Annotated in this window: 34 protein-coding genes; 11 read left to right on the forward strand and 23 right to left on the reverse strand. The window is 41.0% G+C overall.

The features are described 5' to 3' along the window. The 4 genes from RMY16_RS24150 to RMY16_RS24165 all read right to left on the reverse strand — a co-directional run. Window positions 1-173: DNA gyrase subunit A (locus RMY16_RS24150; protein ID WP_322738508.1), on the reverse strand; the 173-nt coding region annotated here is incomplete at its 3' end. Window positions 174-313: 140 nt separating this feature from the next. Next, complete coding sequence (locus tag RMY16_RS24155) at window positions 314-1,621, reverse strand: chloride channel protein (protein WP_322738480.1); 1,308 nt, start codon at window positions 1,619-1,621, stop codon at window positions 314-316. A 359-nt stretch (window positions 1,622-1,980) separates the two neighbouring features. Continuing rightward, window positions 1,981-2,385, reverse strand: a complete 405-nt coding sequence (locus tag RMY16_RS24160; protein ID WP_322668679.1) for a hypothetical protein — start codon at window positions 2,383-2,385, stop codon at window positions 1,981-1,983. Between the two features lie 110 nt (window positions 2,386-2,495). Then, a complete protein-coding gene (locus tag RMY16_RS24165; RefSeq protein ID WP_322738481.1) occupies window positions 2,496-3,365 on the reverse strand; it encodes a zinc metalloprotease HtpX in 870 nt (289 codons plus the stop codon). Window positions 3,366-3,956: 591 nt separating this feature from the next. Between RMY16_RS24165 and RMY16_RS24170 the strand changes: the two genes are divergently transcribed. Next, the gene (locus RMY16_RS24170; RefSeq protein ID WP_322738482.1) at window positions 3,957-5,153 is read left to right on the forward strand and encodes an MFS transporter; all 1,197 of its coding nucleotides are present in this window, start codon (window positions 3,957-3,959) and stop codon (window positions 5,151-5,153) included. 247 nt (window positions 5,154-5,400) lie between these two features. Further along, window positions 5,401-5,559 carry a hypothetical protein gene (locus RMY16_RS24175; protein ID WP_322738483.1) on the forward strand — a complete coding sequence of 53 codons (159 nt, stop codon included), beginning with the start codon at window positions 5,401-5,403 and terminating at the stop codon, window positions 5,557-5,559. A gap of 59 nt (window positions 5,560-5,618) precedes the next feature. Here the strand turns inward: RMY16_RS24175 and RMY16_RS24180 are convergent, their stop codons facing one another. The 4 genes from RMY16_RS24180 to RMY16_RS24195 form a co-directional block, all read right to left on the reverse strand. Beyond that, window positions 5,619-6,257, reverse strand: a complete 639-nt coding sequence (locus tag RMY16_RS24180; protein ID WP_322738484.1) for a Uma2 family endonuclease — start codon at window positions 6,255-6,257, stop codon at window positions 5,619-5,621. Between the two features lie 111 nt (window positions 6,258-6,368). Further along, entirely contained in the window at window positions 6,369-7,604 is a 1,236-nt protein-coding gene (locus RMY16_RS24185) for an LL-diaminopimelate aminotransferase (RefSeq protein ID WP_322738485.1), read from the reverse strand. 136 nt (window positions 7,605-7,740) lie between these two features. Further along, window positions 7,741-9,102, reverse strand: coding sequence for an NAD(P)/FAD-dependent oxidoreductase (locus RMY16_RS24190; RefSeq protein WP_322738486.1), 1,362 nt, complete (start codon window positions 9,100-9,102; stop codon window positions 7,741-7,743). 234 nt (window positions 9,103-9,336) lie between these two features. Beyond that, on the reverse strand, window positions 9,337-10,269 hold the full coding sequence (locus RMY16_RS24195) for a DUF4349 domain-containing protein (RefSeq protein WP_322738487.1): 933 nt from the start codon (window positions 10,267-10,269) through the stop codon (window positions 9,337-9,339). A gap of 318 nt (window positions 10,270-10,587) precedes the next feature. Between RMY16_RS24195 and ilvC the strand changes: the two genes are divergently transcribed. Continuing rightward, window positions 10,588-11,583: a ketol-acid reductoisomerase gene (ilvC, locus tag RMY16_RS24200; RefSeq protein WP_322697670.1), complete on the forward strand. Its 996-nt coding sequence runs from the start codon at window positions 10,588-10,590 to the stop codon at window positions 11,581-11,583. A gap of 142 nt (window positions 11,584-11,725) precedes the next feature. On the opposite strand, the gene RMY16_RS24205 is transcribed toward ilvC, so the two are convergent. The 4 genes from RMY16_RS24205 to ovoA all read right to left on the reverse strand — a co-directional run bounded on the left by RMY16_RS24205 (window position 11,726) and on the right by ovoA (window position 16,089). After that, window positions 11,726-12,199: an SET domain-containing protein gene (locus RMY16_RS24205; protein WP_322738488.1), complete on the reverse strand. Its 474-nt coding sequence runs from the start codon at window positions 12,197-12,199 to the stop codon at window positions 11,726-11,728. A gap of 179 nt (window positions 12,200-12,378) precedes the next feature. Then, the gene (locus RMY16_RS24210; RefSeq protein WP_322668670.1) at window positions 12,379-13,260 is read right to left on the reverse strand and encodes a DMT family transporter; all 882 of its coding nucleotides are present in this window, start codon (window positions 13,258-13,260) and stop codon (window positions 12,379-12,381) included. Between the two features lie 601 nt (window positions 13,261-13,861). Continuing rightward, the gene (locus RMY16_RS24215) at window positions 13,862-14,713 is read right to left on the reverse strand and encodes a sterol desaturase family protein (RefSeq protein WP_322738489.1); all 852 of its coding nucleotides are present in this window, start codon (window positions 14,711-14,713) and stop codon (window positions 13,862-13,864) included. Window positions 14,714-14,751: 38 nt separating this feature from the next. After that, window positions 14,752-16,089 (reverse strand): 5-histidylcysteine sulfoxide synthase, encoded by a 1,338-nt coding sequence (gene ovoA / locus RMY16_RS24220; RefSeq protein ID WP_322738490.1) that lies wholly within the window; start codon window positions 16,087-16,089, stop codon window positions 14,752-14,754. A gap of 390 nt (window positions 16,090-16,479) precedes the next feature. On the opposite strand from ovoA, the gene RMY16_RS24225 reads away from it, so the two are divergent. Both RMY16_RS24225 and RMY16_RS24230 read left to right on the forward strand, forming a co-directional pair. Further along, window positions 16,480-17,496, forward strand: a complete 1,017-nt coding sequence (locus RMY16_RS24225; protein ID WP_322738491.1) for a glycerophosphodiester phosphodiesterase — start codon at window positions 16,480-16,482, stop codon at window positions 17,494-17,496. A 35-nt stretch (window positions 17,497-17,531) separates the two neighbouring features. After that, on the forward strand, window positions 17,532-18,668 hold the full coding sequence (locus tag RMY16_RS24230; RefSeq protein ID WP_322738492.1) for a DUF3466 family protein: 1,137 nt from the start codon (window positions 17,532-17,534) through the stop codon (window positions 18,666-18,668). Between the two features lie 152 nt (window positions 18,669-18,820). On the opposite strand, the gene RMY16_RS24235 is transcribed toward RMY16_RS24230, so the two are convergent. The 4 genes from RMY16_RS24235 to RMY16_RS24250 all read right to left on the reverse strand — a co-directional run bounded on the left by RMY16_RS24235 (window position 18,821) and on the right by RMY16_RS24250 (window position 23,623). Next, window positions 18,821-19,516: an SAM-dependent methyltransferase gene (locus RMY16_RS24235; RefSeq protein WP_322668665.1), complete on the reverse strand. Its 696-nt coding sequence runs from the start codon at window positions 19,514-19,516 to the stop codon at window positions 18,821-18,823. A gap of 218 nt (window positions 19,517-19,734) precedes the next feature. Next, on the reverse strand, window positions 19,735-20,832 hold the full coding sequence (locus tag RMY16_RS24240) for an iron-containing redox enzyme family protein (RefSeq protein WP_322738493.1): 1,098 nt from the start codon (window positions 20,830-20,832) through the stop codon (window positions 19,735-19,737). Window positions 20,833-21,010: 178 nt separating this feature from the next. Continuing rightward, entirely contained in the window at window positions 21,011-22,738 is a 1,728-nt protein-coding gene (locus tag RMY16_RS24245; RefSeq protein ID WP_416211695.1) for a peptidoglycan D,D-transpeptidase FtsI family protein, read from the reverse strand. A gap of 204 nt (window positions 22,739-22,942) precedes the next feature. Beyond that, window positions 22,943-23,623 (reverse strand): hypothetical protein, encoded by a 681-nt coding sequence (locus tag RMY16_RS24250; RefSeq protein ID WP_322738495.1) that lies wholly within the window; start codon window positions 23,621-23,623, stop codon window positions 22,943-22,945. A gap of 493 nt (window positions 23,624-24,116) precedes the next feature. Here RMY16_RS24250 and RMY16_RS24255 point away from each other — a divergent pair, with 493 nt between their 5' ends. Both RMY16_RS24255 and RMY16_RS24260 read left to right on the forward strand, forming a co-directional pair. Continuing rightward, complete coding sequence (locus RMY16_RS24255) at window positions 24,117-24,329, forward strand: hypothetical protein (RefSeq protein ID WP_322668662.1); 213 nt, start codon at window positions 24,117-24,119, stop codon at window positions 24,327-24,329. Window positions 24,330-24,829: 500 nt separating this feature from the next. Beyond that, a complete protein-coding gene (locus RMY16_RS24260) occupies window positions 24,830-25,162 on the forward strand; it encodes a hypothetical protein (protein ID WP_322738496.1) in 333 nt (110 codons plus the stop codon). A gap of 22 nt (window positions 25,163-25,184) precedes the next feature. Here RMY16_RS24260 and RMY16_RS24265 read toward each other — a convergent pair whose 3' ends face one another. After that, window positions 25,185-25,358 carry a hypothetical protein gene (locus tag RMY16_RS24265; protein ID WP_322738497.1) on the reverse strand — a complete coding sequence of 58 codons (174 nt, stop codon included), beginning with the start codon at window positions 25,356-25,358 and terminating at the stop codon, window positions 25,185-25,187. 26 nt (window positions 25,359-25,384) lie between these two features. On the opposite strand from RMY16_RS24265, the gene glgB reads away from it, so the two are divergent. Further along, window positions 25,385-27,676: a 1,4-alpha-glucan branching enzyme gene (glgB, locus tag RMY16_RS24270; protein WP_322738498.1), complete on the forward strand. Its 2,292-nt coding sequence runs from the start codon at window positions 25,385-25,387 to the stop codon at window positions 27,674-27,676. A gap of 578 nt (window positions 27,677-28,254) precedes the next feature. Continuing rightward, window positions 28,255-30,291, forward strand: coding sequence for an NAD-dependent DNA ligase LigA (gene ligA, locus RMY16_RS24275; protein ID WP_322738499.1), 2,037 nt, complete (start codon window positions 28,255-28,257; stop codon window positions 30,289-30,291). Window positions 30,292-30,371: 80 nt separating this feature from the next. Here ligA and RMY16_RS24280 read toward each other — a convergent pair whose 3' ends face one another. Together RMY16_RS24280 and glgP are read right to left on the reverse strand one after the other, a co-directional pair. After that, complete coding sequence (locus RMY16_RS24280; RefSeq protein ID WP_322738500.1) at window positions 30,372-31,148, reverse strand: Uma2 family endonuclease; 777 nt, start codon at window positions 31,146-31,148, stop codon at window positions 30,372-30,374. A gap of 419 nt (window positions 31,149-31,567) precedes the next feature. Beyond that, a complete protein-coding gene (gene glgP / locus RMY16_RS24285) occupies window positions 31,568-33,781 on the reverse strand; it encodes an alpha-glucan family phosphorylase (protein ID WP_322738501.1) in 2,214 nt (737 codons plus the stop codon). A 654-nt stretch (window positions 33,782-34,435) separates the two neighbouring features. On the opposite strand from glgP, the gene RMY16_RS24290 reads away from it, so the two are divergent. Further along, complete coding sequence (locus tag RMY16_RS24290; RefSeq protein ID WP_322738502.1) at window positions 34,436-36,652, forward strand: FUSC family protein; 2,217 nt, start codon at window positions 34,436-34,438, stop codon at window positions 36,650-36,652. A gap of 109 nt (window positions 36,653-36,761) precedes the next feature. On the opposite strand, the gene RMY16_RS24295 is transcribed toward RMY16_RS24290, so the two are convergent. Further along, window positions 36,762-37,283 (reverse strand): calcium-binding protein, encoded by a 522-nt coding sequence (locus RMY16_RS24295; RefSeq protein WP_322738503.1) that lies wholly within the window; start codon window positions 37,281-37,283, stop codon window positions 36,762-36,764. A gap of 282 nt (window positions 37,284-37,565) precedes the next feature. Between RMY16_RS24295 and RMY16_RS24300 the strand changes: the two genes are divergently transcribed. Continuing rightward, window positions 37,566-37,769, forward strand: a complete 204-nt coding sequence (locus RMY16_RS24300) for a hypothetical protein (protein WP_322738504.1) — start codon at window positions 37,566-37,568, stop codon at window positions 37,767-37,769. A gap of 231 nt (window positions 37,770-38,000) precedes the next feature. Here RMY16_RS24300 and RMY16_RS24305 read toward each other — a convergent pair whose 3' ends face one another. The 3 genes from RMY16_RS24305 to RMY16_RS24315 all read right to left on the reverse strand — a co-directional run bounded on the left by RMY16_RS24305 (window position 38,001) and on the right by RMY16_RS24315 (window position 40,902). Beyond that, the gene (locus RMY16_RS24305) at window positions 38,001-38,147 is read right to left on the reverse strand and encodes a hypothetical protein (RefSeq protein WP_322738505.1); all 147 of its coding nucleotides are present in this window, start codon (window positions 38,145-38,147) and stop codon (window positions 38,001-38,003) included. Then, window positions 38,144-38,374 carry an addiction module protein gene (locus tag RMY16_RS24310; protein WP_322738506.1) on the reverse strand — a complete coding sequence of 77 codons (231 nt, stop codon included), beginning with the start codon at window positions 38,372-38,374 and terminating at the stop codon, window positions 38,144-38,146. Before RMY16_RS24310 ends, RMY16_RS24305 begins: the two co-directional genes overlap by 4 nt. Before the next feature lie 77 nt (window positions 38,375-38,451). Then, window positions 38,452-40,902, reverse strand: coding sequence for a hypothetical protein (locus RMY16_RS24315; RefSeq protein WP_322738507.1), 2,451 nt, complete (start codon window positions 40,900-40,902; stop codon window positions 38,452-38,454). Window positions 40,903-41,028: the final 126 nt, after the last annotated feature.

The following is a 41,028-nucleotide window of genomic DNA, read 5'->3' on the forward strand; positions in this document are numbered from 1 at the left end:
AGCAGACCTAGCTCGTGCATTGCGTAGAGAATGCGACGATGCACAGGTTTTAGACCATCCCTGGCATCTGGCAGCGCCCGACCCACTATCACGCTCATGGCGTATTCCAGATAAGACTGCGACATTTCGTTTCGCAAGTCTGTCGGGATAATCCTCTCCTGTGAGGTTGTCATAACCTAAAAATCTCCAAAAATCGTAGATTTTAGCTTTTTTACTCAACAAAGCGCAAAATTATTCTAAATTGCTCTTGAATAATTGCTATAATTTGGTACAATTCTATCATATATTGCTTTTTTCTGCCTGGGCAGCTAACTCAGGCAATTGTTCGATCCGTAGTTTCTCTCTGGGATTTGAGTTGAGATGCGATCAGAGGAACTTTAGGGGCAAGAAAAAATCCGATCAAACTGGCAAAAAGGATTGGCGTAAAGGGACTCAAGTTAGTCAGTTTTGACAGTAGTAAAGTCGTACTTATAGGTGTGCGGGTTACAGCTGCGTTGACAGCCGCCATTGTACAAATCATGGCAAGGGCAGGATTAAGTCCTGGAATTAAAATTGCTACTGCTTTACCGATGCAAGCACCAGTGAAAAATAGGGGAATGATGAATCCACCGCGCCACCCACCTGTTACCGTAATGCTAATGGCAGCTATTTTGCCAAGAGCTAGAGTTAAGAGAAAAACAGCACCAAAGTTAGCAGTCAGAACTGAATCTAACTCTTCATGTCCAAAATAACGCGTGAGGGGTAATAAAACTGCTAAAGTGCCAAGTCCCAATCCTGCTAGTGTTGTGCGTACATAAATTGGGCCAGGAATCTGGCCAAAGGCGCGATCGCAACTGCGAAAAATGCCCATAAAAATCCATCCTGCCACCGCCCCGATAATTCCAAACATGATCGCGATCGCAAAATCATCAATCCTTTCTAAGTGATACTGAGGAAAATGCCAAGTGGGCGCAATACCCAAACGAGTAATTGTTGCAAACACCAGATAGCTAGCGCAACTTGAAACAATAGCTGGCATTAAGGCTTCGTAATATTCCACAATATGCTCGTGGTGCAAAATCTCCAAAGCGAACATTGCACCGCCAAGAGGTGCGCCAAATAAGGCAGTGAAGCCAGCCGCCATTGCTGCTAAACTCATGGTTCTGAGGTCTTCACCTTGGAGTTTTAAGCGATCGGCAATCCAAGTACCAAAAGAACCTGTTACCTGTACCAGTGGCGCTTCTGGGCCAGCACTACCGCCTGCCGAGATGCTGACTAAAGAAGCAAGAATCATTGAAGGATTTTTGCGAACATCTAGGCGTCCGCCACGAAAATGAATATTATCAACAATCACGGCGATTTCACCGGGATTTCCCAAAAAATGAATCACCAGACCGATAAGTAAACCGCTAAGTGGCATCACTATCAGCAGGCTAAAACCCTCAAATCGCTGGAGTCTGTGAGTAAAAAACTCTAGAACATTCCAGTACAAGGCTGCGAATAGACCACCAGCAGTCCCCACAACTACCCAGCGGATCACCCACTGCGAAATCATTAGGGGATTACGCTTTACCAGTCCAAAAAGTTGAGCAAATGTCCAGCGTTGAGTTTGATTGCTAGCGGGGGGCTTGTTTGGTAACACTGCTTATTTCCTATTTGTGAAATGGAGAGTACTGAATATTTACGCTTTTTATGGTAGGGCTATTTAGTTTAGTAAATCATTTTTGGTCTACAAAGAGCCATGTCTCCCAATACGGTTCGGTTAAAGGGAAAAGGGGAAAGGGGAAAGGTTTTGAATACATCCTTTACCCTTTACCCGCAAACCCATTCCCCAGACCACAAGGAAAGTGAAAAATGCTTATCCGAACCGTATTGCCATGTCTCCGACGGGCTATAAAAAAAAGGCGTACATCTGTACGCCCCTAAAATATTTATTTATCTGCGTAGGTGTAGCCCGCACTTCGGCTGCGCTCAATGACCACCGTAGGCATCGCACTCTCTTTAACGAGAGTAAGGATTATTGAAGGTTTCCCAAGCAGCTTTTACAGCCTTTTGCAGGCGAAAGTTAAAGTCTACTAAGTCTTTCATCAATAAGTGCCAGTTTCTCTCGGCTTCATCCTGAATTACCGCCCAAGAGTTTTCTAAGCGATCGCGTTCTATCAGTTTCCTTCCTTCAATTAATTCCCGTGCTTGACGCACAACTTTCAAATAGGTTTCACGGGTGAGAGTGCCTGCTGAATCAGCCTCAGCTTGAGCGCGTCTTTTTAGCGCCTCAATTAACGCTTTAGTTTCGCGCTTCACCTCATCAGTTTCACCAGCCATTTCGGTTTCCACTAATTTGTCGGTTTCAGCACTTATTTTTACAATTACTATGGATTCAGTAGATTCGATATTGTTAGAATTCATACTTAAAACATCCTTAATTGCAAAGTTTATTCTTCAATAAGAATTGCACCCTGTCTTAATAGTCATTCGTCATTTATTTATTTTACAAAGGACAAAGGACTAATGACAAATTAATAAGTTTTTATTGGCAGTTGTTGCTCTAATTTTAGTAATGCTGCAACTCGCATTTCTGTCGCCGGGTGACTGGAGAATAAGTTACCCAGAAACTGCCCAGAGATGGAATTGATAATTAATAACGGCTCATAAGCTGGATTAGTATTTAAAGGCATTTGCTTTGCTGAAGCTTCTAAGCGTTGCAATGCTCTAGCTAAGGCGCGGGGATTACCAGTTAATCTAGCAGAACCTGCATCAGCGGAAAATTCTCGTGTGCGCGAAATTGCTAGCTGAATAATTGTCGCAGCCAGTGGGGCAAGCATGACTGTTAATAAAACTCCTATTGGATTTCCACCTCTGTTGTCATCTCGCGAACCACCGCCAAACCATAGACTGTAACTAACCATTTGGGCTAGGAATGAGATCGCACCAGCCACAGTAGCAGCAACGGCTTGTGTCAAGGTGTCACGATTAATAATATGGGTTAGCTCGTGGGCGATAACACCTTCAAGTTCATCATCTGGCAATATATTTAGAATACCTTCGGTGACAGCCACAGCAGCGTGTTCTGGATCGCGTCCTGTAGCGAAAGCGTTAGCACCAAGGCTAGGAACGATATAAACTTTAGGCATGGGAATGTTAGCGCGATCGCTCAATCTCTGCACCATCCGATAAAGTCCTGGTGCTTCCCTTTCATTCACAGGTTGCGCTTGGTATACTGCTAGGGCAATTTTATCTGATTGATACCAGGAAAACAGGTTAGTTACTGCTGCCAAGCCAATCCCGATAATCAAGCCACTAGAACCACCAATTACCCAGTAACTAATTGCAATCAAAAGACCACTTAGTGCAGCTAGCAAAGCAGCCGTTTTTAATTGATTTGTCATGTTTTTACTCTCCTGCTAATGCTGTGTAAATTTTTCAGGAAACAGCATTACCTCAGCTACATTTTGATTTTACCCAGCTAAACATTAGATATATGGTACAGAAAACCTATCAGATAAGTACGGTTTTCCTACTTAAGTTTTAGTAATACTAATTTAGTTTATAAAATTAACTCTTACAAATAATAAAGATGCATCTACCTATAGGAAGAAATTGTGGATATAGGCATGAATTACAAGTGTGATGCTTAGATTGAGCTATGCCTAATTATTAGTTAATATTCATTTACTTATAAAGGTTCTGAGTCTATTCCTTGTGCTTGATATATTTGTTGGGAAAATACTTGAAAATCTAATTTGCACGCCTTTAAAGCTTCAGTAGCTTGTGAATATTTTGGGGTACTAAACAAATCGCGATCGCGAATTTTTGGCAACTAAGAACGCAGTTTAGTTAGTTTCACCTCATTAAACTATAGGTTCTCAAAAATTATAAAACTGATATAGTAATACTATTTGTTTGCAAAAATTTTTGCAGCAAATAAATCGGCTGTAGGGGCGTACATTTCTATCACTATTGTAGTAAAAACAGGCAAAATGGAACTACAAAATAAATATGTCCAAAAAATTCCTCAGACTGTTTGGATTTTAGGGTCTGTCAGTCTGTTGACAGATATTAGTTCCGAGATGATTAATTCTCTGTTGCCCTTGTTTCTAGTGTCAGTTTTAGGGGCGGATATTTTGACTGTCGGCATCATTGAAGGTATTGCAGAGGCAACAGCTTCAATCTTAAAAGTCTTTTCAGGAGTATTGAGTGATTACTGGGGACATCGTAAAGGATTAGCGGTGTTTGGATACGGATTATCAACCTTTGTGAAACCTCTATTTGCTGTAGCTACCAATCCGACTGGGGTGTTAATAGCTCGATTTGGCGATCGCATTGGCAAAGGTATTCGGGTAGCACCCCGCGATGCCTTAGTTGCCGATTCCACTAATCCAGAAGTACGCGGTGCAGCCTACGGATTGCGTCAATCCCTCGATACTATTGGAGCATTTTTGGGGCCTTTGGCAGCATTTGCCCTGATGGCTGCTTCCGAAAACAACTTCCGCCTGATTTTTTGGCTAGCACTCATCCCTGGATTCTTCGCAGTGGCTTTATTAGCAGTGGGAGTGCGCGAACCAAAAACAACTCAAACTCAAGGAAACCGAAGCAATCCTCTGCAATGGGAAGATTTATACAGTTTGGGTTCAGGATACTGGGTAATTGTAGTAGTGGCATTGCTATTCAATTTAGGCAACTCCAGCAATGCTTTTTTGTTGCTGCGAGCTGAACAAACAGGTATTTCTGCTTCACTCATCCCATTGACATTAATGGTGGTGAACATCGCCTACTCGTTCAGCGCCTACCCATTGGGAATACTTTCTGATCGCGTAGGAAAATTTGGTTTACTAGTAGGCGGATTTATCCTATATGCTCTAGTGTATCTAGGCTTTGCTTTCGTGCAGACACCTTGGCAAGTCTGGGGATTGTTTGCTCTTTATGGTCTGCATTTAGGTATGAGCAAAGGATTACTATTAGCGCTAGTGGCAAATAGTATACCAGCAAATCTGCGCGGCACTGCTTTTGGATTCTTTAATTTGGCTGTGGGATTAGCGCTTTTACCTGCTAGTTTGCTAGCTGGGGGATTGTGGCAAACATTGGGAGCAGAGGCAACATTTCTAACTGGAAGTTTGTTTGCGATCGCTGCTGTCTTATTGTTGGTAATTAATAGGAAAAAATATTCACAAATATAGGGCAATACAGTTTAGTTAAGCATTTTTTCTTCTCTCTGCGGTAGCCTATTTGCGTAGCGTCTTTGTTCGTGCAGCATCCCGCAGAGAAGGAGAAGGGTAGGAATCAATACTTCTCAGTTAAGGGGAAAAGGGAAAGAAAAAACCTTTAACCCTTACCCTTTACCCTTTACCCCAAACCCGATTCCGAGTTAAAAATGCACAAAGCGAGAAGTATTGGGGTAGGAATAAGAGTTTCTTGGTGAGCCTAATGCCTAGAAACCGTGGCTATGCCGATAGAAAAGTTGCCCAAGAGAGCTTAGGCGCTAAAAGTCTTATCAAGCAATATAACCCTTCTAATCCAGTAAATGATAATCCTTCAACAACAGTACATCTTTTAGTTAAGAAGCTAAATAAATTTATTCGATAATGCTTATCTTTGAGATAACATCAATTACTTTTATACCATCTACTGCTTATTTTTATTTACTAAATCATCGCTTCCAATTCTTTCAAAGCTTGAAAACTTCCTACTTGCCAACTATGTTCCACAGCAGCAGGAATAATTTTAGTAATAGCTATATCCTCAAAATTAGGACTAGTATTAGATTTTATGTATTTCCCATCTCTCAGCAAATAAATAGAAAGACTCCCATTATCGTAAACCCATAATTCTGGGACTCCAATAGCTTCATAAGCATCAAGAGTAGTTTTCGATGTGACATCAGTCTCAATCGCTAAATCTGGCGGCGGATTATCAGGTTGCAAGCGGCGATGACCAATCATTTGTTGATAATTCTGAATATAAAAGCAAGCATCAGGTTCAACTCCTGCTACACCTTGCCATTTAAAGGTGGTGGAACCAAAAGGTTGGTATCTGATATTTTTAGCCTTTAGCAATATTTTGACAATATCAGAAATTAAATCTTTGGGAATTTCATGTTCTGGTAAAGGAGCCATAAGTTCTAAAGTACCCTGGCTGTAGGCAATTCGTGTAGTTCTTTTTTGTCCCAATTCTTCTAAAATAGATTCAAATTCTTCCCAGTTAACATCAGGAATAGTCACCGCGCTACCAGGTGCTAACTGCATCCGGCTAACAGCTTTGAAAACGGGGATAGCAGCAGTCATAACTAAAATATCAATAAGCTGAATCTCAATAATTATCTATCAGGTTGCGGTGGATATACAGCCCACCGTAACCTTTAGACTAATAGATTGAGTTTAACAAAAGCGATCGCTCTACACCGTAAACTTCTCTGCAATCCGCTTCATCGCTTCTTCCACATTCTCCCGGCTGTTAAACGCCGAAATGCGGAAGTAACCTTCACCCGCAGCACCAAAGCCAGAACCGGGTGTTCCTACAACGTTGACAGTTTGCAGCAACTTATCAAAAAACTCCCAACTCGATAAACCATTAGGAGTTTTCACCCAAACGTAAGGTGCATTCACGCCACCATAAACTGATAATCCGGCGGCTGTGAGTTTCTCACGGATAATTTTGGCGTTTTCTAGATAAAAATTCACCAATCCCTTAATTTGTGTCTGTCCTTCTTCAGAGTAAACCGCTTCGGCTCCCCGTTGGACAATGTAAGAAACGCCATTAAATTTGGTGGACTGGCGGCGATTCCAGAGTTTCCATAGTTCGACATCGGAACCATCGGCAGCTTTTGCTGTGAGTGTCTTCGGTACAACGGTTAACGCGCAACGAGTTCCTGTAAAACCTGCATTTTTGGAGAAAGACCGAAATTCGATCGCAACATCTCTTGCACCTTCAATTTCATAAATTGAATGAGGAAGCGATGGATCGGTAATATAAGCTTCGTAGGCTGCATCAAAGAAAATAATCGAGTTATTAGCTTTGGCATAGTCTACCCATGCTTTGAGATATTCCTTGGTTGCAGTTGCGCCAGTGGGGTTATTGGGAAAGCAGAGATAAATTAAATCTACTTTCTTTGAGGGAATCTCGGCGGTGAAGTTGTTATCAGCTGTAATTGGCAGATAAACTAAACCCTCAAATTCGCCTTTATCGTTGGCATCCCCAGTATTTCCCACCATAACATTAGTGTCTACATATACGGGATAAACGGGGTCAGTAACGGCTATAGTGTTGTCATGACCAAAGATTTCCAGAATATTGCCGGTGTCGCACTTGGAACCGTCGGAGATAAAGATTTCCGAAGCATCTATATCAGCTCCCCGTGCTTGGAAATCTTGAGTAGCAATTTTTTCGCGTAACCAAGCGTAGCCTTGCTCTGGGCCGTAGCCTTTGAAGGTATTGCGATCGCCCATTTCTTCCACAGCTTTAATCATCGCTGTGCGGCAAGCCTCCGGTAGAGGTTCGGTAACATCACCAATGCCCAGCCGAATGATTTTAGCATCAGGATTGGCTTCTGCAAAGGCATTCACCCGCCGAGCAATTTCTGGAAACAGATAACCCGCTTTCAGTTTTAGGTAGTTGTCGTTAATAGTTGCCATTATGTAGATTATGAAAAACGCCCTCAAATAGCTTACTGCTAATTTATGAGGGCGGGGAGTGGAGAGCAGGGGAGCAGAGGGAGCAGGGGGAGAAAAATTACATAGCCAGTTCCAATGACTAATGACAAATTCCCAATTAGATATTTACTGGCTGTTTATTATCGGCTGATGCGTAATAAATGTTGCGATCGCTAATTACGAACTCCGTGAGCGATTCTTTCCCTGTAATTAATCTTGCTCCGCGATTACGGGTGAAATAGCTCCATGCCCACTGAATCATTACTACTAATTTGTTGTTAAATTCAATTAAGAAGTAGATGTGAATAAATAGCCAAAACAGCCATGCAACGAAACCTTTCAGCTTGGTAAAGCCCAAATCGACTACAGCAGAATTATGCCCAATCATTGCCAAACTACCATAATCGGTATAAGCAAAGGGTGGCAAACTTTTACCTGCAAGCCGCTGTTGAACTAATGTTGCTACATATTCACCTTCTTGCTTCGCTACAGGTGCAACACCAGGTAGCGGTTTACCATTTTGATGAGAAAAATTTGCTAAGTCGCCAACTACAAAAATATTGGGATGTCCCTTAATACTCAAGTCAGGTTCAACGATAATCCGTCCAGCGCGATCGCACTCAGCACCTGTGCGTTCTGCTAACACTTTTCCCATTGCGGAAGCTTTTACACCTGCTGCCCATAATACCGTTTTGGAGGCAATTTCTTTGACTTCATCACCTTGTTTGAGGGTAACAGTATCATTTTCAATATTTGTTACCAATGTTTTTGTCTGCACAACCACACCCAAGCGCGTCAAGGATGCTTCCGCTTCTTGTGATAACTCTGGTGCAAAGGGTGGCAGAATCCGATCTAAACCTTCTAATAGCAAAATCTTGGCTTCTGAGGTGTCGATGTTGCGGAAATCTTCTTTGAGGGTTTGATTTGCTAATTCTGCGATCGCACCAGCTAACTCTACACCAGTTGGGCCGCCACCCACAATTACAAAAGTTAACCAAGCACGGCGTTTTTCTGGATCGGTTTCTTTTTCTGCGGCTTCAAAGGCCGAAAAAATCCGGCTACGCATTTCTATCGCATCTTCTACAGTTTTCAAGCCTGGGGCGAATTCTTCCCAGTTATCTTTGCCAAAGTAGGAATGCTTCGCACCTGTGGCGACAATTAACGTATCGTAAGGTACTGCTTCGTCACCCACAATCACTTTTTGCGCTTCTGGATCAATATTATTCACCTCTCCCAGCAGCACTTTCGTATTCTTGCTCTTGCTGAGGACAGAACGCAACGGTGAGGAGATATCAGCAGGAGATAGCGCACCTGTGGCGACTTGATATAAAAGGGGTTGAAATAGATGAAAGTTACGTTTATCAATCAGAGTAACGTTTACTGCCGCTTTGGCAAGTGTTTTTGCTGCATAAAGTCCACCAAAACCACCGCCAACGATTACTACTTTATGGGGTGGATTTTTGTCAAGTGAATTTACCATAAGAAATATTATCGTGTATGCCGACTATTGTAACTATTCTTAACAGATTTGTATCAAAATTGTCATCATATATTTTGTATTGCTCTTTACATTTGAAAAAGTATTAAAGTAATCGAGACTACAGGATAAACAAAATTGTTTAAGAGAAAGGTACAGACAATAAGAGTTTGAAATCTTTCAATTTTTGTTTATCTATGTAGATTTATCAGAGGTAGATGTAGAATTTATGCAAGTTTAGTCAGAACTAGTTGACTCTGGTGTTTGTGTCAAACGTGGTGAATGAGTTCGCCGCCAACGGTTAAAGCCATAGATAAGAGCAGCAAAAATTAACAAATAGGGACTGTAAACAATTAACCAAATACCCAGTTTGAGTAAGCCAACGGAAAATGCACTCAAAGAGTGGGTGGAGTTGTTCCAAGTTTCCTTAACTTGCAAACCCAAGGCAGGTTGGGGACTGGTGCTAGAAACTGCTGCTTCTAGGTTCAGCGTAATAGTGGAATATGCAACTTGATTTTGTAAGCTTTTTAGTTGGGCATCAATTTGTTCTATGGTTTGTCGAACATTACTCAGTTCTTGGGCAACACTAAGCACATCTCTGACAGAACCAGCCCGATCCATAATTTTTTGCAAATTTGCTTCAGTTTTTTGCAAATTAGTTAATCTGGCTTGGAAATCGACCAGGCGATCGCCTACATCTTCGGCAGTGATATTACGACTATTAACAGTGCCTAATTTAGCTAGTTGTTCTAGGGTAGGTTCTAGCCGATTCTCTGGTATCCGCAATTGGATTGTTGCTGTGTAGCGCGGGTTGTCGTTTTTGGGTTGTTGTTGTTTCAACCCGATTAAATCCCCTTGCTGTTGATTGATGATTTGCGAAACAGCATCGACAGTTTGATCTACAGAGGCGACAGTCAAAGAGATTGCTGCCTTTTTGATAAGTTGGGGACGAGAACGTGCTATTGGTGCAGCTTCAGCCTTTTGGGAAATACTGTTTTCACGGGCAGTTAATTGATTTACCGCGCCATCGCCTGCCATTGGAGCTGCCATTTGAGGTAAAGCCTGATTTGTTGATCGATCCGAAGAGGCGCAACTGGTGAAAATCATCCCTCCTAATAACGCACTTATAAATAAAGCAGACGTGCGCGGTAATTTCGTCGCAATATACATAATCTACCCCTAGATGGATGAAGTTAACCCCAGTATTACTGAATGAAAACTCGAAGCCTGTATTGTTGCGATTTATGTAACAGGGTTTGTCATTAGTCATTTGTCATTAGGCATTGGGACTGGCTATGTAATTTTTCTCCCCTGCCCCCCTGCTCCCCTGCCCCCCTGCTCCCCTACTTCCCCTGCTCCCTTACTCCCTCCTCTCCTCACTCCAAAGAGATAAATTGAATGATTGATAATTCATCTGTGTTACTCAATTTGAGGTACAATCGTAAGCCTGCGAATTAATGACGATGCTTGCTGACAGGAGATGCTTCTATGGCCCGGATGTATTATGACGAAGATGCCAATTTAGACCTTTTGGCTGGAAAAACTATTGCTATCATCGGCTATGGTTCTCAAGGTCATGCCCACGCTCTCAATCTCAAAGATAGTGGTTTGAATGTGATTGTGGGACTATATCCGGGTAGTAAGTCAGTTGCAAAAGCTGAAGCAGCTGGGTTAACTGTGAAAAATGTTGCAGATGCTGCTAATGCTGCTGACTTCATCATGATTTTGTTACCTGATGAAGTTCAAAAAACGATTTATAAAAACGAGATTGAACCCAATCTAGAAGAAGGGAATGTGTTAGCTTTTGCCCACGGCTTCAATATTCACTTTGGGCAAGTTGTACCACCGGCTAACGTCGATGTGGTGATGGTAGCACCCAAAGGGCCGGGGCATTTGGTACGGCGGACTTATGAAGGTGGTGAAGGCGTACCAGCGCTGTTTGCAGTTTATCAAGATGCCAGTGGTCAGGCACGCGATCGCGCCATGTCTTATGCTAAAGGTATTGGTGGTACTCGCGCCGGTGTTCTCGAAACTACTTTCCGTGAAGAAACCGAAACCGATTTATTTGGCGAACAAGCGGTATTGTGCGGTGGTTTGAGTGCTTTAATCAAAGCCGGATTTGAAACTTTGGTAGAAGCTGGTTATCAACCAGAATTGGCTTATTTTGAATGTCTGCATGAAGTCAAGTTGATTGTAGACTTGGTTGTGGAAGGTGGTTTAGCCAAAATGCGCGACAGCATTTCTAACACAGCTGAATATGGCGATTATACGCGTGGCCCGCGGATTGTTACTGAACAAACCAAAGCTGAAATGCAGAAGATTCTCAGCGAAATTCAATCTGGGCAATTTGCACGAGAATTCGTTCTCGAAAACCAATCTGGTAAACCAGGATTTACTGCCATGCGTCGTAAAGAATCTGAACACAAAATTGAGGAAGTTGGTAAAGATTTACGTGCTATGTTTAGCTGGTTGAAAAAGGCTTAAACAAAACAAGGATATGAATGTAGAGACGTTGCAATGTAACGTCTCTAGAATGATTTTGAAATTACGCAAAATTATTTTTCATACCCCTATAGATATTATTTAGAATGCATAGATAGATGCATTCTAAATAACATCATTTGCTTTAGATTTTAAGATAATCTGCAATGTACTCTCCGTAGCGATCGCGCAAAATTTGTTCCCGGAATTTAAATCCTAATATTTTCCCTCGACAAGATAGAGATCCGCACAAGCACCGGAAGGTAGCAATTGGTTCATATTCGGTGGTTTCGTAGTCCCAGACAATTTCCTCACCTGCTTCTATATCGCTCAAAGCAACGAAGTCATATCCCCCAAACTGATTGTTCCTTACCCCAGTATTTGGATCGCAAGAATGGTTGGTGACAATAGCAGGCTCATCTAAGTTGATATGCAAATTAAAATCCATCTGAACAGAATAAATTGTTCGTTCGGGAACTGCTTCAATTAAAATACCCACTACGACGGTTTCCCCTTTTGCAAATTTTTTTGTAGCAAACACTCCTCGTCCTTTTGCTGTTTGCTGAATCGTGACATGAGAATTTAGCTTTGCATCTGAAATCGACTCTGCTGTATTCATAGATAAAAACTCACTTATGTTTAAATTTCTTGCGGCTTCCAAGTTTAAAACTTGGACTAATTAGATTTCACTTTCTAGCTAACAGTCCGTTAAGCTAATCTTGATTCATTTTTCTAGAATGATTCGCTTGTAGTAAGCGGCTCCAGCCCTACTTTTATGCAACTTAAATGCCGATTAACTTAACTGTTCTGTACCTCAAATTTTGCTTCTGGCTCAATCTTTTGAGGGCTTTGACTTAGAACCAGAGCAAGTAAGACAAGAATCGCGCCAATTAGACCGCGTATTCCCAAATGTTCTCCAAGTAGCGAAAACGAGAAAATTGTGGCGAACAATGGCTCAAGTGTATAAAGTAAGGCAGCTTCGTCAGATGAAACCCATTGCTGTGCCAATGTTTGAAACCAGATTACAGCAGCCGTCGACACCAGCCCTAAGTAGAGAATCACTACCCAGTGCTGGCGAATTACCTCAAATTGGTTAAGGATTTGCGTGTTATTCCAGAGTACCCCTAGCACCGCAACGAACATAAGTTGAACACTGGTGAGTGGTAAGGTGGGGTGACGGGGTGCAACTCGCTCTAGGAAAATTAGGTAGGCTGCATAGATAAAAGTATCAATAAACATCAACAGATCGCCAATTCGTAGTTCTCCCCCTTCCCAAAACATGATACCAATACCAATCACAGCTACTCCAGCGGTTAGGAAAGTTCTCAACAGTACGCGCTTACCACTCAGCCATCCCAGCAGAGGGACAATGAGTGCGCTCAAACTGACAATGAATGCCGCCCGGTTTGCTGGTATGGTCTTGAGTGCAATTGTTTCTATAGCTAACAAAAAGAAAAGCAAAAGCCCTAGTACTGTACCATGACGAAATAAAATTGCGTTAATATTACGTAAATTTAGGGCAAAAACTGCTGCGGCTATGACAAAGCGGCTAGCAATCAATGCACTTGGTGAAAGGCTACTAACTATGTCTTTAGTCAATGGAAAAGTTGTAGCACCGCTTAGATTCACAAAAATAAGCAGCATTATTCCTTTGAAACGCAAGGTATTTTCAGGTGGCATCAAACTAATTGATTGAATAATGTTTCTTTACATCCATAGAGAATGCGATGCATAAATAATTTTGCTTTTGTTCCGTCCCGTTACTAACTTCAGAATCGAGGCTTTTTAGTTGGCTAAGTACTACTAATCCAATTTTCATAATTTCATATCTTTTTCCGCATGCAATTAAAAGGTAAAGGAAGTTTGCATTAATCTAATCTAAACTGTATCATTGGTTGTGTTATATACAGTATTTGTAATTATCAAAAATCTGCAATCAATAAAAATTCTATCATTAAGTGGTTACCGATCAGATAATTGCAAACGTAAGGAAGTATCTCGTTTGCAGGGTTCCATAAAATCATTGTTTATCACTTTGGGAGGCATTCCCAAGAAAAAACTTACTAAATTGATTGCCTAATTTGCCCAAACCTGATATTACCGTATCTGCATGAGAACTTGAGAGCGATTGGCATCACTAAATTTCTGTGATGATTAATAGTCTCTGCTAATTAGTTGTAGTTGAAGCAGGTAAAATAACCCTCACTGCAAGCTAGGAGGGGACTATAATGTACCTTGTATGATTAGGAAAAGCTATAATATCATGATTTTTTTAGTTGAATTATATTTTTTCAGTATCATTATTAATAGATGACTTAATAATTATATACTCGATCAAACTCATAGGAAATATGATTCCTGGCTTCTTAGTAGGAGGATTTAGTGTGTTGAATATTCTGTCCCAGAACCCCTGAATGCCATAGTTTCCATTAAAGCAAGTGTGATGAAGATCGTGGAAATCTGATGGAATGAAAAATATTGACAAAGAACTATGACCTTCTAAGTTGTAAGCATTGCCTATAATGCTCCATGCACACAATTGAGTGATGTCATATCCAAATATAAAAATAGGTAAAACATCAGCGATCGCAACAATAATATATTCAACCAAACTCTTGTGTCCAGCAACAAAACTTGATGAGTCACGAAACTCATGATGTTTAAGATGGATTTTCTGCAAGAATCTTGTGTGCAAAAGGCGATGAGCAACATAAAAACAAAAATCAGCAGCAACTATTCTCATCAAAAACCATCCAAGGTTTAGAAGTAAGCTATTTCCTCTATGAACCTCTGGAGCTAGATATAGAATTATTAATGCTGATAGAAAAGCTTTAATTTCTCCTGTAATGATGCCTTTGACAGTAAAGCAAGGAAATACTTGATTTTTGACTTTCTTAACCCTTACCGTCAGCTTATCTCTTAAAACATCGTTACTTTTTATTCCTTTTTCAATGAAAATGCCAATACTATAAAATGAGATAGAACTAAGGAGCCAGTACAACAGTACCTGCGTTATCAAGTCGATCTTAATATTGTTTAACAGCAAATAAAATACTTGCTGAACAATCGTACAACTAATAGCGATCTTTAGATAAAATTCTATCTCAAAACAGAAATTCAAAAATTTTGGCATCTCTGTAAACTTATAGTATCTGACTCAGGCATATTATGTTAATATTTGATATCTTGGACAATCCGAAAACCAGCGTGCTGATAAAAATTTGGACGGAACCAGTTGCGGTAATATTTTAAAGCTTCTGTACCATTAGTTATCCAACACCCTCCTAACATCATTTGATGTTGATCATCAAAAAATATGGCAGAATTATCCTCATAAAGAAAATGAGGTTGATATCCTGGAAGAGGGTTTAAGTTATTACTTAGCCATTCCCAAACATTGCCACGTAAATCATACAATCCCGAAGAAGTTTTGGCTGTTTTTAACATTCCAACAGGACTAGGAGAACCAAATTTTAAATTGAGATTATAATTTTCTACGTCATCTAATAAACTATTACCATAAGTTGCTAAATGGTACTCTGGTTCGCTCATTAAGCGAGTATCTTGACCTTGCCAACGACAATAAGCCATTGTTTCATAATGATTGACTTCCACAGGCCAATCTAGGGGTAAGTCAATTTCATCAAACATAGCTCGATATTTGTAGCTACCATTTTCATGTAACCAAAATTTGGGACATTGAATATTGTATCGATTTTTCCAATTCCAGGATTCTTCATCCCAATAGTCTTGATTTTCGTAACCACCAGCTTTTACAAAATAAATAAAATCTGCATTGGTAATCAAATATTTGCTGGCGAAAAAGGGTGCAACTTCAACAGTGCGATCGCCATAATCAATATCCCATCCATAAGTGGAGTCATCTAAGGCTTTACCGAGTTTTACTACTCCACCAGCAACTTCTATCATTTCGTTCTCAGGAGTGTAACCATTCAAAGGGGCATATTGCCAATTTTGGGGACGTTTCACTCTCTCAATTGGTAGTTGGCGAATTAACATTGAAGAAGTTTCAATGTGAATACGTTGATGTTCAATCCCCATCATTAAAGCCCAAAGAGGATGACTGGGATGAATTGGCAGAGTAATTGGGGTTGTCTTAATTAGCTCGGAAATTACGGAATATGCTTGTTTTCGATACTCCCAAGTTTGTGCAACTTGCGGCCATTCCAGATGAGCGATCGCTTCATTTAATTCCTCTGGTATTTCTGGATCGACTCCAATCTCAAACAAAATTTCATACTCTGGATTGAGGCGTTTTTCTAATAATCCTACCTGAATTAATTTATTGATGTAGAAAATAGCCGAATGTCCCAGATAAAAAATTAGAGGGTTTCTCAAAGGGTCAGGATTGAGATAAAATGTATCTTCCCCAACTAGACTTTTCAATAATATATCTTCCAGTTGCCAAGCATTCTCAAAGTAATCGAGGATAACTTGGTTATTACAACTATCAAGTTTTGGAGGTTTAGCAGATTGCAGACTATTCATGATTAAATTACTATTAGAGAACAATGAAAAAAATTAATTATCTCGAAATCTGATTTGATTCTTGAATTTACTTACATGGGTAAGGAACACGGGAAAAAAATAGATATGTACTGACTTTTTTGAAAAAATAAAGATGAATCCTATAAAATGTGTTAAACACAATAGGATTGAAGAAATATCAAATAAGATTATTAAATATGACAGGTTTATTATTTAATAGCAATACTTATTGTTCAATAATTAGTTTTTCAAATAAGACTAAAAGTTTATCGACTTAGTGTAGTAATACCGTAGATTTGACTAACTTAATTCTAGTTGAATAGTTAAACTATTAGCCAAGATATTAGCCAAGAAATAATTCAGTGGTAATAAACATAACAAGATTATTAAATGACTACAACTTTGCAAGAAACATCTCCAATAATCATTGCACACCGAGGCGCTAGCGGCTATCGTCTAGAACATACTTTAGCTGCTTATGAATTGGCGATCGCACTTGGGGCTGATTATATTGAACTTGATTTAGTTTCTACCAAAGATGGTATTTTAATTGCTCGTCACGAAAATGAGATTTCTGAAACCACTGACGTTGCAACCCATGCAGAATTTGCTCATCTTCAAACCACTAAAATAATTGATGGCGAATTAAAAACTGGCTGGTTTACTGAAGACTTTACCCTAACAGAACTGAAAACACTACGAGCTAAAGAGCGAATTCCCCAAGTGCGTAGGCATAGCCCGCCGCAGGCATCGCAAAATACCACTTATGATGGACTTTTAGAAATTCCCACGCTGCAAGAAATCATCAATTTAGTCAAGGTTAAAAGTGGCGAAATTAATCGGGCGATTGGCATTTACCCAGAAACTAAGCACCCAACTTATTTTCAATCTATTGGGTTAGGCCTAGAAGCACCCCTACTTGCAACTTTAACAGCCAACGGTTATCAGGGAGCTAATGCACCTGTTTTTATTCAGTCTTTTGAAGTGGGTAATTTACAAGATTTATCCACAAAGACTGATTTACCTTTAGTGCAATTGCTGAATAACAGTGGTAAACCTTATGATTTTGTCGTTAGTGGCTGCAAACGCACCTATACAGATTTAGTCACAGCATCGAGTTTAAAAGAAATTGCCAAATATGCACAAGCAATTGGGATTCATAAAAATTTACTGGTTCCTAGAGACAACAATGGTAAATTGCGATCGCCTACATCCTTAGTCATAGATGCTCATGCAGCTGGTTTGCTGGTTCATGTCTGGACTTTCCGCAATGAAGACTGTTTTTTACCACTGGACTTTCAAGGAAATCCCCAAGGAGAATATGAACTATTTTTCAGCTTAGGTGTTGATGGTGTATTTACTGACTACCCAGATACGGCAGCTTGCCACTCTACTCTTCAGTGGTAATTTGGTAGGGTAATACAAAATCACAGAAAAGTAACATGGTTTTACTTAAGTGGAAATCCTGTATAGCAGCAATTACCTTCACCGCAACCAGTCTTGCTGTATCTAAGTCGGCATTGGCGGTATCTTTATACTCAGTCACTGACTTAGGCGCTCTTACAGGAGAAGCCTACAGTTACGCTACAGATATTAATGACTCAGGTGAGGTAGCCATTAATACTTTGAGTAGATCTTTTTTTTACAGTAATGGTTCGCTCAAAACAATTAGTTCGTTGCCTGGTGATAATCAACTTGCAGTGACTAGTATCAATAACTTGGGGCAAGTAGTTGGTAATTCGGCTAATATTAATAACTTTACTGGAAATAACCCTTTCCTGTACAGCAATGGTCTCACCCAACGCCTCCCAATTCAAAATGCTATTCCTTATGCAATTAATGATCGCACCCAAGTAGTAGGGGGAGCAAGCGGACTTGGACCTTTTTTGTACAGCAATGGTGTAGCAACCAGTATAGGAACTCCTAGTGCAGTTGCTTACGGTTTAAATAACTTGGGACAAGCTGTAGGCATTCTCAATTCAAACACAGCTTTTCTCTACGAAAACGGCCAAACTACTAATTTGGGAACTTTGCCAGGTGACAGATACAGCGTAGCAAACGATGTTAATGACTCAGGACAAGTAGTTGGTAGTTCGGGACTCACTAGCGTAAATGATAGTCGTGCTTTTGTGTACAGTTCTAGCACAGGACTCCAAAACCTTGGTAGGTTACGTCCTACAGATCTGTTTAGTATTGGTTCGGGGATCAATAATTTGGGTCAAGTAGTCGGGCTTTCTGGCACTACCAATGATTTTTTTGCCGCAGATGGCAACGGTTTGCGGGCTTTTCTTTATAGTGATAACACTCTGTACGACTTAAATAACCTGCTTGCTCCTGGTTACAACCCTGGGTTTATTTTAACAGCAGCATCAGCCATTAATAATAATGGGCAAATTGTCGGTCGTGGTGCAGTTAATGGTGAATTACGCGCCTTCCTGTTGACGCCAATCTCATCTGTCTCTGTAACAGAACCAACTTCAGGTTTTCCTATTTTGTCGTTCGGTGCTAGTGTAATTTTATTTGCTGCATTTAAGCGCAAACCTCACTCTAAAAGTGCAGCCATAGAACAAAGAAGTTAATGCAATAACTTCAGGCAGACAAAATGATTACTTGGGAATATGCATTTATAAAAATGCTCGTGAAAATCTTTGAAGATGTGTTTCTAAGCGTGGCTTAGAGACACATCTGTACTTTAGGCAAGGGATAACATCACTGAAATTGTTCTTGATTTTCACAAACTAGTCATCACCTGAGCTAATTGATTAGATAAATCAATTGCAGACTCCTGGTATTTTTTAAATAAAACTCCAGCTAAAAAATAATAATCGCCAGAATAAAATGCCATCTGATTTTTTTGGAGTTTCTCGATGTGATTCTTTACCTTGGGGTCAGAGCTATAGTAGCCAAACTGTAAAGGTAAAACCATGAAGTTTTGAACATAATAACCATTTTCTTTTGCTAAATCCAACGTATTGATTGGATTAGAAAAGCTAGATATTAAAACCAATACATTTTCATAATCTAACGATAAAAGCTCGTTGGTAACTGTGGCTCCATCTACACCCCCAAATAAGAGAGGCATATAAATATCATTATCTGGTGCTGGGAGATAGGGTGGATTGGCTACAAGATATTCGGCATCGGGTTGAGAAGAATTAAACAAAGATGAATTATGGATGATGTATTTATTAGTAAGATTGTATTCATCAATGGTTGAATTTGCGACTTTCCATGCAGAAGTATTTAATTCAAATCCCTGGATAATTCCATCAAAATTGTTTCTCAATAAGGTATTAATTACAGGGCTGCCATCTCCTGAGCCAAACTCCACTATGGATTCGGAATTTTGACAATTTCTGATCACAAAGCTTTCTAAGCAGTTGGAGTAGAAATTAGATTCTTCAGGGCAAAAAAAGATATCTTTCATTTGATTGCACTTCCATGCGTAAGGTATAATCAATGTAATAGGAGGTTGTTTATTACCTTGTATTCAGGCAATAAAAAATTCTTCCTTTAGCAACCCTTTGCTAAAGAAATTTATTTGCAGGTGAATGAGCAATAAAATGACTTTGAAATGTCAAATTAAAAGACTTAGAATAACCTGCTATTTATAATTTTTGGGATTTCTCATACGAGAAAAGCGGTTCATTCTGCTTCGCGTATCGATCGCACAACTGCCGTCCCCGCGCGATCGCTCATACGTTTTTGCAGGTCGTATCCAAGCAGCAATTCCCATGCATCATTGGGATATCGTTCTGCTAATGACAAAGCCACATCATCTAACATCCAACGACCGTGGCGTTCATCTTCTCTGATGTGCAGTTCCCAATAACCCACCGCTACTTCTGAGAGTAAGAGTCGTTGCGCCGCCAGCAGATAATTTTTGTAAATCGCAGGGCCAGCCACTTCAAAATAGGTCAACCCACCGCTGTAACGCAAGAAATAGCGTTTGCGCTCAGTCACCAGAAAGTTATAATTTGTCGAAGCCAACACTTCCCAAGGTACTAAATCGAAATATGCCTCTGGTTCGGTGTTCATTCCAAATTCAGCCAGCATTTGGGCAAAAAATGTCGAGTGCTTGCGAGATAAACGACCATTGCCATATTCTTCTATTAGTACTCGTATCAGCGTACATTGCACTTCATTAGCAGCACCACCCAAAATGCGGGAAAGATGACTAGCTTCAACCAAGCCATCAAAAGAGCCGATCGCTAGCAAGTGACGATAGCCTGCTTCAGTCATTTCCTCACGAATGTAGCGGCTACTTTCCGACAAAGGCGGATTTAAATCAGCAGATGTGCGCTCAATTAAAGCTTGTTTTACATCTAATTGTTGCAGTGCAGCCACATCGAATTGTGCTAACTCCCACTGTTGCCAAGCAGCTTCAATTTGGTCGCGGCATGAGCGCAAATACAGCGATCGCTCATTGTTATAATGCCGCAAATCGTCGTACCAAAACAGCTTTAGCCGATTAATACGATAAAGTATCCGTTGGAGAAAACGGTGAGCTTGTTCATCAGAGCGATCGTTTGCATAAGCAGCGCCAATTGCCATAGAGAGTGACTGTTCAAACTCAGTGGCTATTAAAGGATTTGCATCCAGTTTATTGTCCAAATCCTCCATTGCTAGCAGTTCTATAAATTGCTCTTCAGCACGGTCGTATTTGGTAATTGTTCTTTCTTTAGTTTGCGTGCTATTTTTTGCAGCCTCAACCTTAGGAAATATAACTAAATTGCTTTGCATGGAATCTTCGGTAGCTTTAGAAAAATGAAAAGTTACTTTCACCTTTAATATCTAAGTTCCCACACCAGTAGCTTTCTGTACCTCTTTCCCTGGTTATAGAGAAATGATTAAGTTTCAGACGAAAGGGGGATTGGGAATTGGGCATTGGGCAATAATCTTCTCCCCCTGCCTCCCCTGCCTACGGCACTTTCTGCTGTTCAATCGCCTTACTGGGCGGAATCTGCTCAAGAGGAATCAGTGCTTCGATCACCGACTTCACAATTGGCGCAGCGACAGTAGAACCATAAGCACTTTCTCCTTTTGGCTCATCCACCAGTGCAAACACTACATAGCGAGGAGATTCCACGGGTAAAATAGCCACGAAACTGGTCATTCTCGCACCCTTGATATATCCGCCATTGGGACTAGCTTTTTGGGCTGTACCAGTTTTGCCAGCAATGCGATATCCCGGAATTTGTGCCGGCTTACCACTGCCTTCAGTAACAACAGTTTCCATCATTTCCACAACCTTTTGAGTTGTTGCGGTTGAAAAAATTTGGCGGGGGATGGTGTGAGTGGGTGAATCATGCATCTGCCCTTTGCTATCAATCAACCCGCGAACTACATGGGGTGTAACTAACTTACCGCCATTAGCTAAAGCACCGTGCATTTGCACTAGCTGTAACGGTGTCATAGAAAAGCCTTGCCCAAAGGAAGTAGTAGCTGGTTCAATTGGCGAAGCGATAAATTCTTCTTGACTTTTAAGCCTTCCGCCGACTTCAAAAGGTAAATCTGTATCAACTTTTTGTCCTAGCCCCAAACGTTCTAGCCAGTTGTAATAGATTGAAGGCTTTAAGCGTTGGATAATTTGCACCATGCCAATGTTGCTAGAATATTGCAAAATCTGAGCGATGCTGATTCGCCCATTCCCATTATTCATGGCATTTTTGATGTTGTAATTAGCGACGCGAATCGAACCGGAGTCATTAAACATATCATCTGGTTTGATGATGCCATTTTCCAGAGCGATCGCCACATTCAAAGGCTTAAAAGTCGATCCCGGTTCATAAAGATCCGCTACTGTCCAGTTTTTAAATAGTGAAATATCAGATTTAGCATATTCATTAGGATTATAAGTCGGCTGAGAAACGAGGGCGAGTAAGGAACCATCCAGTGCATCCATAACAATTACCGCACCACGTTTAGCGGCAAACTTCTCCATCTGTTGTTTGAGCGCAATCCTAGCTATTCGTTGCAGACGGCTATCGATAGTAAGTTGTAATCGCAAATCGTCAAAATGCAAAAAACCTTCGGGCGCCCGATCTGGCATCAAGACCCCATTACCCGACCGACTGAGGCGCACCGTTTGCACAGGACGTTCTAACAACTTCTCTTGAGAGTATTCCACACCAGCTTGACCACGACGGTCAACATTCACATAGCCCACCACATCAGCAACCAAATCGTCTGGCGGGTAAAATCGGGAGTATTTTTGAGTCCATTCCAGACCATTTAAGCGCAAAGAGATGACGCGATCAATAATTTCTTCTGGTAAAGCCGGCGCAAGTATAATTCCGCTTCTTTTGCTTTGAAAAGTTTTTACCAATTCAGCAGTATCTTTTGCCAAAATTGGGGCAAGTCGCTCTGCCATATTTTCATTAGACTTATCAAACAGCTTGGGATGAGCGTACAAAGTATATACAGGACGGTCAATAGCCAATAGATCGCTATTGCGATCTACCACTGGGCGACGGGGCATAAAAGGTCGCACATTCACCATTTGCTGGTTGCGTGCGTACTCAGTTAACTTTGGCCCCTTGACAATTTGCAGATTATACAAGTTAATAGTCAACCCCAACCCTGATACCATTAATATGCCCCAGACGATGAACAGCCGGGACTTAGTGTTGGATGTTTGGTCTTGCATACTAGAGGCTAATTTTCCCAAAAGCCCTCGTTTATAACCCTTTTTTTGGCTTGTCAATGCTGGATTCCGAAACTTTCTGAATTTTGTTCTGCTTGGTGACTTCTGCATTGGGTTCGTCCTTTGTCCCTTGTCTGTTGCCTTTTGTGATTAACCAGAAGTCTCAGTCCTAATGACTAATGACAAATGACAAATGACTCTTAAAAATTAGTATCCCAGTGGCGAGAGTGTTCGCGGTTGCGTTTCAGAATTTGGCGTTGTGTTAGGCGATACTGGCTTATGACTCTGAGATGCTGGAGGCAAGAAAATCATTCCTTCAGGAGTTGGCGATACCAGCCCTGCTGTTGGTTGTTCTGCTTCATTAGCCATTTTATTTTTCAGCGTCGCGTTGGTTGTTGTTAGCAGCCGTTCATGACGTTGGAGGTTTTGCAGTCTGCGATATGACTGACCCCAAAGCTCTTGAGAATAGACTGTCCAAGCATAAACAGCAAGTGTCGATGCTACTAACAAAAACGCCACAACTGACGAATAACGATGAAAGGTATACAAGCGCAGCAACCACAAAGGTGTAACTCTAGAATTAGGCATTGTCGGAAGCCCAAGAAAACCTTCCCTCGGACTTTTTTGGTTCGCATTCAACTGTTCGTTGAGATTTGGTAATTGTTGTCTACCCAACTCTTTCACCGATTTGGCTATAACTGCGTCATTTGTGGGAGAAACCGCTAATTTTTTTGAGGGACGGTGTTGTTTTTGAGAGGATACTGCTGTAGAAGCGCTCCGTGCTGCTGACTCCATACGCGCAGAGCGTCGCCTTCCTAAAGAAAGGATAGAATCTCGCCGGAACCAATTACCCCGTGTAGAAACAGTAGATTTACGACCAACTACCATAAATTTTTAATTTTTTTTTAGATGGAAAATACTGCACTTTAAATTGATTGTCTGTTTTGCTAAGGTTAAAATCACCTTCTGTGCAACAAGCACACATAACAGACTACACCCTTTTAACTTTTCTGATGGGTAGCTGTATCAATGTTTGCATCCCCTAGATATGCAATGTTTGCAATCAGTGATTAGAAACTGGACAGCTTACCCTTTAGGTATCGCACCTAAAGTATGGCAACGTCAGGTAGCCAGATGCAATACTCTGTGAAAAAAATAAAATTTTTTGCTATCATAGCCTCGTTTGCGAAATAAGTTGGTAATTTTCGTTTTGCTTCTGAGTTAAGAGAAACTAATCAGAATACGTAATTCCAAAAACAATACCCCAAAGGATTGTTTTTTTTTAGTATGTAGTCTCGCAGAATTTAAAAAAAGCAATAAATACGGTATCGTATTCAACAGGTGAAAAATTGTTCTAGCCACAATTGGTGAAAGAGGAGTTATGAAAACAAAAATCTTTGGTTTTGCTCTAATGTTAAGTCTGGCTGCAATTCTTGGGGCCTGTGAAGGTGGTGGTGGTGATGGTGCTGGTACTTCTACTCCAGCTGCTACAGGTGAACCAACTGATGCGCCTGCTGTTAAGACTACTCCTGCTACTCCCGCAGCGACTACTCCTGCTGCTCCCGCAACGACTGCTCCTGCTACTCCTAAATAAGGCATCTTAAACTTTAGTTTAAATCGCGCCCAGAACTACTTAGTGACAGCATTCCTCACTACATAGCTCGAATTAATTGGATTGAAAAAAACCTCATTTTTATGCTGGTTTATCAGAGCCTAGAGTTTGCTCAAATATCAACTAGGTAGGGCAGGAAGTAGAGGACACTGGTAAAGAGGGTTATGTCCTCTACCAAGTGTCCTTCTAAAAGTCCTGCCCGCTCAAACCTTGTTACTAGTCCAAGGGAGTTGAGTGAATCTAAGCTATTTTGTACGCAAATACTTCTCTCGTTTGGCATTTTAAATTGCTTATACTACTGAGTTTTGAGAGGGTAAAATAATTTATCGCGATCGCTGGCAATTGCTCTTGAGCATTCCCATAGTCTATTCCGTATCAGGAAAGACCTGGTAATCTCCCTTGATATTGCCAGATTTTTATTGGGAAAATTTGGGTATGGGAAAAACAGATTTTCATCCTGCGTTGTGAAGGTAGTTCAGGTAATGAGGAGAGTTAAAACGAGAAAGTCTATAAAATTACTGAGTTTAATTGTAATTAGTGCCACCTCGATTGCCTTAAGTAGCTATTGCAGATCGGCAGTAATAGCATTACCGCCACCAGAGGATACCCCAGAAGAAATATTACGGACAAAGATTATTATAGAAGCGCGATCGCCTATTGATGGCAAATTCCTAACAGCTGCCGAATACATCCAATTACAAGCGCAGCTGCAAGAAGGCCCGCCCCCAAAACTAGACCCCAAAATTCGAGAACAGGTTTTCTTGCTTCGTATACGTAAAACCTTACTTCAGTTCTTCCCATTTTTAAATTTTTGATAAATTCGTTATTAGTCATTAGTCATTCATCCTCTTGCAATGCCCCATTGCCCATTGCCCCATTGCCCATTGCCCAATTCCCCATTCCCCATTCCCCATTCCCCATTCCCCATTCTGATGTAGGATAACGGTGGCGACAAAATTGCAAATAAATGTAAAGAATATATATAGATTTTAAAAAAGTAGATTTAGTCAATCACGTTATTTCACTTAGGTAGCTTCATGTCCATGACCACGATCGCCCCTGAACAGGTTAACAGCATCGTTTGGAATCAGCATAACGATCCCTTTGAAATACTAGGTTCTCATCCCATAGAGCAAGATGGCAAAACTGTCTGGGCTGTGCGGGCCTACCTACCAAATGCAAGTGCAGCATGGGTCGTTCTTCCTGAACAACGCAAGGAATACCCAATGCAAACAGTGCATCATCCTCACTTTTTTGAATGCATGATTGACACTCCAGAACTAGCAAACTACCAGTTACGGATTAAAGAAGGGGAACATGAGCGTGTTACCTATGACCCTTACGCTTTCCGTTCTCCCAACTTGACAGACTTTGACTTGCATTTGTTTAGTGAAGGCAACCATCATCGGATATATGAAAAACTGGGAGCGCACCCTACGGAAATAGGCGGCGTTAAAGGCGTTTATTTTGCAGTTTGGGCACCCAACGCTCGCAATGTTTCATTGTTGGGAGACTTCAACCTCTGGGATGGGCGTAAACACCAGATGCGTAAAGGCCCCACCGGGGTTTGGGAATTGTTTATTCCTGAAATTGGTGTAGGGGAGTCTTACAAATATGAAATCAAAAATTTTGAAGGACACATTTACGAAAAATCCGATCCCTATGGTTTTCAGCAAGAACCTCGCCCGAAAACCGCGTCTATTGTCACTGATTTAGATACTTACAGTTGGAGTGATGAAGACTGGATGGAAAAGCGGCGTCGTACTGACCCGCTAACTCAGCCGGTTTCAGTTTACGAAGTGCATTTAGGCTCTTGGTTACACGCTTCGAGTGCGGAACCAGCGAAACTCCCCAATGGTGAAACGGAACCTGTAGTTGTGGTTTCGGAACTGAAACCGGGCGCACGTTTTCTTACCTACCGGGAACTAGCTGACCGACTCATTCCTTATGTCAAAGAATTAGGATACACCCACATAGAAATTCTACCCATTGCGGAACATCCCTTTGATGGTTCTTGGGGTTATCAAGTAACTGGTTACTATGCCCCTACCTCGCGTTTTGGCAGACCCGAAGATTTCATGTATTTTGTTGACAAATGTCACCAAAATGAGATAGGGGTAATTGTAGACTGGGTTCCTGGTCACTTCCCCAAAGATGGACATGGTTTAGCTTTCTTTGATGGTAGCCACCTATACGAACACGCTGACCCCCGCAAAGGCGAACATAAAGAATGGGGTACTTTGGTGTTCAACTACGGTCGGCATGAAGTTAGCAATTTCCTGGCAGCAAATGCCCTCTTTTGGTTTGATAAATACCACATTGACGGGATTCGTGTCGATGCTGTTGCCTCGATGCTCTATAACGACTATTGCCGCGAACCAGGAGAATGGCTGCCCAACCAGTACGGCGGCAGAGAAAATTTAGAAGCCGCAGATTTTCTGCGTCAGGTAAATCACACTATCTTTAGCTATTTCCCCGGTATTCTCTCAATTGCGGAAGAATCGACTTCTTGGCCAATGGTATCTTGGCCCACCTACACAGGCGGACTGGGCTTTAACTTGAAGTGGAATATGGGCTGGATGCACGATATGCTGGATTACTTCAGCATGGATCCTTGGTTCCGCCAGTTCCACCAAAACAACATCACCTTTAGTATGTGGTACAACCACAGTGAGAACTTCATGCTGGCTCTGTCCCACGATGAAGTGGTGCATGGTAAGAGCAATATCATCGGCAAAATGCCGGGGGATACATGGCAGAAGTTAGCTAATATCCGTTGTTTATTTAGCTATATGTTTGCTCACCCAGGTAAGAAAACCATGTTTATGAGCATGGAGTTTGGGCAGTGGAGTGAGTGGAATGCTTGGGCTGATTTAGAGTGGCATTTATTACAGCATGAAGCCCACCAACAGTTAAAAACGTTTTTCCGGGAATTGAACCATCTCTACCGTTCTGAGCCAGTTTTGTACACCCAGGATTTTGCTGAACCGGGGTTTGAGTGGATTGACTGTAGCGATAATCGCCATAGTGTAGTTTCCTTTATTCGTCGTGACAAGGATTCTGATGATTTTGCGATCGTTGTTTGCAATTTTACACCGCAACCCCATTCTCACTACCGCATTGGTGTACCGCAAAAGGGATTTTATACTGAGTTGTTCAATAGCGATGCGCGTCAGTATGGCGGCAGCAATATGGGCAACTTAGGCGGTAAATGGACGGATGATTGGTCTTTGCACAGCCGTCCTTATTCGCTAGATTTGTGTTTACCACCTTTGGGTGTGTTGATTCTCAAGTTGGATAAGAAGAAGACTGCTGAGGTAATTGGATAACAATTTAGGGTGGGGCGATGCCCATCCTACACATAATTTTGCCTATTCACAGCTACTTAAGCCAGTTTTCTAATAGACTCTGGTGAAATTAAATATGCATTATTACCCTTGTAGAGACATAGCACTGCTACGTCTCTACATTCTTTTATATAGAGGTATGAGTATCATCAGAACAGAAAACCGGGTTAAGCTTAAAAGCCGTATTCACTAAGGATTTTCACGATAACGAAGGTCATTGACATTCTCGGCAATTACCAATATGACGAAGATGGAAATGCCCTTGATAAGCTGTTCCACATCTAGTTTGCTTTAAATAAACATGATGCACATCAAGATGATTGTGGAAAAGGAATTACAGATTGGACTAACTGTAGATAGATGCACTTTGTATAATGTGTTGTCACAGTTTCACTTGTTCTGCTGAGACAAAGTTTTGCGATGCGCTCGCCCTATGCAAGTATTGGATCGCGGGGGATTTGGTAAAACTTATTTAGCTTTTGATATGACTCAAAAGCCTAAATTTTGTATAGTACAAATGTATGATTTGTTAGCCCTAATCCTAGATATTTTATAATTCTATGACACAGATTAAGCCTGAAGTAAAGCGCACAGAAGAATTGCGTCAGTTGTTGCAACAAGCAAGCTTCGCTTATTACGTCCTAGATGCTCCAATTATGGAGGATGCAATCTATGACCAACTATATCGAGAATTGCAACAACTGGAAACTCAATATCCAGAATTAACAGCACCCGATAGCCCGACTCAGCGCGTAGGTGAGAGGCCAGCAACACAATTTACCTCGGTGCGGCACAATATACCCTTGTACAGTTTGGAAAATGCATTCAATATTGATGAGTTGCAAGCATGGGATCAGCGTTGGCGGCGACAAGTACCGAAAATAGATTCAGTGGAATATGTCACTGAACTGAAAATTGATGGTTCTGCTTTGGCTCTTACTTACCAAGATGGCATTCTAGTTAGAGGCACAACTAGGGGTGATGGGGTAACGGGTGAAGATATCACCCAAAATGTGCGGACAATTCGCTCAATTCCCTTACGTTTGAATTTTGAAGGTTTAGAAATTCTAGAAAGGGTGGAAGTGCGAGGCGAGGCGTTTTTGCCGTTGGAAGTGTTTAAACAAATCAACGAGGAAAGGCAAAAAGCAAGTGAGCAATTATTTGCCAATCCCCGCAATGCCGCAGCTGGTACACTCAGGCAATTAGACTCTCGCATTGTCGCTAAACGGCGGTTAGATTTCTTTGGCTACACCCTGCACATTCCTGGTAGAGATGACACCAGTATTGCCAATACCCAATGGGAAGCGTTGGAGTTGTTGGAAAAGATGGGTTTTCGAGTCAACCCCAACCACAAACTCTGTGCTTCGATCGCAGAAGTGGCAAAATATTATGAATACTGGGATACGGAACGGCTGAATTTACCCTACATGACTGATGGGGTAGTGGTGAAGCTGAATTCTTTTAAACTTCAGGAACAGCTAGGATTTACGCAAAAATTTCCCCGTTGGGCGATCGCTTTAAAGTATCCAGCGGAAGAAGCACCTACCCGTGTGGAAAATATTGCTGTAAATGTGGGACGAACGGGGGCGTTAACACCGTTAGCCGAGATGCGCCCTGTGCAACTGGCGGGGACAACAGTTTCCCGTGCAACTTTACATAATAGCGATCGCATTACTCAATTAGATATCCGCATTGGGGATACTGTCATCGTCCGCAAAGCTGGGGAAATCATCCCAGAAGTGCTGAGGGTAATCAAAGAACTCCGTCCCGCTGACACTGAACCTTTCGTTATGCCCACCCATTGCCCAGTCTGTGGCCAATTGGTGGTGCGAGAATCAGGTGAGGCGGTGACTCGGTGCGTTAATGCTTCGTGCGCAGCAATTCTCAAAGGTTCCATTGAACATTGGGTAAGTCGTGATGCCTTAGATATTAAAGGTATGGGCGAAAAGTTGGTATATCAACTCGTTGATAAAGGTTTGGTGCATTCCGTTGCCGATTTATATGAGTTGACAGCAGAGAAGTTATCTGCATTAGAAAGGATGGGGAAAAAGTCGGCAGAGAAATTAATCGATGCGATCGCTCAGTCAAAAAATCAACCTTGGTCAAGGGTATTGTATGGTTTAGGCATCCGTCACGTTGGCAGTGTCAACGCTCAATTGTTGACTCAGAAATATTTCACTGTAGACCAGTTAGCTACAACAAAGCAATCAGATATTGAAGGTATTTACGGTATTGGTGGTGAAATTGCCCAATCTGTGTACCAATGGTTTCGGATTGATGCTAACCAAAAATTGATAGAACGCTTGCAAGCAGAAGGATTGCAATTAACTGCCACCGAAGAAACAAAAATAGTTGGTGACGGTAATCAAAAGTTTGCAGGTAAAACTTTTGTAATTACGGGAACATTGCCCACCTTGAAGCGGGATGAAGCGAAGGATTTGATTCAAAAAGCTGGGGGGAAAGTGACTGATTCAGTTAGTAAAAAAACCGATTATTTAGTTTTAGGAGAAGATGCCGGTTCCAAGTTAGAAAAAGCAATTTCCTTGGGGATTATGCAGTTAAGTGAGGGGCAATTATTAGAAATGCTTGAAGATTGAAAATGATTCAGAATTGCTATAGCAAACGAGTTTTTTTGCACAATCGGATGGTTATCGTAAGGAAAATTCATAAATTACTTCTACTCAAACGGGGGTAACTTGTTCGGGTCAATACCTTGAGATTGCAAGTAAGCAATCAGTCGTTCTTTTTGCTGACGTTCTTGTTCAGCGCGTTGGCGTTCTTGTTCAGCGCGTTGACGTTCTTGTTCAATCTGTTCTACAGCCCACGGTAACAAACAACCATCTCGATCCCACCAGCGCAACCAATACGCAGTGCGACCTTCTTTTGTTCCTTGCCAAGTTCCTAAAAATAAGCCCATTACATCAATCCAATGACGACCATTTTCGTCGGGTTGCTTTAACTCATAGCGCTTATTTTCCAGTTGATAATATTCTAATAAACCGCCATCAGGTTCAAAAATCACGTAAATGGGAATCTGCAAAATTTGCTCGTAGAAAAACCATTTTCCTGGTGGATAAGTTCGCTTGACTGAATATTCTCCACCCTCAGTATCGGATAAAAATTCGATAGCGATCGCCGGAATATCTCCTTCTAAATTGGGTGTATAACTTTTGCGGTTAGCCACCACTTGATTAACCGATGGCACATAAACCCAGTCTGGTGCTTTGGCAATAAATTGCTCGTTGACTGTCGCACAAAGACCAAAGTTTGAAGCTATCAACATCTGGGGTTGGATGAATCCACTGATTTCTAGGCTTTCACGCAAAGCACCAGCTAAAAGTGGCTGACCGGTATTCTCCACTGGTTCATCCTCTAGTTGAAAATCTTTGGGCAAGGCTTCCCAAGAGATTACCAGTTCTGTTGGTGATTTGGCTTGGCTGAGTTGGGTTGCCATAAAAACAGCACGAATTTATTCTCGATCTTATCGCAAGCGATACTAATATCATGTCCGCATAATTAGTTATACTAACCACAGTCATTACACCCCACCCCCAACCCCTCCCCGCTTGCGGGGCTACGGTGTACACACAAGTCGAATTACCCCCCATAGTCCCCCCGTGTAAAGGGGGGAAACAAGAAAAATCCGGTTCCCTCCCCAATACATACGGGGAGGGTTAGGGTGGGGTAATTCGAGAACTGGTAGTAATTCGATAACTTGTGTGTACACCGTAGGCTTGCGGGGAGGGGAGACAAAGCGCAGCTTTGGCGGGGTGGGGTTCTTCGGGTTTAATAAGCAATCAAGCGGACATGATATAAGAGCAAAAAAAGGGGCAGAAAACCCGCCCCCTATTTAACCAGGAAAGTAAAAATGCTCTAAAGCAGAACTTTAGCTAAAATTGGTTCCACACTCTTAGAAATCTCTGGGACATATACCTGTGAAACGTAGTCGGCAATCATTCTGTCGGTGTTGAATAACGGCGCATTCGTTTTAATGGACGTTTTCATCATTTGCACCCAACGGTGAGGAATGCCTTGGGCATCTTGGTCATAGTATAGAGGAACGATTTCTTCTTCTAACAGCTGATAAAGCGATCGCGAATCAATCCCATCTTGCAATTCTTGATCGCTAGTATTAGCATCTTCACCTATTGCCCAACCGTTAATTCCTTTGCCATCTGGCCCTGCTTGGTAGCCTTCGCACCACCAGCCATCCAAAACGCTGCAATTAAGACCGCCGTTGAAGCAGACTTTTTGCCCACTCGTACCAGACGCTTCTAAAGGACGACGGGGATTATTCAACCAAACATCCACACCTTGCACCAATTTTTGACCAGTGTAAATGTCATAATCTTCAATAAAGGCAACTCGGTTGATAATCCCGGAATTGTGACACCATTCCATCAAGCGCTGAATAATTCGCTTACCTTCTTCATCGGCTGGGTGCGCTTTACCTGCAAAGATAATTTGTACTGGACGTTGAGCATTACCAAAAATCTTCAGTGCGCGTTCGGCATCGCGCAAAATCAGATCCCCGCGTTTATAAGGGCTGAAACGTCTGGCAAATCCAATGGTCAACACATTGGGATCGAGTAGTTTTTCAGTTGCTTGAATGAGTTGATGATTTTCGCCACGCAACTCCCGTGATTTCTTCACCTTATAACGGGTGAAAGCAATCAATCTTTCTTTAAGAATGAGATGTCGCGACCACAATTCCTCATCGGGGATCTCGTCAACTTTAGCCCACATTTTGGGATCGACGGCGCGATTTTTCCAGTCTTCTCCCAAATATTCCTCATATAAGTCACCTAACAAGGGTGCAGTCCAAGTGGGTGCATGAACGCCATTGGTAATGTAACCAATTGGTACCTTATCTTCCGATCGCTGTGGATAGAGAACAGTCCACATTTTACGGGAAACTTGACCGTGCAATTCACTCACGCCATTGCAAGCACGAGACATCCGCAATGCTAAAACGGTCATCCCAAAGGGTTCCCAAGGATCGCCCAATCGCCTTGCACCCAGCGCCAAGAATTGCTCGCGGGAAAGTCGCAATTGCGGCCAATAGCTGGCAAAGAAGGAGTCGATTAAATCGGGTGAAAAGACATCATGACCGGCGGGAACGGGGGTATGGGTGGTGAATACACAACTGTTGCGCACCTTGGCTTCGATATCGTAGAAAGATTTGCCAGTCCGTTCAATTTCTACCCGCGCAACTTCTAAGGTGCAGAATGCAGCGTGTCCTTCGTTGAGGTGATAGACAGAAGGTTCAATACCCAAGGCGTGTAGGGCGCGAACACCGCCAATTCCCAAGACTACTTCTTGGGCGATGCGGGTTTCCAAGTTACCGCCGTATAGGTGTCCCGTCAGCCAGCGGTCAATGGGATCGTTATCGTGGCGATCGCTATCTAATAAATATAAGGTGACTCGCCCAACTTGCACTCGCCAGATTTGCACTTTCACAACCCGCTGGCGAACTTGTAACTCGATAGTCACCGATTCCCCTTGCTCATTTTTAATTAACTCCAAGGGCATGTGGCCAAAGGGGTTGTCAATATAATAATCTTCTTGCCAACCTTGGCGGTTCAAGCGTTGCCGAAAATAACCTTGGCGATATAACAAGCCAACACCAACCAACGGCACACCTAAATCTGATGATGATTTCAAGTGATCCCCAGCGAGAATTCCCAAGCCACCAGAGTAGACGGGTAGAGATTCATGGATGCCAAATTCGGCGCAAAAGTAAGCAATAGGATGCTCTCTAGATACTTGCGGTGCAACTCGACTGACCCAAGTATCTTGCTGGTTGATGTATTGGTCAAACTCACGCGCGAGGGCGGATATCTGCTTTAGATAAAATGGGTCTTCTGCTAATTGTGTCAGACGCTCATAAGTTGCCGACTCTAAAATTGCGACTGGATTATGCCCACAGCGTTCCCATTCTTGGGGATCAATTGTTTGGAATAGGGAGATGCGATCGCCACTCCAACTCCACCAGTAGTTATAAGCCAAATCTGCCAAACGTTTGAGCGGTGAAGGTAACTTTTCACTCAAGTGTCGTGCTGCGGTGATTGCACTGCTATTAGCCATACTAAATCTATGTCCTCGCGCTTAACTTTTTCTCTATGTATCGGGAACCGGGGAAGAAGCAAGGGAGCAGGGAGCAAGGGAGAATTTTCCCTTTTGCACCCCGCCCCGATGCCTCTTTTCCATGCTCAGTCCCTTTTATTTCCTCTTCAGGTTTATAACACTGGAGTTTTCACGTGCTGAATTCTCCCCTGAAGTTGGAACAGTTTCTCGACATCAAACCTTATCCAAGTAAATGGTTTTTATTGTTCTCGTCTTCTAAAAATTATCTCTACTTTTGGACAGATTTAATATTTTTTTCTATCAAATTCGTTGACATTATTTTACTTTTTTTATTTTATTGTAAATATTTATTTATATTTTTACAATCAGCAACTAAAGTTATTTATATGTCTTGATAATAGTCAATTTTTAACTACAGTTATTTGCATCATAATAATGCTTTTTATCCGATAATCACAGCACATGCCGTTATCCACGATAAAACTCATATCTGTTAAAGAATAATTAAAAATGAATTATAAAGTGGCAAAATATGTATCATAAGATTCACTTTTTATTAAAGCTCTTAATTGCCCATTATCAATTAGAATAAATTTGAATATATCAAAATATTAAGATAATGACGATAAAAATTTTGTTTTATTAACAAAAACAATGCAGTTGAATCGAAGTAATTTCTTCAGATTTCTGATCCAATCAGAGCCAGGAAAACCAGCAATATCCAACGGCTTACGAGCTGTTTTAGCGTTGGGAGTTCCCATGGTAATTGGGCAACTCATTAATCAAAGAGAAAGCGGATTATTCGTTGGTTTAATGGCTCACTTTGTCAACTTAGCGAATATTGGTGGCCCTTACCAAATCAAAGCTAAGACAATGGCACAGGCTACTTTGGGAATAACTGCTTCAGTATTTGTGGGTACTCTAGTCGCTCAAGTTCCAGTACTAGCTGTAGTGCTGACACTTCTCTGGGGAATTGCTTCCGGTTTTGCGTCACTGTACGGTAATGCTGGTGCCAATGTCGGCCTAGTAATAGGGATATCATTTATTACCACGATCGCACAGCCAGGAAACTTGGAAGTTGCACTCATGCGATCGCTACTATGCCTAATTGCAGGTGGATGGGCGATGTTACTCTCTTTAGTAATGTGGCCTTTTAGACCTTACGAGCCAATACGGCTAGCTTTGGCTGATTGTTTCAGTGCGATCGCCAACTACATTCAGGCATTTATAGGTAAAGTAGCAACAACTGAAAATATTCTCGAAATTAGAAAAGCATTAGAAACAGCACGCACTGCTTTAGGTACATTACGGATTGGACAGTCGTCTCGGAGTTGGATAAATGAGCCATTTTTGCTACTAATTCAGGATGGCGATCGCTTGCTTGGTTTAGTTGTTGCCTTAACAGAATTACTAGAAACTCACTTCCAACAACAGCAATATCATACAGTCCAGCAATTAGTAGACGATGCACTCGCAGAAATATCATTCATTCTTCAAGCCATAGCGAAAGTCATATCTCGCAAGCCTGCTAGCATCGACTTGGGAAACCTCAAGCGCATCTATGAAGCACTGAAAGAACAAGAAAGTCTGCAAAGAAAAGCAATTGCTGGGAGTGAAACCGACTACACAACCCTCGTTGCTTTCACTAACTTGGTGCTGACGCTCAAAAAGCTGATCGAGCAATTGCAATACACGGCTCAGACAGCTAAATCTCTGGAAGATCGCAGCAAAATGAGTCAACGAGATATAGATAGACTGCTTTTATTTGAAGAAGAACAGCGATCGCTCTTAAGTTTACTCAAAGAAAACCTGACTTTAGACTCAGCAATCTTTCGCCATGCTCTCCGCATTGGTGTGAGTCTAACTGTAGGCGTGATCTTATACAGCGTTACAAATTTACCAATGGGCTATTGGGTAACACTGACAATTATATTAGTCCTGAAACCAAACTTGGGTGCAACTTTCAAACGGTTTTTCCAGCGAGTTGGCGGGACAATCTTAGGAGCTGTCTTAGCTGCTATCTTACTTGCAAGCATCACGAGTAAGCCTGTATTAGACATCATCATTCTGCTGACAGTATTTTTTGGCGTTTCCCTGATCGGTTTCAACTATGGGTATTCAGTGATTTTCTTCTCAATATTTGTCTTACTGATTATCGATATTGGTCATCCTATTAGTTGGCAACTTGCTGCTTTTCGGGTGTTGAATACATTAATTGGGGCGGGACTGGCTTTTGCGAGCCATTACTTTTTATGGCCAAACTGGGAACGCGATCGTTTACCTAGTCAACTCGCCACAGCGCTACGAGAATGTCACAAATACTTTCAGAATGTGATGGCTGTTTACCAGGGGACAAAAGAGCGTGACTCCAGCATTATCAGTCAACGGCGACAAACTGGACTGGCAATTGGCAATGCTCAAGCCTCCTTCCAAGGATTGCTGCGCGAACCCCAAATGCACCAAGAATTAGTAGAACCAGTAATGACACTAATGCTGTATATGGGACGTTTTGCTAACGCCGTGACAGTTTTGGCAGTACATCTCGAACATTTCCGAGGAACAGTGCCACTCCCAGAATTAGAAACCTTTGTCCGCCAAATTTCGTTAGGGTTAGAGCAGTTAGCTGATTCGGTACAGCAGGAAATTCCCCCACCACCTTTACCTGATTTGGAAGAAACACTGCAAAAAATCCAGCCGCACCTGCAAGCACTGCGTACAGCCAGGATAGAAGAGTTAGCCGTCAATCAAGGACATACACCAATTCGTCAGGCAGTCATTGATTACAGCATATTAGATTTGGAGATCGATCAGATCGTTCGGCGGTTGACTGCTATGCACTCAGCGATGGTACGGCTAATATCAGGTAAATAAAAGTAATATTGGGTTTCGTTGCCTCAATCCAACCTATAAAATAAGCGATCGCATTTATCCCCTTGCCCTCTTCGTTGAAATAGCTGCTAATTGATAGTAGAGTTAGGTTTTAAACAAAGGTAATGTAATTATTAAAAGCAGCAAAATTGCCTCCTCCGTTGAAGTCTGAATATAACAGTGCTAATTGTGCATCACCAAAATATAGAACACCACCATAGTAAGCACTGAAAGAACTAAACGTAAATTCATTAATTAGAGGAACTCCAGCGTTATTTAACTCAATTCCAAAGTTTGCGGCAGAAATTTGAATCCGATCGCCTTTACCAGGTGAAAAATCTTGAATGACATCAATCCCATCATCTGGCGAATTGATGATATATAAGTCTTTACCGGCACCACCTCTAAGAGTATCGTTCCCAGAGCCTCCAACTAAAGTGTCATCAAAAGAATCACCGATGAGAATATCTGCGCCACTATTACCAAACAACCTATCTTTACCAATTCCACCAACAAGAGAATCATTACCTTCGCCACCAGTTAAAGTGTCATTACCAGATCCACCACTCAATGTGTCGTTATTAGAAGTTCCAACAATATTATTGTTTCCATCATTACCATTGATAACTGCCATATATTCACCTCAAATCCATACACTTAATTGAAGTAATAGTAATTACGCCAGCACACAAAACATCAGTTTTTTTATACATTTTATAAATTAATGCCATCTCTAATAATTTTGCATTAAATTTTGTGTAGAGCGCCAAATGCTTTATCTGAACCGCTAGGGTCTACGGTGTACACACAAGTCAACTCGCCACAGCGCTGCGAGAATGTCACAAATACTTTCGGAATGTGATGGCTGTTTACCAGGGAAAAAAAAGCGTGACTCTAGCAACCGCCCTTACCTGATTTGGAAAAAACACTGCAAAAAATCCAGCCGCACCTGCAAGCACTGCGTACAGCCAGAATAGAAGAGTTAGCTGTCAATCAAGGACATACACCGATTCGTCAGGCAGTCATTGATTACAGCATATTAGATTTGGAGATCGATCAGATCGTTCGGCGGTTGACTGCTATGCACTCAGCGATGGTACAGCTAATATCAGGTAATTGAAGAAGAATTCAGCTATTCTGAATTCAGGAGTCAGAATAAATCAGTGTTAAATTTCAATATTTCTTTGTTTCCAGTAATTCGGTTTGCGCTTACCATGCGCGATGCCTAATGGCAAGCCGCAAAGCGTCTACGCAATAACCCAAATCACTTCTTCAAGCACCGTATAAAAAATCAGATAGGGAAAACGTTGAATAGCATAACGACGTATTCCTTCAATCTTGTGTGGAGTTCCTAAATGGGGTTTTGCTGAATTTTAAGAATAACTTTTTCCACTTCAGATAGTAAATCTAGCCCCAAGCCTACTTTTTGAGCTTCATAATAAGCTATTGCAGCATCAAGCTCCTTCCGAGCTTCAGTGTGGATAACAATAAACTTCACGAATATTTTTCTCGTAACTCAGAAAAAACTTGAGATGATGATTCTCCAATAGCTGTTTTGCAATTAATATCCTCTAACCGTTGGGTTAATTCCGTATCCCAAGCAGTTTCTAGATTATCATCTATACCCTCATCTAGAGAATGAATTAAAAAGTAAGCGATTTCAGCACGTTCTTTTGCAGAAAGCTGAGAAAGTTCGAGTTTAAGTTTTTCCGCAATTTCACTCATCCTTTGGAGTATCCCCAACAATTCTAATTATAGGCTCAACTATCCAATCGTAACACCGACGTTGCTCCTCATTTCTCCTATTCCTTGGAAGCAAACCATTGTAGTGGCAAAAATTTCATAATATTTGTTACAGTTTTTAAAGTTTTTAATTCTGGTATATCTGGTTTTAATTGTTCTGCGATCGCTAATTTTGGTTCAGCTTGTGTAGGTTGAAAATTATATAAATAAACAAAAGCTAAATAAATCCATGTGTAAGGATTTTTAGCATCATATTTAGTTAATTCTTTTAAATTTTGGATTAATTCCGGGACTTGGCGCTGTAAAAGTTGTGATAAGACTAAAGTGTAACGCCAATTTAAATTATTTGGCTCTGTTTGCAGATAATAATTAGCCGCGAAATCAATTTGTTTTAAATAATCCTGAGTAGGATCGTATTGATTGAAATGACCTATTTGCACAAAGATATTATTTAATTTACCCTGTTGTAACTCTTGTGCTAGCTGTGAAGTTCGGGTAATTAAATCTAAAGCTGGCGATTTTTCTACTGTTCCTGCATCTGTCACATTTACAGTAATATCTGGAATATTTAAAGATGTGGTTTTGTTGTTTCTTCTATCTAAATAGAGTGCTGATAGCTGATATTTTCCTAGTGGTAATGTTTTAGGAATAAATGTAGCTAAAGCTTCTTTCACCCGGAAACTTCCTTCAGGATGACATTTGATGCCACAGTATAAATTACCTAAGCCAATGGCATGATCGTGATACCAAGATGATTGGCCATTTTGCCATTTTAACAGTAATATACCATTTTGCAAATCATTCCATGAACCTGTTATTTCATAGTTTACAGGGTTGTTTCTATCTAAAATTAATTGCTGAGAAATCGCTACTTTTTCTAGACTAGTTACAGACTCGCTATTATTTATTTTTTCAACAGTTACAGGAAGATTTTTGCAACTATATAATCGCATTTTATCTCCATGAGGTAATATCCAATCGCCTTGTAATTTCAAATCAGTAGAAGATTCGACTAAAGATTTTAATTTTCGTTTAGTCTCTCCACTTTCTCCAGGTCTATATGGTTCATTATCCCTAGTAATATACCAACAAAAATATTGTAAATCTTGCTCTATCTGAGATAATTTGGTTGTTAATTTTCTGCCAGATACGCGAAAATCTGCTAATGTCCCAAAATAATTTAAAGTATACTCATTTATCTGCGGTGTAGAAACAGGAATTACCCCTAAATTCGACCTTAAATATAAATTTGTTTCGGTGATTTTGTGTATGAGTTTCTCCAGAGGATATTCTTTAGCATCATTATTAGGTAAATGTCTACCACCCCATGCTTGAATTAGGGGTAATGGAAACAAATTGTTTAGTAAAACTATGCAACTTAATACTAAAGTGGCTAATCTCAGCTTATCAAAATATATATTCTCAATTAAATTGAATAAATCCGCCAATATTAAACTAATTATCGGAAAACATGGCAAAATAAATCTAATGTCTTTATTTGTGCCAAAAGAACAAATTATATAGCTACTTACTAAGGTAACTAATAACCAAATCCGAGCCGATTTATGGAGATTTTCTGAAATTAAATTAGTAGTAGATTTATATTTAATAAGATAAACTAATAAAATGCCAATACTCACACATAATATTGGTAAACCAACGGTTTCTGGGATCGTTTGTGGATAGTATAACCATCCAGCAATAGTTGTGGAAGAAGGATCGCCCTCCCTTTTTCCAACTTGGTTAGCGTTTAATGCTGATGTAATAATTGTTAACCAATTTAAGCCATACCAAAAACTACAAATTAACCAAGCTATCATCAAAGATAAACAAGCTTGAATTAGCTTGATAAATCTGCGTTTTTTAATTAAGCTAATTAATGCCCAAATACTAGGAACTAAAATAAAAATAAAACCTGTAGGTTTAGCCAACAAGATTAAACCTATTCCAACGCCCAATAGGATAGTTAACGCCCATGACAAAAACCCAATATACCTATCTTTCCAAATTGTCAGGACTGTAAAAGTTACTGTAACAATTGCTGTCAAACCATAATCTAATAAATAATCTGTCCTAATAATCCCTAAAATAGGAAATAACACACAAAATATACTGGCAGTTATGCCAGTTTTTCGGTTATTAAATAAAAAATGACCTAACTGATATACTGAAACTATAATCATCGCAGTATATAATAAATTAACCAAACTTGCTTGGTCATATCCACGGCCAAACAATATCAAAAATGGGACAGTGCAAATATATACAAAAGGAGCGCGATAACTTGGAGTTAATTGCCACAGAGATAACCACCAATCTCCTGAGAAGATATTGAAGTTTTGAAAAACTTTATAATGATGTAATGCTGTAGCTAAATGTGCGCTTTGATCGAAGGCTGGAATCGATTCATCTAAGAAAAACCAAGCTCTATCTATAGCTAATGCTATCAACCAAATTACTAATAAAATGAGATAATCTTTTCGATGCTGAGAATGATCAAAATTACTCATATTTATTTGCTCAAGAACTAAAGTTTAACCAATTATATATCTGTCGTGTATCGACGTTATATAGTTAAGTGCTGAGTGCTGAGTGCTGAGTGCTGAGTGCTGAGTGCTGAGTGCTGAGTGCTGAGT

This window comes from Nostoc sp. DedQUE12b (assembly GCF_034530835.1).
Taxonomy (GTDB): Bacteria; Cyanobacteriota; Cyanobacteriia; order Cyanobacteriales; family Nostocaceae; genus Nostoc.

Bases quoted from the DNA above. Each gene is read 5' to 3' on its own strand.
- RMY16_RS24160 (WP_322668679.1), bottom strand. From the start codon at position 2,385: ATGAATTCTAACAATATCGAATCTACTGAATCCATAGTAATTGTAAAA.
- RMY16_RS24165 (WP_322738481.1), bottom strand. From the start codon at position 3,365: ATGACAAATCAATTAAAAACGGCTGCTTTGCTAGCTGCACTAAGTGGT.
- RMY16_RS24170 (WP_322738482.1), top strand. From the start codon at position 3,957: ATGGAACTACAAAATAAATATGTCCAAAAAATTCCTCAGACTGTTTGG.
- RMY16_RS24175 (WP_322738483.1), top strand. From the start codon at position 5,401: ATGCCTAGAAACCGTGGCTATGCCGATAGAAAAGTTGCCCAAGAGAGC.
- RMY16_RS24180 (WP_322738484.1), bottom strand. From the start codon at position 6,257: ATGACTGCTGCTATCCCCGTTTTCAAAGCTGTTAGCCGGATGCAGTTA.
- RMY16_RS24185 (WP_322738485.1), bottom strand. From the start codon at position 7,604: ATGGCAACTATTAACGACAACTACCTAAAACTGAAAGCGGGTTATCTG.
- RMY16_RS24190 (WP_322738486.1), bottom strand. From the start codon at position 9,102: ATGGTAAATTCACTTGACAAAAATCCACCCCATAAAGTAGTAATCGTT.
- RMY16_RS24195 (WP_322738487.1), bottom strand. From the start codon at position 10,269: ATGTATATTGCGACGAAATTACCGCGCACGTCTGCTTTATTTATAAGT.
- ilvC (WP_322697670.1), top strand. From the start codon at position 10,588: ATGGCCCGGATGTATTATGACGAAGATGCCAATTTAGACCTTTTGGCT.
- RMY16_RS24205 (WP_322738488.1), bottom strand. From the start codon at position 12,199: ATGAATACAGCAGAGTCGATTTCAGATGCAAAGCTAAATTCTCATGTC.
- RMY16_RS24210 (WP_322668670.1), bottom strand. From the start codon at position 13,260: ATGCCACCTGAAAATACCTTGCGTTTCAAAGGAATAATGCTGCTTATT.
- RMY16_RS24215 (WP_322738489.1), bottom strand. From the start codon at position 14,713: ATGCCAAAATTTTTGAATTTCTGTTTTGAGATAGAATTTTATCTAAAG.
- ovoA (WP_322738490.1), bottom strand. From the start codon at position 16,089: ATGAATAGTCTGCAATCTGCTAAACCTCCAAAACTTGATAGTTGTAAT.
- RMY16_RS24225 (WP_322738491.1), top strand. From the start codon at position 16,480: ATGACTACAACTTTGCAAGAAACATCTCCAATAATCATTGCACACCGA.
- RMY16_RS24230 (WP_322738492.1), top strand. From the start codon at position 17,532: ATGGTTTTACTTAAGTGGAAATCCTGTATAGCAGCAATTACCTTCACC.
- RMY16_RS24235 (WP_322668665.1), bottom strand. From the start codon at position 19,516: ATGAAAGATATCTTTTTTTGCCCTGAAGAATCTAATTTCTACTCCAAC.
- RMY16_RS24240 (WP_322738493.1), bottom strand. From the start codon at position 20,832: ATGCAAAGCAATTTAGTTATATTTCCTAAGGTTGAGGCTGCAAAAAAT.
- RMY16_RS24245 (WP_416211695.1), bottom strand. From the start codon at position 22,738: ATGCAAGACCAAACATCCAACACTAAGTCCCGGCTGTTCATCGTCTGG.
- RMY16_RS24250 (WP_322738495.1), bottom strand. From the start codon at position 23,623: ATGGTAGTTGGTCGTAAATCTACTGTTTCTACACGGGGTAATTGGTTC.
- RMY16_RS24255 (WP_322668662.1), top strand. From the start codon at position 24,117: ATGAAAACAAAAATCTTTGGTTTTGCTCTAATGTTAAGTCTGGCTGCA.
- RMY16_RS24260 (WP_322738496.1), top strand. From the start codon at position 24,830: ATGAGGAGAGTTAAAACGAGAAAGTCTATAAAATTACTGAGTTTAATT.
- glgB (WP_322738498.1), top strand. From the start codon at position 25,385: ATGTCCATGACCACGATCGCCCCTGAACAGGTTAACAGCATCGTTTGG.
- ligA (WP_322738499.1), top strand. From the start codon at position 28,255: ATGACACAGATTAAGCCTGAAGTAAAGCGCACAGAAGAATTGCGTCAG.
- RMY16_RS24280 (WP_322738500.1), bottom strand. From the start codon at position 31,148: ATGGCAACCCAACTCAGCCAAGCCAAATCACCAACAGAACTGGTAATC.
- glgP (WP_322738501.1), bottom strand. From the start codon at position 33,781: ATGGCTAATAGCAGTGCAATCACCGCAGCACGACACTTGAGTGAAAAG.
- RMY16_RS24290 (WP_322738502.1), top strand. From the start codon at position 34,436: ATGCAGTTGAATCGAAGTAATTTCTTCAGATTTCTGATCCAATCAGAG.
- RMY16_RS24295 (WP_322738503.1), bottom strand. From the start codon at position 37,283: ATGGCAGTTATCAATGGTAATGATGGAAACAATAATATTGTTGGAACT.
- RMY16_RS24310 (WP_322738506.1), bottom strand. From the start codon at position 38,374: ATGAGTGAAATTGCGGAAAAACTTAAACTCGAACTTTCTCAGCTTTCT.
- RMY16_RS24315 (WP_322738507.1), bottom strand. From the start codon at position 40,902: ATGAGTAATTTTGATCATTCTCAGCATCGAAAAGATTATCTCATTTTA.